At 56.0% G+C, this 57,671-nt stretch carries 50 protein-coding genes, 2 pseudogenes and 2 CRISPR repeat arrays (2 of these 54 cut by a window edge); of the genes and pseudogenes, 17 read left to right on the top strand and 35 right to left on the bottom strand.

The window, feature by feature from the left end; all coding sequences use genetic code 11:
- The 3 genes from FrondiHNR_RS12205 to FrondiHNR_RS12215 form a co-directional block, all read right to left on the bottom strand.
- A protein-coding gene (locus FrondiHNR_RS12205; RefSeq protein WP_279353046.1) for an MDR family MFS transporter crosses the window boundary here: on the bottom strand, nucleotides 1–152 show its start. 1,645 nt of this gene lie to the left of the window's left edge; 152 of the gene's 1,797 nt are visible here — the first part of the coding sequence; it begins with the start codon at nucleotides 150–152; its stop codon lies off the left edge, out of view.
- Nucleotides 153–646: 494 nt separating this feature from the next.
- Nucleotides 647–2,062: an argininosuccinate synthase gene (argG, locus tag FrondiHNR_RS12210; protein ID WP_279353047.1), complete on the bottom strand. Its 1,416-nt coding sequence runs from the start codon at nucleotides 2,060–2,062 to the stop codon at nucleotides 647–649.
- 219 nt (nucleotides 2,063–2,281) lie between these two features.
- Nucleotides 2,282–4,030, bottom strand: a complete 1,749-nt coding sequence (locus FrondiHNR_RS12215; protein ID WP_279353048.1) for a PucR family transcriptional regulator — start codon at nucleotides 4,028–4,030, stop codon at nucleotides 2,282–2,284.
- 101 nt (nucleotides 4,031–4,131) lie between these two features.
- Here FrondiHNR_RS12215 and FrondiHNR_RS12220 point away from each other — a divergent pair, with 101 nt between their 5' ends.
- Nucleotides 4,132–5,616, top strand: a complete 1,485-nt coding sequence (locus tag FrondiHNR_RS12220) for a CoA-acylating methylmalonate-semialdehyde dehydrogenase (protein ID WP_279353049.1) — start codon at nucleotides 4,132–4,134, stop codon at nucleotides 5,614–5,616.
- Between the two features lie 43 nt (nucleotides 5,617–5,659).
- Nucleotides 5,660–7,051: an aspartate aminotransferase family protein gene (locus tag FrondiHNR_RS12225; protein ID WP_279353050.1), complete on the top strand. Its 1,392-nt coding sequence runs from the start codon at nucleotides 5,660–5,662 to the stop codon at nucleotides 7,049–7,051.
- Between the two features lie 393 nt (nucleotides 7,052–7,444).
- A CRISPR array of direct repeats spans nucleotides 7,445–7,831; the repeat unit is 27 nt; unit sequence GTCTGCCCCGCGTAGCGGGGATGATCC.
- Between the two features lie 51 nt (nucleotides 7,832–7,882).
- Here FrondiHNR_RS12225 and FrondiHNR_RS12230 read toward each other — a convergent pair.
- Nucleotides 7,883–8,011 carry a hypothetical protein gene (locus tag FrondiHNR_RS12230; RefSeq protein WP_279353051.1) on the bottom strand — a complete coding sequence of 43 codons (129 nt, stop codon included), beginning with the start codon at nucleotides 8,009–8,011 and terminating at the stop codon, nucleotides 7,883–7,885.
- Nucleotides 8,012–8,260: 249 nt separating this feature from the next.
- Between FrondiHNR_RS12230 and FrondiHNR_RS12235 the strand changes: the two genes are divergently transcribed.
- From FrondiHNR_RS12235 to cas6e, 8 genes are all read left to right on the top strand, one after another.
- Complete coding sequence (locus FrondiHNR_RS12235; protein ID WP_279353052.1) at nucleotides 8,261–8,629, top strand: YciI family protein; 369 nt, start codon at nucleotides 8,261–8,263, stop codon at nucleotides 8,627–8,629.
- Nucleotides 8,626–9,867, top strand: a complete 1,242-nt coding sequence (locus FrondiHNR_RS12240) for a DUF6596 domain-containing protein (RefSeq protein WP_279353053.1) — start codon at nucleotides 8,626–8,628, stop codon at nucleotides 9,865–9,867. The genes FrondiHNR_RS12235 and FrondiHNR_RS12240 overlap by 4 nt, the downstream gene beginning before the upstream one ends.
- A gap of 471 nt (nucleotides 9,868–10,338) precedes the next feature.
- A complete protein-coding gene (gene cas3 / locus FrondiHNR_RS12245; protein WP_279353054.1) occupies nucleotides 10,339–13,359 on the top strand; it encodes a CRISPR-associated helicase Cas3' in 3,021 nt (1,006 codons plus the stop codon).
- 226 nt (nucleotides 13,360–13,585) lie between these two features.
- Nucleotides 13,586–15,274: a type I-E CRISPR-associated protein Cse1/CasA gene (casA, locus tag FrondiHNR_RS12250; protein WP_279353055.1), complete on the top strand. Its 1,689-nt coding sequence runs from the start codon at nucleotides 13,586–13,588 to the stop codon at nucleotides 15,272–15,274.
- Nucleotides 15,267–15,890: a type I-E CRISPR-associated protein Cse2/CasB gene (gene casB / locus FrondiHNR_RS12255; protein ID WP_279353056.1), complete on the top strand. Its 624-nt coding sequence runs from the start codon at nucleotides 15,267–15,269 to the stop codon at nucleotides 15,888–15,890. Before casA ends, casB begins: the two co-directional genes overlap by 8 nt.
- 37 nt (nucleotides 15,891–15,927) lie before the next feature.
- Nucleotides 15,928–17,100 (top strand): type I-E CRISPR-associated protein Cas7/Cse4/CasC, encoded by a 1,173-nt coding sequence (gene cas7e, locus FrondiHNR_RS12260; RefSeq protein WP_279353057.1) that lies wholly within the window; start codon nucleotides 15,928–15,930, stop codon nucleotides 17,098–17,100.
- A complete protein-coding gene (gene cas5e / locus FrondiHNR_RS12265; RefSeq protein ID WP_279353058.1) occupies nucleotides 17,100–17,897 on the top strand; it encodes a type I-E CRISPR-associated protein Cas5/CasD in 798 nt (265 codons plus the stop codon). Before cas7e ends, cas5e begins: the two co-directional genes overlap by 1 nt.
- Nucleotides 17,898–18,629: a type I-E CRISPR-associated protein Cas6/Cse3/CasE gene (gene cas6e, locus FrondiHNR_RS12270; protein WP_279353059.1), complete on the top strand. Its 732-nt coding sequence runs from the start codon at nucleotides 17,898–17,900 to the stop codon at nucleotides 18,627–18,629.
- Between the two features lie 214 nt (nucleotides 18,630–18,843).
- Nucleotides 18,844–20,277: a CRISPR direct-repeat array (repeat unit 28 nt; unit sequence ATCAGCCCCGCACACGCGAGGATCATCC).
- A 136-nt stretch (nucleotides 20,278–20,413) separates the two neighbouring features.
- Here cas6e and FrondiHNR_RS12275 read toward each other — a convergent pair.
- The 4 genes from FrondiHNR_RS12275 to chvE form a co-directional block, all read right to left on the bottom strand.
- Nucleotides 20,414–21,616 (bottom strand): ROK family transcriptional regulator, encoded by a 1,203-nt coding sequence (locus FrondiHNR_RS12275; protein ID WP_279353060.1) that lies wholly within the window; start codon nucleotides 21,614–21,616, stop codon nucleotides 20,414–20,416.
- Nucleotides 21,617–21,658: 42 nt separating this feature from the next.
- Complete coding sequence (gene mmsB / locus FrondiHNR_RS12280) at nucleotides 21,659–22,849, bottom strand: multiple monosaccharide ABC transporter permease (protein WP_279353061.1); 1,191 nt, start codon at nucleotides 22,847–22,849, stop codon at nucleotides 21,659–21,661.
- 4 nt (nucleotides 22,850–22,853) lie between these two features.
- Entirely contained in the window at nucleotides 22,854–24,386 is a 1,533-nt protein-coding gene (mmsA, locus tag FrondiHNR_RS12285) for a multiple monosaccharide ABC transporter ATP-binding protein (RefSeq protein ID WP_279353062.1), read from the bottom strand.
- A gap of 181 nt (nucleotides 24,387–24,567) precedes the next feature.
- On the bottom strand, nucleotides 24,568–25,680 hold the full coding sequence (gene chvE, locus FrondiHNR_RS12290) for a multiple monosaccharide ABC transporter substrate-binding protein (protein ID WP_279353063.1): 1,113 nt from the start codon (nucleotides 25,678–25,680) through the stop codon (nucleotides 24,568–24,570).
- A gap of 456 nt (nucleotides 25,681–26,136) precedes the next feature.
- Between chvE and xylA the strand changes: the two genes are divergently transcribed.
- The gene (gene xylA, locus FrondiHNR_RS12295; RefSeq protein WP_279353064.1) at nucleotides 26,137–27,330 is read left to right on the top strand and encodes a xylose isomerase; all 1,194 of its coding nucleotides are present in this window, start codon (nucleotides 26,137–26,139) and stop codon (nucleotides 27,328–27,330) included.
- A gap of 150 nt (nucleotides 27,331–27,480) precedes the next feature.
- Here xylA and FrondiHNR_RS12300 read toward each other — a convergent pair whose 3' ends face one another.
- Nucleotides 27,481–28,680, bottom strand: a complete 1,200-nt coding sequence (locus FrondiHNR_RS12300; RefSeq protein ID WP_279353065.1) for an ROK family transcriptional regulator — start codon at nucleotides 28,678–28,680, stop codon at nucleotides 27,481–27,483.
- 289 nt (nucleotides 28,681–28,969) lie between these two features.
- Between FrondiHNR_RS12300 and FrondiHNR_RS12305 the strand changes: the two genes are divergently transcribed.
- Nucleotides 28,970–30,265 carry an amino acid deaminase gene (locus FrondiHNR_RS12305; protein ID WP_279353066.1) on the top strand — a complete coding sequence of 432 codons (1,296 nt, stop codon included), beginning with the start codon at nucleotides 28,970–28,972 and terminating at the stop codon, nucleotides 30,263–30,265.
- 9 nt (nucleotides 30,266–30,274) lie between these two features.
- Here FrondiHNR_RS12305 and FrondiHNR_RS12310 read toward each other — a convergent pair whose 3' ends face one another.
- From FrondiHNR_RS12310 to FrondiHNR_RS12345, 8 genes and pseudogenes are all read right to left on the bottom strand, one after another.
- On the bottom strand, nucleotides 30,275–31,183 hold the full coding sequence (locus tag FrondiHNR_RS12310) for a GntR family transcriptional regulator (protein WP_279353067.1): 909 nt from the start codon (nucleotides 31,181–31,183) through the stop codon (nucleotides 30,275–30,277).
- Between the two features lie 71 nt (nucleotides 31,184–31,254).
- On the bottom strand, nucleotides 31,255–32,043 hold the full coding sequence (locus tag FrondiHNR_RS12315; RefSeq protein WP_279353068.1) for a 3-oxoacyl-ACP reductase: 789 nt from the start codon (nucleotides 32,041–32,043) through the stop codon (nucleotides 31,255–31,257).
- 12 nt (nucleotides 32,044–32,055) lie between these two features.
- Nucleotides 32,056–32,976: pseudogene (locus FrondiHNR_RS12320) on the bottom strand (aldehyde dehydrogenase family protein); the annotation flags it as partial.
- Complete coding sequence (locus FrondiHNR_RS12325) at nucleotides 32,939–33,106, bottom strand: aldehyde dehydrogenase family protein (protein WP_279353069.1); 168 nt, start codon at nucleotides 33,104–33,106, stop codon at nucleotides 32,939–32,941. The pseudogene FrondiHNR_RS12320 and the gene FrondiHNR_RS12325, both read right to left, overlap by 38 nt.
- Nucleotides 33,103–33,918, bottom strand: a complete 816-nt coding sequence (locus tag FrondiHNR_RS12330) for a gamma-glutamyl-gamma-aminobutyrate hydrolase family protein (RefSeq protein ID WP_279353070.1) — start codon at nucleotides 33,916–33,918, stop codon at nucleotides 33,103–33,105. The genes FrondiHNR_RS12325 and FrondiHNR_RS12330 overlap by 4 nt, the downstream gene beginning before the upstream one ends.
- The gene (locus tag FrondiHNR_RS12335; protein ID WP_279354557.1) at nucleotides 33,915–34,250 is read right to left on the bottom strand and encodes a hypothetical protein; all 336 of its coding nucleotides are present in this window, start codon (nucleotides 34,248–34,250) and stop codon (nucleotides 33,915–33,917) included. The genes FrondiHNR_RS12330 and FrondiHNR_RS12335 overlap by 4 nt, the downstream gene beginning before the upstream one ends.
- Nucleotides 34,251–34,315: 65 nt before the next feature.
- A pseudogene (locus tag FrondiHNR_RS12340) lies at nucleotides 34,316–34,978 on the bottom strand (glutamine synthetase); the annotation flags it as partial.
- On the bottom strand, nucleotides 34,975–35,232 hold the full coding sequence (locus tag FrondiHNR_RS12345) for a hypothetical protein (protein ID WP_279353071.1): 258 nt from the start codon (nucleotides 35,230–35,232) through the stop codon (nucleotides 34,975–34,977). The gene FrondiHNR_RS12345 and the pseudogene FrondiHNR_RS12340, both read right to left, overlap by 4 nt.
- Nucleotides 35,233–35,549: 317 nt before the next feature.
- Between FrondiHNR_RS12345 and FrondiHNR_RS12350 the strand changes: the two genes are divergently transcribed.
- The 3 genes from FrondiHNR_RS12350 to FrondiHNR_RS12360 all read left to right on the top strand — a co-directional run bounded on the left by FrondiHNR_RS12350 (nucleotide 35,550) and on the right by FrondiHNR_RS12360 (nucleotide 38,118).
- Complete coding sequence (locus FrondiHNR_RS12350; protein WP_279353072.1) at nucleotides 35,550–35,822, top strand: amino acid permease; 273 nt, start codon at nucleotides 35,550–35,552, stop codon at nucleotides 35,820–35,822.
- Between the two features lie 452 nt (nucleotides 35,823–36,274).
- Nucleotides 36,275–37,315 carry an AvrD family protein gene (locus FrondiHNR_RS12355; protein WP_279353073.1) on the top strand — a complete coding sequence of 347 codons (1,041 nt, stop codon included), beginning with the start codon at nucleotides 36,275–36,277 and terminating at the stop codon, nucleotides 37,313–37,315.
- Entirely contained in the window at nucleotides 37,312–38,118 is an 807-nt protein-coding gene (locus FrondiHNR_RS12360; protein ID WP_279353074.1) for an AAA family ATPase, read from the top strand. The genes FrondiHNR_RS12355 and FrondiHNR_RS12360 overlap by 4 nt, the downstream gene beginning before the upstream one ends.
- Before the next feature lie 255 nt (nucleotides 38,119–38,373).
- Here the strand turns inward: FrondiHNR_RS12360 and FrondiHNR_RS12365 are convergent, their stop codons facing one another.
- From FrondiHNR_RS12365 to FrondiHNR_RS12450, 18 genes are all read right to left on the bottom strand, one after another.
- Nucleotides 38,374–39,039, bottom strand: a complete 666-nt coding sequence (locus tag FrondiHNR_RS12365; RefSeq protein WP_347567105.1) for a signal peptidase I — start codon at nucleotides 39,037–39,039, stop codon at nucleotides 38,374–38,376.
- Nucleotides 39,040–39,051: 12 nt separating this feature from the next.
- Nucleotides 39,052–39,891, bottom strand: coding sequence for a hypothetical protein (locus FrondiHNR_RS12370; RefSeq protein WP_279353076.1), 840 nt, complete (start codon nucleotides 39,889–39,891; stop codon nucleotides 39,052–39,054).
- Nucleotides 39,831–40,454, bottom strand: coding sequence for a hypothetical protein (locus FrondiHNR_RS12375; protein ID WP_279353077.1), 624 nt, complete (start codon nucleotides 40,452–40,454; stop codon nucleotides 39,831–39,833). Before FrondiHNR_RS12375 ends, FrondiHNR_RS12370 begins: the two co-directional genes overlap by 61 nt.
- The gene (locus tag FrondiHNR_RS12380; RefSeq protein WP_279353078.1) at nucleotides 40,454–41,125 is read right to left on the bottom strand and encodes a hypothetical protein; all 672 of its coding nucleotides are present in this window, start codon (nucleotides 41,123–41,125) and stop codon (nucleotides 40,454–40,456) included. Before FrondiHNR_RS12380 ends, FrondiHNR_RS12375 begins: the two co-directional genes overlap by 1 nt.
- A complete protein-coding gene (locus FrondiHNR_RS12385) occupies nucleotides 41,122–41,790 on the bottom strand; it encodes a hypothetical protein (protein ID WP_279353079.1) in 669 nt (222 codons plus the stop codon). Before FrondiHNR_RS12385 ends, FrondiHNR_RS12380 begins: the two co-directional genes overlap by 4 nt.
- Before the next feature lie 10 nt (nucleotides 41,791–41,800).
- Nucleotides 41,801–42,478 (bottom strand): hypothetical protein, encoded by a 678-nt coding sequence (locus tag FrondiHNR_RS12390; protein ID WP_279353080.1) that lies wholly within the window; start codon nucleotides 42,476–42,478, stop codon nucleotides 41,801–41,803.
- A 102-nt stretch (nucleotides 42,479–42,580) separates the two neighbouring features.
- A complete protein-coding gene (locus FrondiHNR_RS12395) occupies nucleotides 42,581–44,260 on the bottom strand; it encodes a hypothetical protein (RefSeq protein ID WP_279353081.1) in 1,680 nt (559 codons plus the stop codon).
- Between the two features lie 589 nt (nucleotides 44,261–44,849).
- Nucleotides 44,850–45,686, bottom strand: coding sequence for a carbohydrate ABC transporter permease (locus FrondiHNR_RS12400; RefSeq protein WP_279353082.1), 837 nt, complete (start codon nucleotides 45,684–45,686; stop codon nucleotides 44,850–44,852).
- The gene (locus tag FrondiHNR_RS12405; protein WP_279353083.1) at nucleotides 45,683–46,732 is read right to left on the bottom strand and encodes a sugar ABC transporter permease; all 1,050 of its coding nucleotides are present in this window, start codon (nucleotides 46,730–46,732) and stop codon (nucleotides 45,683–45,685) included. Before FrondiHNR_RS12405 ends, FrondiHNR_RS12400 begins: the two co-directional genes overlap by 4 nt.
- Nucleotides 46,717–48,021, bottom strand: a complete 1,305-nt coding sequence (locus tag FrondiHNR_RS12410; RefSeq protein WP_279353084.1) for a sugar ABC transporter substrate-binding protein — start codon at nucleotides 48,019–48,021, stop codon at nucleotides 46,717–46,719. Before FrondiHNR_RS12410 ends, FrondiHNR_RS12405 begins: the two co-directional genes overlap by 16 nt.
- Before the next feature lie 120 nt (nucleotides 48,022–48,141).
- Complete coding sequence (locus tag FrondiHNR_RS12415) at nucleotides 48,142–49,359, bottom strand: aminotransferase class V-fold PLP-dependent enzyme (protein WP_279353085.1); 1,218 nt, start codon at nucleotides 49,357–49,359, stop codon at nucleotides 48,142–48,144.
- 224 nt (nucleotides 49,360–49,583) lie between these two features.
- The gene (locus tag FrondiHNR_RS12420; protein ID WP_279353086.1) at nucleotides 49,584–50,339 is read right to left on the bottom strand and encodes a hypothetical protein; all 756 of its coding nucleotides are present in this window, start codon (nucleotides 50,337–50,339) and stop codon (nucleotides 49,584–49,586) included.
- Nucleotides 50,321–51,001 (bottom strand): hypothetical protein, encoded by a 681-nt coding sequence (locus FrondiHNR_RS12425; RefSeq protein ID WP_279353087.1) that lies wholly within the window; start codon nucleotides 50,999–51,001, stop codon nucleotides 50,321–50,323. Before FrondiHNR_RS12425 ends, FrondiHNR_RS12420 begins: the two co-directional genes overlap by 19 nt.
- A 91-nt stretch (nucleotides 51,002–51,092) precedes the next feature.
- Nucleotides 51,093–52,163, bottom strand: coding sequence for an ABC transporter ATP-binding protein (locus tag FrondiHNR_RS12430; protein WP_279353088.1), 1,071 nt, complete (start codon nucleotides 52,161–52,163; stop codon nucleotides 51,093–51,095).
- Entirely contained in the window at nucleotides 52,163–52,972 is an 810-nt protein-coding gene (locus FrondiHNR_RS12435; RefSeq protein ID WP_279353089.1) for an ABC transporter permease, read from the bottom strand. The genes FrondiHNR_RS12430 and FrondiHNR_RS12435 overlap by 1 nt, the downstream gene beginning before the upstream one ends.
- Nucleotides 52,969–53,880, bottom strand: a complete 912-nt coding sequence (locus FrondiHNR_RS12440) for an ABC transporter permease (RefSeq protein ID WP_279353090.1) — start codon at nucleotides 53,878–53,880, stop codon at nucleotides 52,969–52,971. Before FrondiHNR_RS12440 ends, FrondiHNR_RS12435 begins: the two co-directional genes overlap by 4 nt.
- Nucleotides 53,880–55,004 carry an extracellular solute-binding protein gene (locus FrondiHNR_RS12445; RefSeq protein WP_279353091.1) on the bottom strand — a complete coding sequence of 375 codons (1,125 nt, stop codon included), beginning with the start codon at nucleotides 55,002–55,004 and terminating at the stop codon, nucleotides 53,880–53,882. The genes FrondiHNR_RS12440 and FrondiHNR_RS12445 overlap by 1 nt, the downstream gene beginning before the upstream one ends.
- Nucleotides 55,005–55,056: 52 nt before the next feature.
- Nucleotides 55,057–56,016 (bottom strand): sugar phosphate isomerase/epimerase, encoded by a 960-nt coding sequence (locus tag FrondiHNR_RS12450; protein ID WP_279353092.1) that lies wholly within the window; start codon nucleotides 56,014–56,016, stop codon nucleotides 55,057–55,059.
- Nucleotides 56,017–56,177: 161 nt separating this feature from the next.
- Here FrondiHNR_RS12450 and FrondiHNR_RS12455 point away from each other — a divergent pair, with 161 nt between their 5' ends.
- Nucleotides 56,178–57,329: an ROK family protein gene (locus tag FrondiHNR_RS12455; RefSeq protein ID WP_279353093.1), complete on the top strand. Its 1,152-nt coding sequence runs from the start codon at nucleotides 56,178–56,180 to the stop codon at nucleotides 57,327–57,329.
- A gap of 161 nt (nucleotides 57,330–57,490) precedes the next feature.
- Nucleotides 57,491–57,671, top strand: the 5' portion of a protein-coding gene (locus FrondiHNR_RS12460; protein WP_279353094.1) for a KAP family NTPase. The gene runs 1,934 nt beyond the window's last position; 181 of the gene's 2,115 nt are visible here — the first part of the coding sequence; the start codon lies at nucleotides 57,491–57,493; its stop codon lies off the right edge, out of view.

The following is a 57,671-nucleotide window of genomic DNA, read 5'->3' on the forward strand; positions in this document are numbered from 1 at the left end:
AACCCGTCAAGGTCATCGGCGATGGTACGCATTGAGGTGCTCACAACGGTTTGATCAAGGGCACCGAGGAACATGCCAAGCATGAGACCAATAATGACAAAGACTATCTGACGTTGGCTCATTACAGGTTTTGTCTCTAGAACGCTTGTCATATCTACATTCTCTCTACAAATTATACTGATTGATAATTTACATCTTAGGGCTAATCGTCTGTGATGGGAGAAGAAACCGAGAGAACGTTATACCCAGATAGATTTATCGAATAGGTATCCCCAATCAGGTGGGTGCTTCAAATCCCTCACTCGTAGAGATCTAGAATGCAGAGGGTCCTGGAACTACAAGGACCTTCTGAAGAAGAGAGGCAGCACGATGACAGTAGCTTCAATAATCACTTTGCTTGCCACCCTCCCGCCCACGGTACTTGCAACCCTAGAATTTCAAGACCGTTTCCTGCGGAAGTAGCGGCCAGGATGGTGGTAATTCACACCATCATTGCTGCCTCTCTTCATGAGCAAGACGAACAAAACCGAAAAACAACCATTCATTCCGTCAACACGAACACCCCATGGTTGGCATCCCGCGGAGCGGGCTCGTCAGTGGCTATGCACCACGACAGAGCCATCCGGTGGTACACGGAAGACGCACCCTAGTCGGTACCCAGGTCAAAGGCTGCCCTGTCGAGCGAAGCCTCGATATTGTTGTCCGTAGCGACCGGAGATGCGATGGCCTCGGCATTACCCGCAACCAGATCTCCCAGAACCTCGGCCACGGGGCCAAGCGCTCCACGCGACGCGTACTGTTCCAGACGTGTTCGCGAATCACGGATGTCGAGATTGCGCATGGTGAGCTGACCGATACGGTCGTCAGGACCAAACGCCGAATGCTCAACGCGCTCCATCGAGAGGCGATCCGGGTGATAACTCAGCGAGGGACCCTCCGTGTTGAGGATTGAGTAGTCTTCCCCGCGACGCAGCCGCAGGGTGACCTCGCCCGTTACGGCAGACCCAACCCAGCGCTGCAGTGACTCGCGCAGCATAAGAGACTGCGGGTCAAACCAGCGACCCTCGTACATCAAGCGGCCGAGCTTGCGGCCCTCAGAGAAGTAGTTTGCCAGCGTATCCTCATTGTGGATCGCGTTGAGCAGACGCTCATAGGCGATATAGAGGAGCGCCATACCGGGAGCCTCGTAGATACCCCGGCTCTTCGCCTCGATAATACGGTTTTCAATCTGGTCGGACATCCCCAAACCGTGACGTCCACCGATGGCGTTTGCCTCCTGGACCAACTCAACAGCACTGGCGTATTCAATCCCGTTAATGGCAACGGGACGGCCCTCCTCAAAACGAAGCGACACGTCTTCGGTGGCGATCTCAACATCTTCGCGCCAAAACTGCACACCCATGATGGGGGTGACAATGTCGATGCCGGCGTCGAGGTGCTCGAGGCGCTTGGCCTCGTGCGATGCGCCCCAAATATTGGCATCGGTGGAGTAGGCCTTTTCGGCGGAATCGCGATACGGCAGGTTGTGGGCGGTAAGCCATTCGCTCATCTCACTACGCCCACCCAATTGATTAACAAATTCGACGTCCAGCCAGGGCTTGTAAATACGCAGACGAGGGTTGGCCAGGAGACCGTAACGGTAAAAGCGCTCAATGTCGTTGCCCTTATAGGTGGACCCATCGCCCCAGATATCCACACCGTCTTCGCGCATGGCCCGCACCAGCAGGGTGCCCGTAACGGCACGCCCAATGGGGGTGGTGTTGAAGTAAACACGACCGGCGGAGGTCACGTGGAATGCACCACAAGCGAGTGCGGCCAGGCCCTCTTCGACGAGAGCCACCTTGCAGTCAACCAGACGTGATTTCTCGGCCCCAAAGGCAAGCGCCCGCCCGGGAACCTCCTCGATATTGGGTTCGTCGTACTGGCCAATATCCGCCGTGTAAGTGAAGGGAATCGCCCCGTTTTCTCGCATCCAGGCAACGGCAACGGACGTATCAAGACCGCCCGAGAAAGCAACACCCACTCGCTCGTTGACGGGGAGGGAATTCAACACATTTGACATTGGGCCAGCTTAGCATTCTGCGGGGGCCATAATGACCCGCGTCACGCTCCTGTTCGCGCGCCAAATATACCCGACTGCCGCACGCCGGGAAGACAGCGGCGAGCGACCGCAGGCTTAACATCGGAAGGGCCTTGGCTCACGACATCAAGCCTTACCCGGAGAGCCTCGGCGCATGACAGCAAGCCTCACGCCAGAAACAGCCTTTGCCACCGTAAATAACTACTTTCCCCGTACCAAAAGGGCGGTGTGCAGCGCACTCACGACCTCCCCATCGTCGAGACTCATCCCCAAGAGATCTTCAATCAGATCAATGCGCTGATAAAACACGGAGCGGGACAGGTGGCTTTTTGCGGCGGCGCGAGTTCGATTACCCGGATGCTGCACATACGAGCCTAAAACGGAGAGAAGGTCTCCGCCGTGCGTCAGATCGTACTCGATAAGCGGCTTGAGTAATTGCTCCGCGTGAGAGTGGAGCCGGGGGTCTGAGCCCAGCGCGGTCACGAGCCGGAGGAGCGGACGGTTATCGGATCGATACAGGGTGATGCCCCTTTCTCGCACGTCGTTCCTGCTCCGCAGCAGTTCCGCCGCCTCCTCGAGAGATACTAAAAGCCCCGTTATCCTGCGAGACTCGGCACCAATTGCAGCTTCTAACCGAGCAAGCCCCGTCTCGACGGTAAAGGTTTTGAGCAGGAGACTCCCCAACTCATCTATCGAGACGGCCGAAGAAATCGAGAGCGCTAGCATCAACTGAGGGTTGTGTCCGTTGGGATGACCGCCCGCAACCGCAACCGCACCCGAGGCATCCGCGGCGCGTAGGGCAAAGCGGATGTTCTGGGGAGTTGGTTCAGCTCTGATGGCCATCCCCACCAGCACCCTCCCGCGTAGGGGGATACCGGCGGCCTCAAACCTTTCGCGCACCGCCCCCTCGGTGCTGTAGCGACCTCCCATGAGGGAGTGGAGGAGGTCCTGCTGACCTCGCCGCAGCCACTCATCATCCTCCTTATCCGAGAGGCGACTCAGGGCAAGGGCAACGGCACCCTGTTCAAGCACCGTGGATCTCCCCGCCGGATGCTCGTTTCCCGGCAGTGCGATGAGATACCCCCAGCGGGTTCCTCTGGCCTCGACGGGGACAATCAGCCACTCATCGCTGCTCTCTCCCAGAGTGTGGCTACTCGCCCCCGGGATACGATTCGCCTCCACAGCATAAGTATTCGTTCTCGGGCTATGAGACTCCTGCGCAACCCGACGGTGAGCATTCCGCGAGCGCAGTTCCCAGTTCTCCAAGAGCGTGTCTTCGGAAACACCGGGGCCTCCCAGCGCCACGACACGATGGCTCAGGTCTTCGAGAATAACGGGCGAGCCCAGTAGATCTCCCAATTGTTGCAGGATGTAGGGGGCCGGGCTTCCGCGCAGACTGAGGCCGGTAAAGAGGGTGTGCAATTCGGCACGCGCGCGCAGAGCCTCCGTCTGATCGGAGAGAATCCGGCGGTGCACCTGTTCGGTGACGGAGACAAATTTGACCTCCCGGCGCAAACGGACGAGCGGAAAATCGTGTGCGCGACAGGCTCGCACCATCGCGGGTGGGGCCTCCTCGTGGTGTCGCACCGTCTCCAGCATCAGGCCGACCGCTCCGGCTTGCACCAGGCTGCGGATGTAGCGATCGGGCGAGTCTCCGGATGTGTCCCATCGACCTCCGGTGCTGAGAAGCAATTCTCCCCCGTCAAGCAGGGAGGCAACACTCATACTATCGCTCACGTGAACCCAACGAATCGGCCTGCCCAGGTGATTTTCCCCGGCAAGAATCTCGGGGAGTCCCCGCGCAACCACGGGGAACGAGAGGACTTCCCGCAGGGTGGGGAGGGGAACAAGCGTGGTGTCTAGGTCGCGAGAACGCCCGACATCCGACGCCTCACCCACACCCTCCATACGATCTGTCTGAATTTGATCAAATGAATGACGTTTTGACATCGACGTTCTCCAATCCGCTCTGTAATCATAGCTAATAGGGAAGAAAACTGCCCGGACAAAATGTCCTAGTAGCACCAAAAACTCGCGAGGAGCACCCACAGATGAGCCTTATTCGCCACTACATTAACGGAACCGAGGTGGGTGAAGTTATTCGCACCCTCCCCGTCTACAACCCCGCAACGGGAGAACAGCAGCACGAGGTTGTCTGTGCCTCGGTGTCCGAGGTGGAGTCAGCCATCGCCGCCGCAAAAAAAGCTTTCCCCGCCTGGCGCGCCACGAGCCTCACCAAGCGAAGCGGCGTGTTTTTCCGTCTGCGCCACCTGCTGGTGGAGCGTCGCGCGGAACTGGCTGCAATTGTCACCAGCGAACACGGCAAAGTCCTCAGCGACGCCGACGGAGAGATCGCGCGCGGCCTAGAAAACGTGGAGTTTGCCTCCGGTCTCATCAATCTGCTCAAGGGGGACTTCTCCGAGCAGGTGTCGACGGGCATCGATATTCACCAGGTGAAGCAGCCCGTTGGTGTGGTTGGGGCCGTTACCCCCTTTAACTTTCCCGTGATGGTTCCCCTGTGGATGGTGGCAAGCGCTATCGCCTGCGGCAACACGGTGGTGCTCAAACCGAGCGAAAAAGACCCCTCGGCGGCGATCTTCCTCGCCAAGCTCTTCACCGAGGCGGGCCTCCCCGACGGTGTTCTCAACGTTGTGCACGGAGACAAGGTCGCGGTTGACACTATCCTCGACAGCCCCGATGTGAAGGCCGTCAGCTTTGTGGGGTCAACCCCCATCGCCCGCTCTATCTACCAGCGGGCAAGCGCCAATGGCAAGCGGGTTCAGGCGCTCGGCGGCGCCAAAAACCACATGGTGGTCATGCCCGATGCCGACATTAACGGCGCCGCAGACGCCGCAATCTCCGCCGCATACGGATCGGCCGGTGAGCGCTGCATGGCTGTGAGTGTATTGGTGGCGGTGGGCAACATTGCCGACGAGCTGGTCGAAAATATCCGCACCAAAATTGGCGATCTGGTCATCGGTGATGGCACTCACCCCGAGTCCGAAATGGGACCCCTGATCACCCGCGAGGCCCGCGACCGGGTTGCCTCCTACGTGGCGAACGCCCCCGGCGAGGGAGCAACCGTGGTTGTTGACGGCCGCGATAAAAAGTTCGATTCAAACGGATTCTTCATCGGGGTCAGCCTGGTCGACAACGTGACACCCGACATGGCGGTGTACCGCGACGAAATCTTTGGCCCGGTTCTCGCGGTGGTTCGCGTGAACACCTACGAGGAGGCCGTCGAACTCATCAACAACAACTCGTTTGGTAACGGGGTGGCCATCTTCACCCGCGACGGTGGAACCGCCCGCCAATTCGAGTTTGATATTGAGGTGGGTATGGTGGGCATTAACGTGCCAATTCCGGTTCCGATCGGCGCCTACTCCTTTGGCGGGTGGAAAGATTCGCTCTTTGGCGACTCCCACATCTACGGCCCCGAGTCGATCCACTTCTACACCCGCAGCAAGGTGGTCACGTCTCGCTGGCCCCGGGCGGAGCAGTCACGCATCGACCTCGGATTCCCCGGAAACCACTAGTCGTTCCGCACCGCTTCTCAACCGCACCACTCAAGGAGTCACAGTGACCCGCACCACCTATACCGACCGGCACGGCCAAGCCCACGAGTTTGGCGATGCCGCAGAAGAGCGCCGGGTGCGCTCCGACGACCGCAACCACGTTTTCCACTCCTGGTCTGCCCAGGCACAGATCGATCCGCTCCCCATTGCCGCGGGCGAGGGGGCTACCTTCTGGGATTATGAGGGCAAGGCCTATCTCGATTTCAGCTCACAACTCGTCAATCTAAACCTCGGACACCAACACCCCGACCTGGTCAAGGCTATCCAGGATCAGGCCGGTCGCCTCGCAACCATTCAACCCGCGGTGGCCAACGACGTTCGGGGAGAGCTCGCCCGCCGTATCGCCGGGGTGGCCCCCGGTGACCTCAACCGGGTGTTCTTCACCAATGGAGGAACGGATGCCAACGAGTACGCCGTTCGGATCGCCCGCCAAACCACGGGACGCAGCAAAATCCTGTCGCAGTTCCGCTCGTATCACGGCTCCACCGCAACCTCCATCTCCCTCACGGGAGACCCCCGCCGCTGGGCAAACGAGCCCAGCGACAAATCGGTTGCGCACTTCTTTGGCCCCTACGCCTACCGCTCCGCCTTCTACGCGGAGAACTCGGAGCAGGAGGCACAGCGGGCACTGGAACACCTGGAAAATGTGATCATCCTTGAGGGAGCATCCACCATCGCGGCCATCATCATCGAAACCGTCGTGGGAACCAACGGTGTTCTTGTTCCTCCGCCGGGGTACCTCCCCGGGGTGCGGGCACTCTGCGATAAGTACGGCATCGTCTATATTGCCGACGAGGTCATGGTTGGTTTTGGCCGGATTGGCGAGTGGTTTGCGGTAAACGCGTTTGACGTCACCCCCGACCTCATCACCTTTGCCAAGGGGGTTAACTCGGGTTACGTTCCCCTGGGTGGCGTGGTGATCTCGGAGAGGCTTGCCAAGCATTTTGATAACGTGGCGTTTCCCGGTGGGCTCACCTACTCCGGGCATCCTCTCGCGTGTGCCGCGGGTGTAGCAACGTTCGATGTTTTTGAACGAGACGGCATCCTCGAGCGGGTGCGCGACCTGGGAGAACGCGTTATCGAACCCACCATTACCCGCTGGCTTGAAACACATCCCTCACTGGGAGAGGTTCGGGGCAAGGGGATGTTCTGGGCGCTTGAACTCGTGCGCAATCGCGAGACCCGTGAGCCGCTCGTGCCCTTCAACGCTTCGGGCGAGGCCGCAAAACCCATGGTTGCCCTTGCGGCGGCCTGTAAAGAGGCCGGGCTCTGGCCGTTTACTCACTTTAATCGGATGCATATAGCGCCGCCTCTCACCATTACGGAGGATGAGCTGGTGCGAGGGCTTGCGATCATCGATAAGGCCCTTGAGGCGGCTGACGGGTTTGTGGATTAGGGCGTAGCGGGTTCTGCATTTGGGTTTGGTTAGTGACCGCTAACCAAACCCAGTGAATGACCTGACAAAGCCACCAAAAGCAAGTGCTGCTCACGCTATTCATTGATAGGCCAATATCCTGCGCTGGCGTAGCGGCAGCAGCTTAATCCCTATGTTGGGCGTAAGGGGCTAGCTAGGTTATGCCTTGGTGAGAGCTTATTTTAAGAAGTAACCTCTAAAGAGAGGATCGGGAGGGTTCGTTTTTGCAATATGCCTATCTTGAAATTTAATTACGATTACGGGGAGTAGAAGTCACTGCAAGGAATTCAAGACATGAAAACTCTTATGACCACGCCGCTGTTCAAAGTGATGCTATTTGAGTGTTCGTCAGTGTAAAATACCTGATAGTAAAGTGTCTGCCCCGCGTAGCGGGGATGATCCCTAGGAGACGAAGACATGATACGCATTCAGGCAGTCTGCCCCGCGTAGCGGGGATGATCCGTGGTCAGCGCGTGTTGCTGAGCTAGAAACTGAGTCTGCCCCGCGTAGCGGGGATGATCCCGTCAGTTTCAAGGGTAACTTTTCTATCCTCCGGTCTGCCCCGCGTAGCGGGGATGATCCGGCGCGGGGCATGCTGCTGCACGCTCAGCTTTTGTCTGCCCCGCGTAGCGGGGATGATCCGGGCTGGCTGAGGGGTGGACATGGACACCCCTCGTCTGCCCCGCGTAGCGGGGATGATCCCCGCTGAACCTCGCCTGACTCTAGTAGAGGGTTGTCTGCCCCGCGTAGCGGGGATAATCCGACCTCTTACCGACCACGGGCTCCCCCACGGGCGACCGAGTGCTAAGCAGGTCACCGCTGAATCTCCGCCAACACATCCTGCTCCACCTGGTCTAGCGCTTCGGAGGCTTCACGGTGCAGCGCGGGAGCGGTCAGCATCGACATAGAGCGCAGCACATCAGCCCCGGCGCCCTGGAACAAGACCACAGCTCAATGCATGGTGCTCAACTCCTGCCTCATGTGCTTGATACTACCCACAACAGCATGAGTACATTCAGACGTCAAGAGACGGGCTGGAATAGTGCAGAGGAATCTTGCGTTGAGGATATGAGAATTATGCAGAGGTCTGCGGCCGATTTTAAAAATGGTGTCGAAATTGGTGTAACTCGTTCGCTGAACTTGTGAGCGGTAAAATTTCAACCGTTCACTTAACATCATGAAAGGAACACCATGAAGTACGTTTTGATGTTCACCTCCAACCCTGAGCTTGATGCGGCTGTGCCGCAAGAACGCGTAGAGGCAGACATGCAGCGCATCTTTGAGTGGCATGAAGTCAATAGTGATTCGATCATTGAAGGTGGAGCAGCGCTGCATGGTCCCGATACCGCGACAACAATCCGGGCAAACAGGGGTACACCTGTAATCGTTGATGGACCGTTCGCCGAAACAAAAGAGGTAATCGGTGGCTTCACGTTGATTGACGTGCCCGATCTCGATTCAGCAATAGCACTGGCGAAAACCTGGCCGTCGCTAGAGCTTCCGGGTAACTCTGTCGAAATACGGCCAATGTATGACGAAGAAGAGTTGTTTGCACAGTGAATGACCGAAAGATGGCGTCGGGTACAAGCGCATCTGACGCCATTTTGTCTCGCACTGTTCGCCAGGAGACTGCGAAAATCGTGTCCTCGCTCAGCCGCAGTTTTGGAAGTCTTGATGTTGCGGAAGATGCCGCTGCAAGTGCGATTGAGGAGGCTCTTGGCCATTGGCGTGTCCACGGGGTACCGCCACGGCCAGGAGCCTGGTTGATGACTGCGGCTCGGCACAATGCGATTGATGCCGTGCGGCGCACCCAAAGATATCGAGACGCCCTGTCCAAGGTAGAGTCCAGCGACAGTATCCAATCCGCCTCATCTGAAATGGATGAGAGGGTGTCGCTGTTGTTTGGCTGCTGCCATCCCAGTTTGTCCCACGAAGCGCAACTTGCGCTATCGCTGAGGGCGGTGCTGGGTCTCACAACAGACCAGATTGCCAAGGCAACACTTGAGCCCTCATCGACGGTAGGACAGAGAATCACGCGAGCCAAGCGCAAGATCGGCGCCGCAGGGGTTCCATTGCGTATCCCGGAACCTGAAGACCGATCAGCACATCTGGATATTGTGCTTACCGTAATTAGTGTGATGTACGATTCTGCTCATCTGCGCCCCGGTGCAACTGCCGATGTCGACCGCAATTTGGCTGACGATGCGCTCTGGCTCGCTGAGGTGGTTGCCGCTACTCTGCCTTCTGAAGCCGAAGCGCATGGACTCTATGCATTACTACTTTTTCATCGAGCCAGGGAATCAGCTCGATCTGTCAATGGCGAGTTGGTTCCAATGATGCAGCAAGATCGCACGCATTGGGATTCGCGACTCATCGCCGCTGCCCATGACTCTCTCCTACAAGCAGCACACCTGCGCAACCCCGGCAGGTGGCAGATCCACGCTGCAATTGCCGCGTGTCATTCGGATGCGGCTCAGAATGAGTTGACCGATTGGGCGCAAATTCTCGCTCTGTACGACATGCTGTTGGCGTATGACAAATCACCAATCGTTCTACTGAACCGTGCAGTTGCACTTGCAGAAGTGACAACTCCGGCGATGGCACTTGCCGAGACCGAAAAACTTGAACCGCATTTGAAAAACTACCACCTCTGGCACGCTGTTCACGCAGAGTTCTTGGAGCGGCTTGGGAGGCGCATTGAAGCTCAAAAAGCAGCAGAAACCGCTCATACCATGACTATGAACAAGGCAGAACGAGCGCTACTCCTCGCACGACACAACACGCAGAGAAACGACTAGATTCTGCCCTGCACGTCCGCGGCTGCCAGGCGGGAGCAGTCCACGACTGCGAGCCTGAGCAACCCAACCCTGCGGCGCGGTACTGAGAGCGACATCGTTGACTACAGCGATAGTTGCTGACGGGTTCGCGTCGCCCTGTCCGAGAGTTTACCGTGCTGTAACGCGACGAGTTCGTAGAAATCGGGCGCATACTTCGGGTTACCACGCGACTTCAACAGGTCGTGGTCATTTACCTTGCAATCGCTCGGCAGCAGCGCCTTGTTCCCTGTCTAGGCCAGTAATTGTAAGGGTCTACCCCGCGCATCGGGAATCACCCGTAAGGCATCATGTGCCCGACCCTGATTTGCTTGTCTGCCCGACTAGCGAGGGTTGCTCCGTCTCCCGGCAGTGGATGAGAGCGTGTTTAGGTTCAGCGTCAGTAGCTCCCATTAGGCTAACTTCAAAGCGATTTCTCAAAGAAAAGAGTTAGCTGTGATTCAGGATCCTGATGGTTATCTTGGTGCACTTTGGGCAAAGTCAAGCACAAAATATGGTTATCGTACTTTATTAATAGAGCATTTTTTCGATACAGCTGCTGTCGGCGAAAAGATCTGGGATGAATTTTTATCTGAGAGTTTCAAACAAGAATGTGAAAAAATTAGTGGCGGAAAAGGCCGAAGGTTTTTTGCATTCCTGTGTGGTGCTCACGATCTAGGCAAAGCAGCACCGGATTTCCAAGGCCGATACAATCACCCTCACCTAATTTCAGCAGTGCAGCAAACAGGGCTTAACTGGAACTTTACCCTCCAGACCAAGCCACAAAACGCTTTTGTTCGCCATACTGAACTTGGAGCAAGCGTCTTTTACGAATTAGCCACGTTAGCGGGCTGGTCCAAGAAATCAGCGGACTGGGTGTCAACGCAATTCCTCGGACATCACGGCACATTTACCCATTACCCTCAGGCTGAAAGTATTCGTGAAGCACTGGGAACAGACCCCAACTGGATTACCGCTAGAAACCAACTCGTCTCCGAATTCGTGCGAGCTCTAGGCGCGTCTTCGCTAGGAGAAATCTGCCCGGCTATCCCCTCTCCACGACCCGCGTTTCAATTAGCGCTCTCAGGTTTTATTGTGATGGCTGACTGGATCGCTTCAAGCAACCACTTCCCGGGATCACACTCTTTAAAAAATGTTTCTTTTAGCAATAGCCAGAATAAAGCGGCTCAAGCATGGGAGCTTTTTCAATTCCGCAAACGCTGGCAACCTCAACAAAACAGCAGTGATCCGGTTAGCAATTTCACCGAGCGCTTTGGTTTTGCTCCACGCCCATTTCAGACTGCGGCCCTCGAACATTGTCAATCAATGAAACAACCCGGCTTGCTCGTCATTGAGGCCCCAATGGGAGAGGGTAAAACAGAAGTCGCACTTGCCTGCGCCGAAATCTTTGCCGCACGTTTTGATCTCAACGGCATCTATGTTGGCATGCCCACCCAAGCAACAAGCGACCCCATGTTTTCTAGAATTCTGTCATGGCTGGGAACTCAGAGCACGTCGGTGGCGGTAGCGTTGCTTCACGGCAAACGCGAGTCAAACCCGGAGTGGGTCGCTCTCTCTCAAAAACTGAAAATTCAGCAGTTAATGAGCGGCGAACACCATGACGATGATTATAACCCTAGCCAAACCTCCACCCATGAAGAACACAAAAAGAACGCAACGCCGCTAATAGAAGAGGTGCAGCAGTGGTTCCTCGGACCAGAACGCGGTCTTTTTGCACCAATCACTGTCGGCACAATTGACCAGATGCTTCGGGGCGCAGTCCGCATGAGACGAGTTTCGCTCATCCATGCGGGACTCGCTAATAAAGTGGTAATCCTCGACGAAGTTCACGCCTACTCGATTTTCATGCAGACAATTTTATGTCGAATTCTTGCGTGGTTGGGAGATGCCGGCATTCCGGTTATCTTATTATCCGCCACCCTGCCACCCCACTTACGCTCTAACTTTATGAACGCCTACACGAGCGGAAGAAGAAAACCTCGATCCAATTCATTTCTGAGCCAGAAAAAGCACGCCGAGCTAAAAGCGTCTACTATTGAAGACTCCGCTGAAGGGTATCCGCTCATTTCTTCGATTGAATTAGATGCCCACGATCACTCTTCTACACTCTCTCATCACAGTCACCCAACACAGCAACTCCGCGTTGTCCTACGCCCTGACCAATCCCCTAGCTCACCACCCAATGTTGGTGCTTTACTGCAAGAAGTTCTGAGCGATGGAGGCCGCGCCCTGGTTATTTGCAACACGGTGGCACGGGCCCAGGGCGTCTACGACAGCCTACGGGGTTTATTTAACGACAAAGAGTGTTTTCTTTTGCACTCTCGCTTCACCGCGGGGCATCGAGCAGAAAAAAGCGAACAGGCTCTCAAAACCCTCGGGAAAAACAATCCTGCTTCAACCGCTCGATATATTTTAGTTGCGACCCAGGTTGCTGAACAAAGTTTTGATATCGATGTTGATGTTTTAATCACCGACCTTGCCCCCATCGACTTAATACTCCAACGAGTCGGTCGAATGCACCGTCACAGAAAACGAGACCCGTATCGACCCCAAAAACTGCGAACTCCCACCGTATACGTCACAGGTTATTCCACAAAAAATAGCACAAACCATTCCGCAATCGAGAGCAGTCTTTCCGATTCAGAGCCTGGAGTTCCCGCTTTTCCCTACGGTGTTGACAAAATCTATTCTGCACCAGTTATGATGCGCACACTACTTCAACTGCGAGAAGCCTCTCAGCACAATGACTTAGTTATCCCACGTGACATTCCCGCCCTTGTCGCAGATGCCTATAGCGGGTTGAAAGATTCATCCGCTGATTCTTGGTTGTCCTCTCAAAGGCTACCAACGCCGTGGAAAAAGGAATGCAGCAGCCTTAGAGAGACACGACAAAAAATTGATCAACTCTCCGCGGCACTCGCAGAAAATAATCTCATCCATGTGCCCTCCAAAGAAACCCTCATAGGCCTACACAGTAACTATGAGAACTTTGCGTCAGAAAGCGTGGTGGATTCTCTGGTTCGTGAGGGAGAGATGGCGGTTGAGGTGCACCTTTTAGTACGCAAAGAGAATGACCTCCTCACCCTCAATAACACTCCAGTGGTTAAAGACGGCACCGTAGTTGACGAACTTGCTGATAACCCTGATCTCATCGACGAGATCATTGCCGCGGGAATCCGCCTGCCCTCATGGCCATGCTATAAGTCATCGTTAGGCGCAAAACTCAACCGGGATTCGTGTGAATGCTCAGGCTGCAAGAACACCCAAGCTGCTTATGCAATTAGCCCACGCCTCGAATTTAGCGTTGCTCCACGCCTCAAAAATCTGCGTGTTATTGAGCTCGACCCGCAAGACTTGTCCTTCTCCATTGGCACCAAAAAGTTGAGGTACGACCCGGAGCGAGGTTTACAAGACATCACTCCGAGTCGCAGCAATCCCCGCAAAGTGCGGGGCTGACTATAACTTCCGTTCTCAAAGTTCCAATAAATACGGAAGATCTCTATGAAACAGAGCAACTCCAGTCTAGCCCGCTCCATCGCGAGAACATTAAATAAATTTTTAAGTTCCAATAAATAGTTGCTTTAAAAAATTTCCTCACTAAGCTAATGAATATTGATAGAAACCTTTTCGCTAAATCTTTAGGGCAAACCACTCAAACTCTTCGAATGAGAAGGAGAAGACTATGAATACAAATGGTCTCGCGGGAGCAGAGAGCTTCTCTTTAATAACTTCCCCGCTCATACCCGTCCACTACACGAACTGTGACCAGATAAACAACATTAGCTTGAAGCAGTTGCTGAGCGATGCACACCTGATCGAACGAATCGCCAAACCCGAAATGGAAGAAATCGCTCTGTTGCGACAAATTCTCCTCCCGCTTGTGATTGATATTTTGGGTAGTTTCAACACTGACGACGAATGGAAAGACCAGTGGAATATTGGGCATTTTGACAAGGTTGGGATTCGTGAGTATTTCACAGAGTGTGCTGATTTATTCTTTTTGTTTGATAAAGAAAAGCCCTTTGGTCAGGTTGCCGACTTAGAATCGACCAGCGAAAAAACTAAACCGTCTCAGGTTTTGCTTCCTTCACTTCCCAGCGGAAATAATGTTCCCTTATTTGTGCCGATTCACGACGGTCTCAGCGCAAAGCTCACACCCAGCGAGGCGTTTTTCTCATTGCTCATCACTCAGTCATGGGCAGTCGCTGGGATCGCCACCGGCATGAAGAACGACCCCCTCGTAAAAGCTGGCAAAACAACAGGAAACAGAATTCCCCCCACCGCTTCAATCGGTTTAGTCATCCCTTTAGGCAGAAACCTCTTCGAAACGATAATGCTTTCTCTCGTGGTAAGCGCTGGTGACTTGCCCGACTCAGACGATGCGCCCAGTTGGCGTTCCTCCAGTTCATCAACGGCAACGTGGAGCGAGCGCCCTGCCGTTGGCATACGTGACTACCTCAGCTATCCTTCACGTCGTATCCGATTGTTTCCAGAAATCACCGAAGGCGGAGCACTCATTGTCGAACGAGTGCTCCTCGGCGCTGGCGACCGCCTACCTTTTATTAACCCCAACTATGAACCACACGCAATGTGGCGGAAAAATAGCAGCAAAAGTAATACTCAAGTAACACATTTCCCCCTCCGGCACCGTTCTGATCGTGAGAGCTGGCAGGGGCTTGCCTCCCTTCTCGCTGTTTCTGAACGAAAAGAAACTGAGCTCATGACTACCTCGACTCTCCGCCAGATTGCCAGATTTCGCCAGACAGGAGTCATCGAGTCAACTTATCCGCTCAAGGTTCTGCTCCTTGGCGTTGAATACGGCACTCAAAACGCAGTAATTGAAAACCTAATTGTTGATGAAATTCCACTTCCGGTAACAGCTCTTGCTGAAGAAAGTGCAATACGAGAATTTCTCGAAAAGATTGTTCAGCAGTCCGAAAATGTACGGAACCACCTCAACCATTTACAAAAAAGAATCCTTGAGGCTTCAAAGACCAGGCAGGAGTGGGACAAAGGGTCTTGGGCGGGGGAACAGTTTATTCAATCCATAAGCGTTCAAGTCATGCGGATTCTTTCCATTCTCACAAATCGTCCAGAAAACATCAATGAGATACAAGAGATTTGGGCCGTTGGTGCTCGCAAGTTGGCTCTTGACGCCGGTAAAAAACTAATCGCAAAAGCTCTGCAATCGCCAACCGCCTGGCACACAGACAAGACGGATCACAACGGAAAGTCTAAGCTAACCCCCAACATCCCAATGGCCGATGTTTTCTTTAGAAGTGCCATCCACAAAGAATTCCCTCGCCCCCAAGAACTTCAAAGCACTGACACATATTCAATAACCGCAGCAGAAGGAGCCGACCATGTCTGAACAAACCGATAGTTCCGTCCACGATGGCGACCAGCCACAAAAAATGTGGAACAGATACTGGAAACAACATGCTCACCTCAAGGAGGGCATGGGCTTGGTTCCACCGGGTGAACACCTGGCGGCTCTCCGCAAGGGTGCCTACCGAGAGCCCTGGACAGTTCCTGATATGTGGCCTTTTCTCACAGAAGTTTCCTACAGTTCCAATGGGCTTGTTCCAGAACGCATAAAACGACAAGAATGGGCGGAGCACACCGCACTCGTTCTTTACGGTTTTCACCAACAGTCGCAGAGCGAATCAATGCACACCAACCAATACGGGCACTCTCTGGGTAGGGCCATGCGTCAACTATTTGATGTCGACAATGACCCAGACAATATTATGGACTCCGCGATGGGGCGAAGAGTACGAGAGCTCTTTTTCGCTACCAGTATGCCTCAGCTATTTCGACAGATTTTAACCTTCACCCAGCTTTTTACCGCCAGTGGGCAAAATCTCAAGCTCAATTACAACGTTCTATTCGATGACCTTGTGCAGTGGCAGCAGCCTAATAAAAGAGACTCGGTTCGATCAAGATGGGGTCGAGACTTTTACGCCACACCAGCTAAATCCAAATAACCAAGCAGTAATCAACTCACCACAGAAAGAAATAATCATGAACAACGTCTATATCGATATCCATACAATTCATACCGTTCCTCCCAGCAATATGAATCGTGATGACACCGGCAACCCCAAAGAAGCAGTCTATGGTGGCGTAAATCGGGCCCGCGTCTCGTCCCAGTCAAAAAAACGAGCAACTCGCACCTACTTCGCTGAGGGCCGGGTCGATACAGAAAAAGACGCAACTCGCACCAGACGGCTTCCCAAGGTGGTGCAAGAACGTCTTGTGTCCCTACTCGAAATGGAGCCTGAAGCGTCTAAAAAACTTGCTGACCTCATCATCAACACTCTTAAAAATCAAAAAGCAAAACCACTTAAAAGAGACCCAAAAGATAACGACCAGCTCACCTACGCTTTTTTCTACGGCCAATCACAAATCGATTCCTGGATTAACAACCATAAAGATTCGCTTCTTGACTACGCTAAAAATGGGAACTTAGAGGGCGATAAAGGGCAGGCAGAGTTTGATAAACAATTCCGTTTTGAAGATGCTTTTACCACGGGGCACCCTGCTCACGTAGCCCTTTTTGGTCGGATGATAGCAGATATACCGAATCTCAATGTTGATGCCGCCGTCCAAGTGGCACACTCACTTTCAACGCATGCAGTTCAAAATCAATTTGATTACTTCACCGCGGTTGATGACCAAAACACGAACGAAGAAACCGGTTCTAGCATGATTGGCAGCGTTGCATTCAACTCAGCAACCCTATACAACTTCGCAAGTATCTCTCTCCAAGACTTGCGCGAGAACCTGGACGGCGATCTCAACGCAACCAAATCATCCATCCTCAAATTCATCGAATCATTCGCAAAAAGCATGCCCAGCGGACACCGAAATTCCTTCGCTCACAGCACCCGCCCCAGTTTGGTCACTGTAATAATTCGAAGCGACCAGCCGGTTAACTTCGTGAACGCTTTTGAGGAGCCCGTGCCAACACAGACCAAAGAGGGAATGGAGTCAATTTCGATCCAAAAGTTAGCACAAGAAATTAATCAAGAATCAAACCGCTGGGGAGATAAGCCAATCGCCACAATCTCAACCTATAAAGAACACGACGCCCACGCTTTCGAACTCACTGAGGCGTTTGGAGAGTCGCTGACTTTTCCGAAATTTCTTGAGGAAATCGATAACACACTAGACGCACAGCTCGGAGGCCACTGATGTCCCAGCAACACAATCCGATACTCGTGTTGCGTCTCCGAGGGCCGCTGCAATCCTGGGGAATTTCGAGCCAGTTCAATCGACGCACCACAGAAAACGTGCCTTCGAAATCAGGAATTATTGGTCTGTTAGCCGCGGCCGAAGGACGTCAACGAACAGCTTCGATTGATGACCTTCTCGAGCTAAAAATTGGCGTCAGAATCGATGCCCCTGGAACTCAGCTTCGCGACTATCACACGGTGGCAAACTTTGACGGAAGCAATCTATTGATCTCTGACGTCAACGCCCAGGGGCACCAAAAGCGGGGAGACAGCAAAAAACAAACTCTCGTTACAAAACGCTACTACCTGCAGGACGCCGAGTTTATTGTTGCGATTCAGGGCAACGAGCAGCTGATGGAAAAGTTGGCCTACGCGGTAGAACACCCCAGGTTTCCCCTTGCCCTCGGACGGCGCTCCTGCATCCCAACCGGAAGGCTACTCGAATGCAACGAGAACGGGCAAAAACTGTGGCGAGGAATGTCGCTAAGAGAAGCGTTATCCGCGGTTAACTGGCGCAAAAAACCGGGTGTTTCTGAACCCTACCGACTCCCCGTAATTCTTGATGAATCTAGCGATTCCATTAAAGACGGGATGCTCGATTCAATTACAGACGTTCCGGTTTCATTTGATCCACATAAACGCGGCTTCACATCACGAACAGTACGACATATTTGGGTAACGCCACCCGGATTATCACCCGAAGCCGAAAAGAATCGCATGATGTCTGACCCATTCTCACTATTAGGAGCAGAATAAGTGTCTTACCTATCAAAAGTATTTATCAATCCTCGGCGTAAAGCTGGGCTACGCTACATTTCAAACCCTCAAGCCACTCATGCCGCAATTATGCAGGCATTCCCACCGGAGACCGAGATTGGCCGCCCCCTGTGGAGACTTGAAAAAGAAGGCACAAGAGCTCATCTTTTGGTTTTGAGCAACTTACGACCAGACTGGTCACACATCACAGAAGAAGCCGGGTGGGGAGACGCTGAAGGTGCACAAGCGAAAATAGCGAGCTACCAGCCCCTTATCGATTTAATTTCTCGCGGTCGAGAGTTTCACTTTAAAACAACGGTAAACCCCGTACACAGCACCACAAGCCCCCAGGGCAAATACGCTAAAGAAGCTGCCACCAAAACAGCGCTAAACACTCCTGAAGGCAAGCGCCCAAGGGGAACCGTTGTTCCCCATAAAACGGTGGCCCATCAGACAAAATGGTTTCAAGACCGAGTTGAAAGATGGGGTTTTGAATTATCACCGTTGAACTCAAACACAAGTTCTCCCGCAGGCAAAGCGTTTACCCTGACTAACAGAAACGTACTCAAATTCAAGCACACAAAAGGGTCTCAAATAACCCTGAACACGGCCACGTTTGAGGGGTTAATCCGCATTTCCGACCCAGAGGTTGCACTCAACTCACTACTAAACGGAGTTGGTCAAGGCAAAGCCTACGGTTGTGGTTTAATCACGCTGACTGAACCTCAATGATTGATCTCTTCACCATTGAAGAAGGTACCCATTGAATTGGCTTTCAAGGCCGAACCTAACCCATAAATTACAAAAGTCATACGAAATAAGGTGAATTTTATATCTACAAAATAATCATAAGCAAAAACAAAAATACTATTTGCATACATGCAGGACGGAGTTTGAAAGTAACAAAAAACCCAACTTAATCATTTTAAATACCTGATCAGGAAGTATCAGCCCCGCACACGCGAGGATCATCCTCTGCTTTGGACACCGGCAGCGGAGTACCCGACATCAGCCCCGCACACGCGAGGATCATCCCATACTGCCGCACAGCAGTACCGGGTCAACAAGATCAGCCCCGCACACGCGAGGATCATCCCATGCCCTCCCACTTGAGCGTCACGTCGCCCCGATCAGCCCCGCACACGCGAGGATCATCCATTCGGGCGGAAAATTCTTTCCACACCTCACCCGATCAGCCCCGCACACGCGAGGATCATCCACTGGGTGGCGTGGTTGGCCCTGCCGCGCGCGGGATCAGCCCCGCACACGCGAGGATCATCCGCTCCCCGCACGTCTTGACAGGCAAGCCGAGGTATCAGCCCCGCACACGCGAGGATCATCCCACTCTTGCGGGGAGATGACAAAACCCCCTGGAATCAGCCCCGCACACGCGAGGATCATCCACGCGTCACGACCGGCCACCCCCTCGGTGGTGCAATCAGCCCCGCACACGCGAGGATCATCCGTAGCACTATCAAATCAAGTGCAGCCCGTAGTAATCAGCCCCGCACACGCGAGGATCATCCGACCACGAAATGACCTGAATGCATGGCCCGGTAATCAGCCCCGCACACGCGAGGATCATCCCAATGAAGGTAAGAGCAATCATAAAACCCGGGCATCAGCCCCGCACACGCGAGGATCATCCCGGTCTGTTTGCCGTCGGTGATGATCAGGACGTATCAGCCCCGCACACGCGAGGATCATCCCGTCGCGCGGCTATCCACGCACCCGCACCCGTCATCAGCCCCGCACACGCGAGGATCATCCCGCGCAGCGCTCATCGAGGCGCTAGACGGGATCATCAGCCCCGCACACGCGAGGATCATCCGGATACGCAATGGGATATAACCCCGCTACTACCATCAGCCCCGCACACGCGAGGATCATCCGGCGCGCGCCTCAGCTCTACTGCCAGAGAGTCCATCAGCCCCGCACACGCGAGGATCATCCTTTGTGGATGAGGGCGTTTCTATCGTGGGTGATATCAGCCCCGCACACGCGAGGATCATCCCATTTTGTGGCGTTGACCTTTTTCCACACCGCTATCAGCCCCGCACACGCGAGGATCATCCGGCGATGCAGCGCGGCTTCCTCAAAAACTCCGCATCAGCCCCGCACACGCGAGGATCATCCCTCATAGCGACCATCCCGGTCAATCCGAATCGTATCAGCCCCGCACACGCGAGGATCATCCGAGAATTTACTGGATACTGATCCGTCCCGGTACATCAGCCCCGCACACGCGAGGATCATCCGACGTCCCCTTTGCCTGTGGGCCGCTAATTTCGGTCAGCCCTGCACACGCGAGGATCATCCCGACACCTCGCGGTTACAGATAGCATCTCCCGAGTCAGCCCCGCACACGCGAGGACCTTCGCACCCGAACGCTAAACCCCCTACACAAGATATCGTCTGCCCCATGTAGCGGAGACCATCCATTATTGTCATGGCTCAGAACATCACCGCTAAGGACGCCCGTCCACGTAGCCAGGCGCCCACCACCGCACACCAAGCTACCGGGCAACCCCGGCAGGATCGGAGAGCAGCCCCGCAAAGGCAAGCTCAGCCGCCCCCACCAGCATGAGCCGCGAGCGCAGCTCGGAGCGTTCAATGCGGACCTCGTGTCCCACACTGCTGAGGGAGCGCACGCTCACCGCCTGAGCTAGACGTTCGCGCCCCACGGTGAGGAGCGACCCGAGAAAGCCGCCTAGCACGACCAGTTCGGGGTCGAACATGTTCACAAAATTTGAGATCCCCTCGGAGAGCAGGTCGATCTGTCGGCCAACCTCGTCGAGGACGCGCGGGTCTTGTGAGACCCCAAGGGCAACGTCGAGTTCGTCCTGGTCTACACGAGACAGGCTGAGCACGTTGAGAAGACGCTGCAGGTTAACCTCGGTTTCGAGGCATCCGACGCGTCCACAGTAGCATTTTTCTCCCCGACTGTTGACGAGGGTGTGGCCGAGTTCTCCAGCGTATCCGCTGGTTCCTCGCAGGGGCGATCCACCGATGATGAGGCCTCCACCCACTCCACTCGCGCTTCCGTTGAGGTAGACCATATCACCCACTCCCCGGCCCACGCCAAAGAGGCTCTCAGCCATGGCGCCCAGGCTTGCGTCGTTACCCGCGTACACCGGGTATTCCAGGGCAGCCGCCAGCGACTCCGCGAACTTTGCGTTCTTCCACTTGAGGTGGGGCGCGATAAGCACCCGCCCGTCGGCAGAGTTGACGAGTCCCGGTATGGCAACCCCCACCCCGGCGATGCTGTAGCCGGAGTCAATTTCGCCGCGCATACTCGTCACGATTGCCTGCACCGCATTGACAGCCTCTTTTACCGTGGGGACCCGCATAGTGTCAAAGCGGATGCGCCTGATCACCTGGCCGCCGAGCCCCACGAGTCCCACGTTGATGGCATCGATGTCGGGGTTGACGGCGATGGCGGCAACGCGGGGAGAGGGAATAACGTGAAGGCTTGGCCTCCCCACCCTTTTTTCGCCCGAGGGGTCTTCGCTCTCGTAGGCGAGTCCTAGGGCGGCAAGCTCTGTGACCAGGGCACCTATTGTGGAGCGGGTGAGACCCGTGCGTTTTGTGAGTTCAGCTCGGGAGCATCCTCCCGCGTGATGCAGTAGCCGCATCACCATAGAGAGGTTGTGGCGACGAAGCTGGTCGTTGTTTGTTCCGCCGCGGGTTCCGAGGTGAGGTGGCGCAGTGACGTGCATGCCCACCGTCCTCTCGATTAGTGATGATCCCTGGTGTTAAACCTACCTGCCTCCGGCGCGACGCTTGTTGAATATGTCAAACGCAACGGCAAGAAGAAGGACAAGCCCCTTGATTGCCATCTGCCAGGCGGCATCCACCGACAGAATCGACAGACCCATATTAAGCACACCCATGACCAAACCACCAATGACGGCCCCGACCACGGTTCCCACGCCACCCTGCACGGCGGCGCCTCCGATGAACACGGCGGCGATGGCGTCTAGCTCGTAGTTTTGTCCGGCGGAGGCTACGGCCCCTCCCGCGCGGGCGGTGGCCACAACACCGGCCACGGCCGCTAGGACTCCCATGTTTACGAAGATAAAGAAGTCAACCCACCGGGTTTTAACGCCGCTCATGATGGCGGCAAACCGGTTGCCACCCATTGCGTATACGTGGCGACCAAAGACGCTGCGGTTCAGGATAAAGGTGTAGAGCAGGATGATCACCGCAAGAACGATGAGGATGAGCGGAGTTCCGTTGTACCCGCTGAGCAGCCACGCAAACCACACGATTGCTGCGGCGGCAATTCCGTTCTTTGCCCAGAAGGAGCCGAGTGCTTCGCGGGGAAGTTCAAGTCGGGCCTGGGTGGCTCGTGACTTGAGCTGGGTAATGATGAGCGCGGCGGCCGCCAGCACACCCAGCACCAGGGTGAGGGTATCGCGTCCTCCCATTTCCCCCAGGTAGCCGGGCAGCCATCCCGCACCGATGGCGGTAAAGTCGGCGGGTAGTCCGCTGATGGTTCCGCCCGTGAGTAGCACGAGCGTGAGACCGCGGAAGATGAGCATGCCGGCCAGGGTAACGATAAACGCCGGTATCCCCACAAACGCCACCCAGAAGCCCTGCCACGCACCGATCAGCGCGCCGACAACGATGGCCAAGAGGATAGCCACCCACCAGGGAAGTCCCCACTGATTCATACTGATCGCCGCAACCGCACCGACCAGGGCAACAACCGACCCCACCGAGAGGTCAATGTGCCCGGCAATAATCACGATGACCATACCCACGGCCAGGATCAAAACATAGGCGTTCTGCTGGATGAGGTTGTTCACGTTTCCCGGCATCAGGAGTCTGCCATTGGTGAGGATCTGGAACAGAATGATGATGATTGCCAGCGCGGCCAGGATGCCGTACTGGCGCAGGTTGAGAGAAAATTTGGGAATTCTGCGTTTGGCAGGTGTTGTGGTGCTCATCGATTTAGGCCTTTCCTGCGGTCATAAAGTGCATAAGTTTTTCTTGTGAGGCTTCTTCGCGGGGCACCTCGCCCGTGATGAGGCCCTCGGATATGGCGTAGATGCGATCGGAGAGGCCCAGCAGCTCGGGAAGCTCCGAGGAGATCACCACGATGGCTTTGCCCTGAGCCGCCAGCTCGTTGATGATTCCGTAAATCTCATATTTGGCTCCGACGTCGATTCCACGAGTGGGCTCATCAAGGATGAGGATGTCCGGACCGCTAAAGATCCACTTCGACAACACAACCTTCTGCTGGTTTCCGCCCGAGAGCTTTCCAGTAATCGCCGAGACGCTCGGAGCTTTGATGTTCATCTTGTGTCGGTATGACTCCGCAACCTTATATTCGCGATAACGATCAATCACTCCCCACCTGGAGAGCTGACCCAGCGCGGCCGCGGACACGTTCACGGTGATGTCACCAATCAGGTTGAGCCCGTATCGCTTGCGATCCTCGGTGGCGTAGGCAAAGCCGTTGCGAATCGCCTCTTCCACCGTGCGGTTGTGTATGAGCTCCCCATTTTTGTAGATGCTTCCGGAGATGTTTGTTCCGTATGAACGCCCAAAAAGACTCATCGCCAATTCGGTACGCCCCGCGCCCATCAGACCGGCAAAACCCACAATTTCGCCCGCACGCACGGAGAAGGATGCCCCGTCGACAACTTTACGCGCGGTATCAACCGGGTGGTGGACGGTCCAGTCGACCACCCGCAACACCTCTTCGCCGATGTGGGGTTCACGCGGCGGAAATAGGTTGTTCAGGTCGCGGCCAACCATGGAGCGGATGATCCGCGACTCGGTCACCTCGTCTCGTCGCATATCCATTGTTTCGATGCTCTTACCGTCACGAATCACGGTCACAGCATCGGCAATCTGTTTAATCTCTTTAAGCTTGTGCGAAATGATAATGCAGGTGATTCCCTGGCCACGCAGGTGTTCAATGAGGCTCAGTAGGTGTGCGGAGTCCTCGTCATTGAGCGCGGCGGTTGGCTCATCGAGAATGAGAAGCTTCACCTCTTTGGAGAGGGCCTTTGCGATCTCTACCAGCTGCTGCTTACCCACCCCCAACTCGAGGATCTTGGTGGCGGGATTCTCTTCCAGACCCACCCGAGCGAGAAGAAGCGCAGCCTCACGATTGGTGGTGTTCCAATCGATGATGCCGCGCTTGGCTTTTTCGTTTCCGAGAAAAATATTCTCCGCGATCGAGAGGTGAGGGCTCAGGGCCAGTTCCTGATGAATAATGACGATGCCGTCGTGTTCGCTATCGTTAATGCTTTTATAGGCAACCGGTTTGCCCTCAAACTCGATGATGCCCTCAAAGCTGCCCGCGGGGTAGACCCCGCTGAGTACCTTCATCAGGGTTGACTTTCCCGCCCCGTTTTCTCCGCATATAGCGTGAACCTGTCCCCGGGTGACGTCGAGCGATACGCCGTCAAGCGCTTTCACTCCCGAAAAGTCCTTCACAATGTTTTTCATCGTGAGGATCGTTGACTTTTCCATGACTGCTTCCTCATCATGTGCGTGGTATGGAATTAGGTGCGCTGCGGCGGGCACTCGGCGTCAACAGGCCTGTCAGCGATTTTGCCAAGAAACTCGCCAGCCAGTTCCGTCAAGTTTGTCAAGAGTCGGCCTGGGTGCGCGGGTCTGCCGGGGTGTGGCCCCGGCAGACCTATGGTGCGGTTTAGAGCCCCACGTCGGAGGCCGAGACAAATCCCGAATCAACAAGTTTGGTCTTGACGTCCTCTTTCACAACAACCTCGGGAGTGATGAGGAACGAGGGAACAATCTTTTCACCGTTGTTATAGGTTGTGGTGTCGTTAACCTCAACCTCTTCTCCCGAGGCGATCTGCTTAATCATGGTGAAGACACGGTCTCCCAGCGTACGGGTGTCTTTCCACACCGTCATGGACTGTTCGCCATCGAGGATGGCCTTTACATTGGCCTTGTCGGCATCCTGTCCGGTGAGGATGGGGTAGTCATCTCCCGGCTTGTACCCGGCCGATTTGAGCGAGGCAATAATTCCAATTGCCAGGCTGTCGTTGGGAGAAAGAACAACGTCCACTTTTTTACCGCCGCCGTAGAAGGAGGAGATGCGGTTATCCATCTCGGATTGTGCCCTATCTGAGGCCCAATTTTGAATTCCAATCGAGGCCCAGGCGTCGTTTGAGCTGGGCGCCTTGCCGCTGGGAACAGTGAGAGTACCTTTCTGAACGTAGGGCAGCAGAACGTCCCAGGCTCCCGAGAAGAAGAATTTGGCGTTGTTGTCGTCCGGGCTTCCGGCAAACGGTTCGAGATTAAAAGTTTCGGTGGTCGAGGCGAGCTGTAGTTGATCCTCAATGAATTTGCCCTGTAGCTCACCCACCTTGTAGTTATCGAAGGTGGCGTAGTAGTCAACGTCTTCCGTGCCGTTAATGAGTCGGTCATAGGCGATAACGGTTGCGTCTTGTTTTTTGGCCTCGGCGAGCACGGGAGACAGCACCTCACCGTCGATAGCGGCAACCACAAGGATGTTTGAGCCGCCCGCCACCTGGTTTTGGATCTGGCTGATTTGCTGGTCGGTTTTATTGTCCGCGTATTGCAGATCAACCGTGCATCCGGCGTCCTTGAGCGATTTTTGCAGTTGCTCACCGTCATTGATCCAGCGTTCAAGACTACGTGTGGGCATTGAAATTCCCACGTTGCAATTCTCGATAGTTGCGGTTCCCTCACCTCCCCCGCCGTTTGAACACGAAACGAGCGAAGCGGCCAACGCCGTCGCCGCTAAAAGGGAGAGTGCGGTGGTTGTTCGGGACATGTGTAGTTGCTTTCCTCTCTGAATGCGCCGGTTGCACGTAAGGACTGAGCGTGTACAGGTTTACCTCACGGGGGGAATTACTGCCGAAGCAGGTCTCAAGGTCTTCCGTCTTATTTTCGATCCACGATACTTCCTCGTGGTGACTGGCTCGAAAATACGCATTCCTCAACTACCGGAACGATATTTGTTACTGGGGAGAACATATCACAGAAACATGTCAGAAGCCATGGAAGTATAAGATAAAACGGAATATAAGTCCCCGAAATAACGATTTATTTTGAATTAAAATAGCTGATCAAAGATATAAACTACTATTGCTTAGCCACACATAAATCACCCTACTTTAATTGCTCACTCGGGTGAGAAATTTAATTGGAGTGGTATTTTCGCGTGATTTCTGTAATATGTTTATGGAAACAACAAATTCATCAACGACGCTGACAGGAATGATGACTCATGAGACTCACCCCCACCCGCGCAGACAAATTCTCCTTTGGCCTGTGGACAGTCGGATACAACGGAGCCGACCCTTTTGGTGGCCCCACCCGCGCCCCTCTTGATGTGGTACACGCCGTAGAAAAGCTCAACGAGCTCGGAGCCTACGGCATCACCTTTCACGACGATGACCTCTTTGCCTTCGGGTCGTCCGAAGCCGAGCGCCAAAAACAAATCAACAGACTCACCCAGGCCCTCTCGGACACCGGGCTTGTGGTCCCCATGGTCACCACAAACCTGTTCAGCGCCCCCGTTTTCAAAGACGGAGGGTTCACCTCCAACGACCGGGCCGTGCGCCGCTTTGCCCTGCGCAAGGTGCTGCGCAACATCGATCTGGCTGCGGAACTCGGAGCATCCACCTTTGTGATGTGGGGCGGGCGCGAGGGAGCCGAGTACGACTCCGCAAAAGATGTTCGCGCGGCACTCGACCGCTACCGCGAAGCCATCAACCTTCTGGGGCAATACGTTATCGATAAGGGATACAACCTCCGCTTTGCAATCGAGCCAAAACCAAACGAGCCGCGCGGCGATATCCTTCTCCCCACACTGGGTCACGCACTAGCCTTCATCACAACCCTGGAACACCCCGACCTCGTGGGAGTCAACCCCGAGGTGGGACACGAGCAGATGGCTGGGCTCAACTTTACGGCGGGGATTGCCCAAGCGCTTCACCAGGGCAAGCTCTACCACATCGACCTCAACGGCCAGCGGGGCATCAAATACGATCAAGACCTGGTATTTGGACACGGCGACCTGCACAACGCATTCTCCCTGGTAGATCTACTCGAAAATGGAGCACCCGGCGGCGGGCCAGCCTACGACGGGCCCCGCCACTTCGACTACAAGCCCTCACGCACAGAAGACGAAACGGGGGTGTGGGCTTCAGCCGCCGCCAATATGCGCACCTACCTGCTGCTCAAGGAGCGGGCAGCCGCATTCCGCGCAGACCCCGAGGTGCAGGAAGCCCTTCTCGCGGCTCGGGTGAACGAGCTCAGCACAACCACGCTCGACACGAACGAGAGCTACCACGATCTCCTCGCGGATCGCAGCTCATACGAAGACTTTGACCCGACGGCCTACTTTAACGGCAGAGGTTTTGGTTTTGTCAGGCTCCAGCAGCTCGCCCTCGAACACCTGCTCGGCGCCCGAGGATAGCACGCAACACTCCAGGTTTCCTCAGGAACCACAGCCTCTATTCGGCTGACAATACACAGCGCATCCGGGGTAAGCCCTATCCGAACGAAACACACCGGATCAGGCGAACACCCCGGGTGCGCTGAAGCGTGTGCGGGTTAGTGAAACACACTAACCCGCCGAAACCCGCACCCTTTTGCACAGCTGCTCTCGAAGCTCGGCCAGGAGGAAATAGTAGGCTCCTCGCAAAACGGGGTGCCCCTGCACAGAGGTAGCCACGATATCTGGAGTTCCCCACCGAGTGGTTACGGATATCCGATCACGCACCCCCTGCGCAAGCAGGTCGCCACCCAAGTGAGCGGTGGGTCCACCCAAAACGATTCTTTCGGGATCAAGCAGTGCAAGAATCGGGATAACTCCATGGGTAATCTGCGGGATCAGATCCCCCACTATCAGCTCCCGCGCAGCCTCATTACCCGAGCTTCCCGCGGTGCGAAGCAGATCAAAATAGGTCTCACCACTTAAGCCGTTCTCTCGTGCAATGCTCGCCACGGCAAGACCTCCGAGGAGAGACTGCATATCGATCGCCCCGGGATTATCAAACGCCGCTATGCGAGGAACCGGCAGGTATCCGATTTCCCCCGCCCCGCCCGCTGCCCCGCGCTGAATCTCGCCACCGGCATAAACGGCAACCCCCAGGCCCTGACCCAACCAGAAAAGCACAAAACTTTCAGTGCCGCGCACCGCACCCTCGGAGCGCTCTGCGATGGCCGCCAGGTTAACATCATTCTCGATATACACCCTGCAGCCCAACTCAGCCTCGATCAAGCTGCGCGCCCCCTGGGCAGGCCATCCCTCAAAGGTATTGGCAAAGTGCAGGGTGTCGCTCCGGGCATTAACCGAGCCCTGCACCCCGAGACACACCGCCGATACCGCGTTACGGCCAATCTGGGCAAGATCACACGCCGCCTCAATCGCGGCCTTTACCTCCGCTACCGCATCACGGCTCACCCTACGCGACGGAGCCGGAATCTCCGCGACAGGATATTCACTTCCAATAGCATCTACCACGGTGGACCGGATAAATTCGGGTCCCATGTCAACGGCAACCCCCTTCACCAGATCATTATTTACCGCGTGAAGCACAGCGTTGGGCCCGCGTCCGCCCACAGCTTTTCCCGTCACATGCACCAGATCGGCACTTTTCAAACGGGTAACAATCTGAGAAGCGGTGGGCTTTGAGAGCCCTGAGAGTTCACTAATCTGGTTGCGGGAGAGTATCCCGTGGGCAAAGAGAAGCTCGAGCACCATTCGGTCGTTACGAACCGCAAGCCACTGTGGAGTACCCGGAAGAGCGGTCGCCAGGGGCAAACTCCTCTCCTTGTTACTCGCACCTAACCCGGTCGACATCATCAAAAGCCTCCTAGCTCATGAATGAATTTGCTGCACATTCAACAAATTACGTCCCCCGTGGCCTATCTTACTGCGGAAATTGCCCTTTCCCCGCCTCGAGACTCCCCCGCTGCCGGGCTCCACTACCCAGAAGTGGAGAGCACCCCGCACGGCGACACTCAGCAAATAGTGCCGTAATCGCAACACACTAACTTCGCCCATAAGGCTAAAGTTAAGGAACACCTAATCTATATTTTGAAGGAGCGTCGTGCCCCCCACAGCCCTCGGACCCCAGCATAAATCGCTACCTCCCCGGTTGTGGGGCAGCTCTCTCGATAACCTCGGCGAGGCCGCAACTCACGTATCCCAGTGGCAAACCCCGCTGCTCACCCTCGATCAGCGAGCGCTTAACCACAATGTGGCCACCTACTTTCACTGGCTGCACGAGCGGAAACTGCTGCTCGCCCCCCACGGTAAAACAACCATGTCCCCCACCCTGTGGCATCAGCTTTTAGACGCCGGAGCCTGGGGCATTACCTTCTCCACAGCCTGGCAGGTGGAGATTGCCCGACACAACGGTGTTCGCCGAATCATGCTCGCAAACTCCCTGCTCGACCCCGTGGGCCTCACCTGGATATCGCGCGAACTCGACGCTAATCCCAGCCTAGAAATCATCGCGTGGGTAGACAGCGTTGCCAGCGCTCAACGCATGGAAGAGGTACTCTCCCCGCTCAATATTGCACGGCGAATACCCCTCATCGCAGAGCTCGGGGCCGCGGGCGGAAGAACCGGCGCACGAAACCCCGCAGATGCCCTGGCCCTAGCCGAATACGTGGCCGACTCCTCCGTTCTCACGCTTGCGGGAGTGGGCGGATACGAGGGAATACTCGCACAGGATCGCAGCCCCGAAGGCCTCTCTCGGGTGCGCAATTACCTGGAGGCTCTTGCGGGACTCCTCAGCGACACCATCGCCGAGGGCATGTACACCCGACACCCAATTCTCACCGCCGGAGGAAGCGCCTACTTCGATCTGGTAGCGGATGCCACTTCCCATCTCACCGACCAGGCCGATGTGGTCCTTCGATCGGGAGCGTTTCAAATTCACGATGACGGATTCTACAGCAGAGTCAGTCCGCTGCGAGACGTCTCCGGCGAAGAGGTCTCGGTGGCGGGTTCTCTCGGGGAAGAACACTTTATCCCAGGGATGCACGGCTGGGCCCGGGTGGTGTCGCGACCCGAACCGGGACTCGCCCTGCTCGACGCGGGCAGGCGCGATTTTCCCTACGACTACGACCTGCCGGAGGCTCAGCTCATCATGGGTGCCAGCCCCGCAGAAAGTGCAGAGGCTCTGGCGGGTTCAGAGGTTTTTGCAATCAACGATCAGCATCTCTATTTGCGGCTAGGCCCGAACGCAACGGAGCACACGCTTCCGGTTGGCTCCGTCGTGCGGTTTGGGCTCAGCCATCCGTGTACAGCGATGGATAAGTGGCGGCTAGTACCCATCGTCGCCGACGCCACACAGGACGACCCCCTGGTCATTTCGGCGGTCGAGACCTGGTTTTAAAGCCCTAATCTACTTCCCATAAAAGCCGTGGATAAGAGCGGCAGTTCCCTCCAGATGCTCGCACATGGCACGATAAGCCAGTTCCTGGTTTCCCGAGAGAATCGCAAGAGCAATCGCTTCGTGCTGCTCATTAGAGTGGCGGATGTTGGGGGCGATCAGGGGTAGCCCGTCAAGAAGATTATTGGCGAGTGTTCGCGCCCGAGCGAGGGGGGTGATGATGGAGGGCACAGCCGCAAGCTCAGCAATAAAGAGGTGAAAGCGGGAATCGAGACGCCGATAATCCTCCGGCCCTGCCCGCTGGGATTCGGTGAGGATGTGCCAGAGCTGTGCCCGTTCCGATGCGCTCAACGAACGGGTGGCCGCGATTCGAGCGGCACCCGTTTCGAGGATGAATCGGGTACCGAGAGCATCAGCAATGTCATCGGTTGAGAGCGCTGGGGCGCTGTCGCTTGGTGCCCGCAATTCTGGGGGTAGCTGTTCCGCAACAAAGGTTCCCCCTCCGCGTCCGCGACGCGAAACTAGGTAGCCAGATTCGGAGAGGGTACCCAGGGCATCACGGAGGGTATCGCGGCTCACCCCCAGGCGGCGGGCAAAGTCTCTCTCCGGCGGGAGTTGTTCACCGGGCGAGACCACCCCGAGGTGAATCATTTGTAAAAGGCGCTGCAGGGTGTCTTCAAAAGCGTTGGGGCTTCGGGTGGGGCGGTCCCGCTGTTCTTTGCCAATCAGCGATGTTCCCTGAACGGGGTGCTCCACACCCTGAGCAGCGAGAAGGGCACCGAGCAGCGGGTTTCCACCCTCGAGGCCTGGGACTGCCGGCACCCCGGAGGATCCCAGTGCGGACACCTCGGGCGCGGGTACCGTGAGCGGGGCGGTCGCGGCGTTGAGCCAGTCGTCTGTGCCCTCGTTTTTACCCGTCATGCGCAGCCCTCATAAATATCCACACAGTTGATCGTACTCATATCCGGTAGTGCACACGGAACGCAAAACTCCTAGACCGGAGTGACGTAGGCCGCGCTGATACCGCCATCAACCAGGAAGGTGCTGGCGTTCACAAAAGAGGCGTCGTCGCTCGCAAGAAAGGCAACCGCAGCCGCTATTTCTTCGGGCTCCGCAAAGCGTCCGCGCGGAACGTGCACGAGTCGGCGCTGAGCTCGTTCGGGGTCGGAGGCAAATAGTTCCTGAAGAAGCGGGGTATTAACCGGCCCCGGGCAGAGGGCGTTTACCCGGATGCCCTGGCGGGCAAATTGCACACCCAGCTCGCGACTCAGGGCCAAAACTCCCCCCTTCGAGGCGGTGTAGGAGATCTGGCTAGTGGCCGAGCCCAGGACCGCAACAAACGAGGCCGTATTAATAATGGAGCCGCTACCCCGAACGCTCATGTGACGCAGAGCGGCCCGGCAGCAAAGATACACGCTCGTGAGATTCACATCCTGCACACGCTGCCAGGCGGGAAGCTCGGTGGTTTCGATCGAGTCGTCGTCGGGCGGCGCAATTCCGGCGTTGTTAAACGCAATGTCTACCCTGCCGTACTGCGTCGCCACCGTGTCAAAAAGGTGATCCACCTGGTCCTGCTGCGTGACGTCCACGCGCATAAAAACGCCACCCACCTCCTGGGCAGCTTGCGTTCCAGCTGTAGCATCCATATCGGCGATCACAACGGTGGCACCCTCCGCCGCAAATCTTCGCGCGGTGGCCAGGCCAATGCCACCTCCACCACCGGTGATGATGGCGATCTTGTGAGCGAGGCGCTGAGTGAGGTCTAGGAGTGAAACAGTCATGAGAATTCCTTATTATTGCGCTGACGTTGCGTGGGGTGTTGCTGAGGTCTGTGAGAAGAAAACGGTTTTTGTATCGGTGAAGCTGAGGGGTGCGTCCGGACCCAATTCCCGGCCCAGGCCAGACTCTTTGAAACCACCAAAGGGGGTGTTGTATCGCACCGAGGAGTGTGAGTTCACCGAGAGATTACCGCTCTCCACGCCGCGCGACACCCGTATTGCCCGGCCAAGATCGCGGGTCCAGATCGAACCCGAAAGGCCGTAGGGGGTGTCGTTTGCCAGGGCCAAGGCCTCCGCCTCGGAGGCGAAGGTCTGCACGGTGACCACCGGCCCAAAGATTTCTTCGCGAACGGTTGGATGATCCGATCGGGTCGGCGCAAGAACGGTTGGCGGAACCCAAAACCCTTTCCCCTCGGGGTGCGTGCCCCGAAACGCCACGGGTGCCCCGACGGAATCGCTCAGGAACCCCCACACAGTATCCCGATGTGACGCGGTGACGAGGGGACCCATCTCGGTTTCCTCATCGAGAGGGTCGCCCACTCGAACTCGCTGAACGGCGGGTTCCAGCAGTTCCATGAATCTCTCGTAGACGCTCTCCTCCACCAGAATGCGGCTGCGAGCGCAGCAATCCTGTCCGGCGTTTTCGAATACACCGTAGGGAGCCGTGGCGGCCGCAACCTCTAGATCGGAGTCCGCAAAAATAATGTTGGCGCTCTTACCACCGAGTTCCAGGGTGACTCGCTTCACCTGCTGCGCGCATCCCGCCATGATCTTTTTTCCGACCGCGGTGGAGCCGGTAAAGACCACCTTGCGCACGAGCGGGTTGTGCACAAAGCGCTCACCCACCACCGAACCCCGTCCGGGCAACACCTGGAAAACCTCCTCGGGCAGCCCCGACTCAATCGCGATCTCCGCGAGACGGATACTGGTCAGCGGGTGTGAGTGCGGCCCATCGCCGCTGTGCGCGGGTGGCCCGGGCGATTGCGTGGTCGGTTTCGGCGGCGGTGACGTGGGCAACCGTTGTGACCGTTTCTTCGGTGGCCGGGTTAGTAACGGTATAGCTCACGGTGCCTCCTGGCGGGTGTGGGGTACAGGCTGTCGGGTGATTTTTTGGCCGTCAGGACTGTGCCGACCGTGATACCGGGTGGCCGCGCCGATAAGGGCGGCAAATAATCTATCGTCATGGTCGGCGTCCTGTTCGGGGTGCCACTGAACACCGAGCACAAACGTTTTTGAGGGCATCTCCACGGCCTGGATAATCCCGTCATCGCTCAGCGCGGTAACGGCCAGTTCCCCCGCTACCCGATCGATTGCCTGGTGATGATAGACCGGGACACCCGGACGCTGGGAACCGAGTATTGATTCGAGCAGGCTATTTTTATGGATGCTCACGGGAACGGTATTAAATTTCCCCTCGCCCTGCTGATAGCGGTTGCTTCCGGTGTGCTCGGGAAGGTGTTGTACGAGAGTGCCACCGAGAACGGTGTTGAGCATTTGGGCACCGCGACAGATACCAAGCACCGGTAGGTCATACTCAAGGGCCACACTCAGAAGCGCAACCTCAAAGCTGTCCCGCTCCACCCGGGGAGCGTCTGTGCGAGGGTGGGCTTCCTGACCGTAGAGCGCCGGGTTAATATCGGCACCGCCCACAAAAACAATACCGTCGAGCAGGCCACAGAGCTGATCGGCGGTGTCTCGATCACACGGCTGCGGGGGCAGGAGTACGGCGCTGCCCCCGGCACGGTTGATGGCAGAAAAATAGGCTCGGGGGAGAAACGCGGCGGGCGTATCCCACACACCCATCTGAGCCCGTTCTAGGTAGGTGGTGAGCCCGATAACCGGTGCTTTTTGCGCATCCTGTTCTCTAGAGTCGTTCAAATCCGCGCATCCTCTCCCAATCGGTGATGGGCGTAGTGCTCCACCACCTCGTCACCGAGGAGGGTACGCACCCTTGCGGAGCCGCTAAACGTATCGCGGGCGTCGCGCAGCGTGAGGGGGATGCGTGGCGCGCTACTCTCGTAGGCGTTTCCTCGGGTCTCCGGCTCAAGCTCCACCTTGTTTTCGATGCCGTAGACCCCGGCGGCGATGATTGCCGCCACGGCCAGGTACTGGTTAACATCAGCGCCGGGCACTCGATGCTCCAGGCGCAGGCCGGTGCCTGCGCCAATAACCCGTATCCCGCAGGTGCGATTGTCGCGTCCCCAGGACACCGCGGTGGGGGCAAGCTGCCGCTCACATAACGCTTATACGAGTTAATATTGGGGGCAAAAAACAGCGTAAAGTCGCGCATCAGCGCCAATTGTCCGGCGAGGAAGTGTCGCATGAGCAAGGTCATCCCATCGGGACTGGCGTGATCCCCACCCACGGGGTTTCCCTCGGGGTCGCGGATGCTCAGGTGAACGTGGCAGGAACTGCCCTCTTTCTCGTTGTACTTGGCCATGAAGGTGATGGATTGGCCGTGCTTATCCGCTATTTCTTTTGCACCGGTTTTATAAACGGTGTGGTTGTCGCAGGTGACCAGCGCGGTGTCGTAGCGGAAAGTGATTTCCTGCTGCCCGGGATTGCACTCACCCTTCACTCCCTCACAGCGTAACCCCGCCCCGGTCATCCCTCTGCGGATGTCGCGCAGCAGCGGTTCCATCCGGGTGGAGGCGTGTATGGCGTAGTCGATGTTGTAGTCGCTTGCCGCCCGCAGCCCACGGTATCCTTTACCCCAGGCCTCACGGTAGCTATCCTCAAAAACGATAAATTCCAGCTCGGTTGCGGACATCGCGGTGAGTCCGTGCTCCCACAATTTTTCAAGCTGTCGCTGCAGAATGCGTCGTGGAGACTCCTCGACGGGACTGCCGTCAAACCAGTGCGGGTCGGCAAGCACCAGGGCGGTTGACTCCTGCCACGGAACAACACGCAGGGTGTCCAGGTCGGGAATCATCATCATGTCGCTGTATCCCTGATCCCACCGGAGACACGGTAGCCGTCGATTGTATTGAGCTCCACATCAACGGTTATGAGGTAGTTGCAGCACTCGGCTCCGTGATGAGACACCTCGTCAACAAAGTATCCGGCGTCGATGCGCTTGCCGAGCAGCCGACCGAGCATGTCGGTAAACCCTAGAATAACGGTGTCGATGCTGCCGTCTTGGGTGCGGGTTCGGAGCTCGTCTAGGGTGAGGTGTCCTGCGCTCTGTGTCATGGGATGCTCCTTTGCTCTCGACATCGAGAACGTGCTCGGGCGGTGGAAACGCGTTCGAAGCACTACCCCCGCCACACAATATGGACGACTATCAGACCATTAGAACATATTATTATTCCCTATCTCCAGGGCAAAATATCCTAAAGTCAGTGAACATTTTCCGATAATGGAAGATCAGCAGTCCTTAGTTTGCCCTCCCGACGGTGGGAGGGCAAACCCACGGCGAATAATAACAACACGCCCAATCCCCGGCCCCGGTCGACTCCGACGCGGAGGCCCTGGCCGAGCTCGGTTACAAGCGGAAACTCCACCGCGTAGTGTCTGAATTCTCCAACTTTGCGGTGTCGTTCTCGATCATGTCAATTCTGGCCGGATGCATCATCTCCCCTGCGATTGCGCTCCGCTCCGGCGGCCCCTCCGCAATAACCCTCGGCTGGGTTATTGTCGGGGCGTTTGTACCGTGTGTTGCCCTCGCCACGCCCGAGGTCTATTGCCGCTACCCCGCCGCCGGAGGGCTCTATTTTTGGGCGGGACGCCTCGCCAGAAAGAACAAGCGACAGCCGGCCTTGTGGTTGTGCTTGCAAACGTGATGCGACCGGTCAGCGGCCAGAAGAACTTCATGACGAGCGGGGCATAAGACGAGCACCTCACCGTGAAGGCCGAGGAGCTACTGAATGATGAGGAGCTACTGAATGACGAGGGTGGCCCCCACGGGAACACCAGAGCGAAACGTAGCGAACTCAGTCTAGTCGAGCACACGCGCACACGCTGCCCTAGACGGCAGCGCCGAAACTCACTGCCGCAACCAACGCCCAGAACAGAACCCCTCTGAGCCTCCGCGTTAAACGAGGTGACACCAACGACGGAACCGGGCCTTTCCGTTGCCACACCTCCAATAGATCTAGAAGAATAATTTCCTGATTTTAAGTAAACAATTACTTATATTTTATATAATTAGATAGCTTGATATTAATCAAATCGCCGGAATAGACTTCTAACCATATTCAAAATAAAGTTTACTTTACGATAGGAGTATCATTCAATGACGATCCACTCTTACAAAACTTTTGATGAGTGTCTAGGGGATAGGTCCACGCGATATTTTGGACACGGTTATAAGTCTGTTCAACAGTCAATCTCCAACCTCACGATCGACCACGAGTCATCACGAGTTAGTGGCTATGCTCATGTGGACTATCAGGTCGGATGGTCGCAGAAGAGAACAGAAACTCCACTCAACCCACACCTCAGCAGCATTGATGGGGTTATTATCGCGGTAACACTCTGTGAAGCTTTCATGATTCATGCATTCGGAATGCATGATGAAGAACTCCAAAAAGCGTGGGTCAACAAGATCAACGTCCGTGCGGGAACAAAACCGCTCACGACACTCCATCAATTCGCAGTCGAAGGACAACACGTTTCATCTGACAACATTACCGAGACGGAGACAGTCTCACTATTCGCCTGCGCAATAGGCACCTTTAAAATTACCCTTCAGATCCAACACAAAACCTTATCGAGCACCGTTCAAAACAAGGCTTTAGAAGCGTACCCGCAATCAATGACTTCCTCACAACGGATATATGGTGATCTTTATAAGCAAACTGACTACGTGAGCCACCGGGTTCACCTCGACCCCGCTGCCAGAACCGCAGCAGCTCGGTTAAGCCTCATGGAACCAGATACCGCAGAGCGATCCGGGCTTGAGGCCTCTTACAGAACGTCTTCCCTCATCATTGGCGCCATAATCGTAGCGGCTCAGCTATCACAGGTTCTCCTCTACAAGATAGACGGACTCTCTCGGGAGGAAACGGATACTCTATGGATGAGAAAATTTGATATTACCGTCGCACAACCGCAACAAGACGAAAATAAAAGCGCTGAAGTCCTTCTTCATGCCCGGCAAGCACAGGTATTAGACCTGCGGAACCTCGGAGTGTGGAGAATATCAGATGTTGCAATCGAGAACTTTTGCGGCGCCTCAGTGCGGGGATCTCTTGCCTATCGGTTGAAACCTCCACCCGCCGCCGGGCAACCTCTGACAGACACTGTGAACAACACCACAGGCGGTAGGCCATGAGCTACACAGAAAATCTCAATAACGAGCCCTCTTTTCAAAAACCAAACCTGCATCTCGCAATTTCGGGAACATACTCCACGGGAAAAAGCACAACAACAGAAACGCTCTCGCTCCTCAGTGGAATACCCAGAACCCACGCAATGACGGCCCGAGAAATACTCATGGATGTTGTCCCCGGAAAACAACTCCAAGAGCTCAACTCCACAGAACTGATTGCCTTAGGCCTCAGGCGTTTTGAAGAGCGAGTTCATAACGAGGCAAAAAACGACGCATTCATCTCCGATGGCTCCGTTATTCACGAATGGGTTTATGGGCAAGCACGTCTCATGATTGGCATAAACCCTGGCGCACCCTGGCCCCTCCGAGCAATCCGAAAAACAGCCGGACTCTCTTCCGAACGATTCTACAAAAGATACATGGACTCTTACGGAAGCATCGTAAAATCTCGAGCGGCCCGAACCTATGACGCCTACGTTCATCTGCCCGTTGAATTTCCGCTGCACAAAGATGGCCACCGTCCAGTATCAGAGTCTTTTCGACGGCTATCTGACCAGATTCTGACCGAAACGGTGCGGGAACTTAAAATACCACTTTATGTGGTGAGAGGAACGCTCGAGGAACGGGTAGAAAAAATTACCCGTCTCTTCAATCTCCCCACCGTCATGCCGGTCGAGCAGGCAGCAAAAATAGCGCGTGACAGAGTTGCCGAAACAATCCGTGTGATCGAGGAAGACAATCGGTTTCACGAAGCTCAACGGAAGAAATCAATCATGAAGCGAATCCGATATGCGATGCGCTACTAAGCGGCTATCCAGTACAGCGGAAAAAGCGTAATGACCAGCCACAGGCCAAGCCCCAAAACCCCGACCAACTCGATCTGGCTGTGAGTGATCCGCTCCATCACTCTCACCACCCCGCACTCTTTGAGAGGCACATCCGACTCAAACCCGCCCGATCCGAGCAAACAAAGGAGTCATGTATCACCCCGAAGGCAACGCGCAACCCAGGCAGGTCACCCAATCTGACAATAGATATCAGACGCGACCCAGAGGTTGTTGTTACTCTTTTCGCTGCAGCGTATAGGTAGCAAGAATAGCCAGGGTGAGCACAGCAATTCCCACAAGACCCAGGGGCGTCTGAAAACTTTGGGCCACCACCCCCAGATATGGAATAACGGTCACGACCAGCCCGGCGTGGGTAACCCGGTAAAGTTGCGGGTCGTTGCTATCGTTTGCGTCACCCCGCAGGGTCAAGCTGCTTCCTCCCTCCGGATGCGCTGTGATGTCAACGATACGGTGAGTCACAAGCCCCTGGCCGTCCTGTCGGGGCACCGTTACCACGTCACCCTCTTGCAGTTCACCCACCGGTGTATCTTTTATAAAAACCATTGATCCGGTTGGCATAAACGGAGCCATAGACCCCGAGATAACGGCCTGTGGCCGAAAGTTAAAAATGACGGCAACAAGGAAAATCACAATACAGATTGCCCCGATGATTGAGGCGATCCATAGAATAAATGAGCGTATGACCTGAATAAATGAGTATCTCCTACGGGCGCGCTCCCTCTGTCTTTGGTCATTTCGGCTCCCAGGAGGAGACCCGTGCTCTCCAACCGTTTCAGAGTGTTCACCCGGTTGCGGCCCGGAGCCCTGGTCGAACAGATTCAAGGGTGAGTCCCCCCGTAACGTTTCAGGTTTCGCGCGATTCATGAGGTACAAGAACATTCAGCATCACCCCTATCGCGAACCCGCGTCGATGAGTATGTCAAAGGTCGCGCTTCCGGAATTTTGTGCCGCGAGCGCCGGGTCGTCGGCGAGGTGAACGTAAACGGCGATGGTTCCCCTGGTATTTTCTGGCCCACGCCACGTCTCCTCAGGCGCTAGTAAACCCGCGCTTCCTCGAGATTCCAGAATCACCGATTCCTGATCCGTGGGGATATCAGACACCGCCACGCCATTTTCAGGACGTGCCGGATCACCAAAGAGTGTTGTAACCGCTCCATCCACAGTTATCTCTGCCGAGAATCTGAGGTACGGCGCAACCGAACCGGAGAGGCCCTGAATTGCCATGGTCACTACCGCTCCCAGACTGTAGCTGTTGTTACCCACCGCGGTGCGCATTACGGTCGTTTCTCCCGGAACAAAATACGTGTTTTCTGGGATCTTTGCCACGACCCGGTCAGAGTCAAAAACAACAGTCTTGCCCTGGGGTGTGATCCCCACAAGGTCAAAGGCACTTCTGATCTCATCGAGATTTACATACGCCTCCTGAAGGTAGGCCGCGTTGGTTTGTGTGAGCATCACCGAGCCCATCCACATCAGTGATGCCGTCACCAGTGAGAGTCCCACCAACCACACATTTTTCAGACGGCTAGATTGCAGTAGTGAGGACAGAGGACTCGGCAGCGTCAAGGGCGTGCAACGAGCGGCGCGGTGGGTGGCGTAACGAGCGGCGCGGTGGGTCTGCGGCGATAACGCCCGGGCATTCCGGAACCGGACTCGGCGCGAACCGCGGCTCATGAGGACTCCGTCGATTCTTGCGTGCGGCGAGAGTCCGTGCGCCGTCTCCTGAGCCAAAAGATAAACCCTATTGCGACCAGCAACACACCCAGCAACACGCTGAGAAAAGCCGATACCCCGGTGAATGCCAATCCGGTCGGGGTGTCTGTGGCATCCGCGCTATCGTTAAACGCTGAGAACTCCCAGGAGAGCGAAGCGGTTGCAGCCCGGTAGCTGTCGTCTGCGGCGAGGGGAAGTGCAATACTTCCGGTGATCACTCGAGTTTCGCCGGAGGCAATAGTGCCCAACTCATAATTCTTACCCACAATAGCGTCGGGAGAAGTGAAATCAATGATCGTGCCCTCTTCCTCGAAAAAGGCGATCACCGCGGGGCTATCCCCGGAGAACGCAGTACCCGAGCTTGCGGAGACCTGAAAACTCACCGGCAGGTCTTGCGACCCGGTATTGGTGACGTCCAACTGCCACTCTCGGGAATGACCCGGTGCCGTGAGGCCAACATCCACCGAGTTGCTTGAGGTCGTGAGGCTCCCCACGTTACTCTCCGATGCAAACGCCACCGCAGTTGGACTCAAAGACAGCAGCACCAACCAGCTCGTGATGATTCTTGATAATAACTTCATTAAAACTCCGTATCCACGATAAAAGGATTCCCGGCAACGGTGGTGCCAACAAACGAAAGATTAACGGTGATTGGTTGCGAGTAGGCGGATTTGGGCGCGTCATCCCGCAACCACATTTTGATGGTGACCGTGACCTCTCTTTCGCCGTCCGCGTCTAGCTGTGACAGCGCTACGCCCCCTCCACCGTTGAGGGCGTTAACCTCACTCGCGCTGAGAGGGGTTGCCTGCGGTAACACCGAGCGCCCATCAACATAAATCCCAAACAATACATAGGGCAAAATCTCATGTGATACGGCGTCAGAAGGGTCCGGTGCGTGCAGAGTGAGGGCGAGGCTCGCAAGCGCCGAGCCGTCGAGCGTCTGAAGCTTTGTTGAGAAGGTAACGGTTTCCACGATTGGGTCACCAATTGGGGGAACCAGCAGGGTGGCAACCGAAACCTGTGTGGGGTCTGAGATGTCGGCAATCACCTTGGGAAACGCCTCATCCGAGAAGCGATCATCCACGGTTGGCCCCTGTGCAATCAAAATCTTGCCGGATAGAGCGCTCTCCGCAGAAATAGACTGCATAAAGAAGGCCGTGGTGGTTGTCACGATACCCACAGCGGCCAGGATACTGATCCCCGTGACGATGATTGATAAGCGTGTGAGAAAAATTCGTTTTAAAATGGTCATTGATTTATCCCCTGCATCTTCACGGAAACCGAGCTTGTCAATCCCTGATACTCGTTCCCGACCCAGTCCGGGAGAAGGATATCAACCCGAACCGTCGTAAAATTATCAGCGGCAACAAGGCCAAGAGGGATATCCGTGAGGCTGCCCACCTCAGCACCGGGCACTGCCTGCGCAAGCACAACGCCATCATGAATCACGGTGAACTCCATGACGTCAAAAAGATTACGCCCCGGTTGTGGTCGCGGGTTAAGGATTGTCATGTTCACAAGCCCACCAACACCATCGGTGGAAACAATTTTTGCCCCGAGGGTAAAGGTCCGGGTAGTTCCCGGCTCAAAGGTATCATCGTCTCTCAACGCCACATCCTGTTCGGATGCGGTCGGGTCGGACCACAGAGAATCTATCAGTGAGACACCCTCAGCCCCGGCAACCGAAACGTTAAAGACCAGGTCCGATGGTTTCATAACGGTGGTTGTACCGCGGATAACCTCCACCATGGATGCACCGGTGAGTAGCGTCCCCGCACACAGGGCAATCCCCGCTACAAGCACTGTTCCCCTCTTTAAAATATGCATAGCTACCTCACTCACTGCCGAAAACTTAGTCCAAGAAATAGTTGATATGGTGGCCAGCCGAGCCGCCCTCTCGAGCACACGGCTGGCCACTCCGATACACCTAGCTCATGGATGTGCCGGTGAAGTGGGCCTGTAGTTTCACCCCACCGCCGTTGGCCGCGTTTGTCAGAGCCTGTGTAGCCCCGTTTGCAAGATAGATTCTGAGCACAATGACCTTGCCAGCCTCCGGCTCAAGATTGCCCAGAGCGGTGGACGAAATAGCTCCCGAATCGTCAAGGCTCAGCCCGGTAGCTACCCACTCGGTGGGAGCGGTGCTTGCGCTATCTACCTGAGCGATATCCACCCGAAACAGCCCCGCATAGGCCGCGTCCCTGTCCGCCTGAGCCTGATCCTCAGCATCGGCTGTCTGGTCGGTGAACTGCAGCGCAAGTGTTGATCTAAACGAAACAGACTGGTTGAGCACCGGAATATTAACGTATAGCGGATCGCCGCCCGGGCTCAGCGCGTCCGAACCGGAAACGTCTATATCTGCGGCAGTTGCCGTGGTACCGGGACGAATCCAAGTCTCTACGGAATCAACCGTTGTTTCTTGGTTCTGTGAAACAGCGATACTGTAGGAGTTTTCGATCCCTCCAAACCCGTTTGAGCCTCCCAGGTTCAAAAATGCCTGGTCTGTAAAGGCGGCAGTCGTGGCGAGCGCGGCAACTCCAAGGAGAGCCCCAGCCGCAATAACGGTTCTTTTTCTTCCGGTTCTTTTCTTTGTTTCGAGCACAGTCATTCTACGTTTTCCCTTCTTCGTCTTGCCCTACATACCCGTTTTTAAAACCCCAACGGGTACTCATTCACTACCCAACCTTTTGCTGGGGAGGCTCATAGTTATTCAGCGAACTTTGATTGTGCCCGTTGCCGCCGCCCTCACGGGTAGGCCAAACAGGTTATCTTCGGTTGCCTGTGTGAGATCATAAATTTTAATTCCTACCACCCTCAGGCCGGGATCTTTGCACTGCACATAGTCATACCCAGCAATCCTTCCACCGCCCCATGCCCAGGCCGCACCATCGGCACTTTGAGCCCAGGTCGCGCACTGCGTAGAGGAAATGTAATCGATTGTTTGTTCCTGCGGAATATCGGCAACGCGGGTTGGCAGCGTCACCGACTCCCCCACCTCAACACTGCACGGTGTACCTGCCCGTGGTGCCTGATGAACCCCGATAGCCTGGCAGAAGTTGTTCCGTCCCCATCCCCACGCTTTTCCGTCATGCGTGAGGGCAGTAATGGAAGACACTCCCGCAGAGAAAAGCCGTACGTTTTGCATTGCAACAGCAGGCAGGTACCTGCTACTACCCGGGGTCAAGCTCGTATCAGACTCACGCCCCAGGAACGCAAAACCGTAATAGGTGTTTGGCGAGATCATCCAGGTATAGAGATCACCGTTTTGCAGCAGCATCCGTGGCGCACGTGCACCAAAACCAAGCTGACGCACCGGGCACCCACCGTCGTCAAACACGGGAGTTGCTTTTGCCCCCGCGCAGGCGGGCATCGGGGCACGGAGCATTTCTTCAACGATTGCGTCGTAGCGGGTGACCGTTCCGTCATAGCTATTTCCAGCACCGTCTCGGTAAAGATCGGGATACGCGGAAAAGAGTGCCTTATTCGCCCCCGGGTTCAAGATAGGACACCTCTGGGAAACATGGATTGTACTCTCTCCATCGGAGTTGTCATACCCCCAGGTGTAGATCAGCCCGTTTTGTGACACGGCCCCTGCCGCGTTGTTTCCACCCCAGATGGAATGCCACGCAACGGTATCCCCTCCCACACACGCCCTATTTCCCGGCGTTGTTGTGACGGTGTTTGACAGCGCCGGGTACATTGAATTTCCCCTGAAGGGGGTGGGAAGGTTTTCTCCCCCGTACCCCCATGCCCACAGGTTTCCATCAGCGTCTAACGCTAAATATTGGTTTTCTGCGCGACTCAACTGAATGATTGGTGGCAGTGTTCCACTGGCGGTTACCCCATTCGTGGTAGTTTGCGTCACCTGACCCACGGTTTGTGATTCAAGCCTGGTGATGGGCCCCCGACCAATCAGCTGTTGACCGTTTGTATCTCCAGGAAAGGTTCGACCCCACGACCAAACTTTTCCGGTGGAATCCAGGGCACCAAAGCTTGTTGGATAAGACCCCACATTATTACTGTAATGAAAATCATTTGTGCTACCAGCGGCTTGTGTAATAATACTTCCCTCAGGAAAGTTCACTCTCGTTGGCTCGCTATCAATTGCGGGCGTCCCCCCGTTCCCGTCTCCGGTCACCCGATTCCCCGTTACGTACAGTTCACCAAATCGATTAATCTTCAGCGTAGAGTTTGCAGATTGATCGTGTGGCACAGGGAGGGCGGCGGGGGTCACCTCTGTTTTTACGGTCGCAGTCGCAAAGCTGGCATCGTTGAACCCCGCCGAGGTAGAAACCGTTGCAACCAACCCCGCGATAGCCAAAAGCGCACCTCCACGAAATACAGAAACGCGCGCCCCGACCCCAAACCAACCAGTGTTATCTAAAGCCATATCCCCAACCCCTAATTTCTTTACTTATGACAACTTATCATTACTTTTTCCATAAAGAACACAAGTAAGAATTAAAATTCTTGATTAAAAGCTTTTTTAAAGCTTAAAAGAATCTGATTCATTTATTCAATGAGTGTGCCCTAGGCTAATTTTCGGCGCATCATCCCGCATTTCCTCCCGCTAGACTGGGCCCCAGCAGCCAAAGTTGACGCCTGTATCTCAGGGCTCCATCCCCAACACAGAACGTGCTTTGCCCTCGGTCCATCCCAACCCTTTATCGAGCACCTACCCCTTTGCCCACACACCTGATGCTTTGTTGCGCAGCCAGCACTTTGTTGCACAACCGACGCTTCATTGCGCACCCGGCACTTCATTGCACTTCTGATGCTTTATTGCACAACCGACGCTTCATTGCGCAGCCGACGCTTCATTGCACTTCTGGCACTTTGTTGGGCGGATATCCTTTCGCCGCACTCCTGGCTCTTCGCTGTATGCCTCGCCCTTTGCGACGCACCTGCCCTTGCGACGCACCTAAGCCTTCAGGATGCACCTGTCCTCTTCAGCGTGCACCTGTTTCTTCAGCGTGTACCTACCCCTTCACCGCCCCCGCGGTAAGCCCCTGCACAATATAACGACTGGCAAACGCGAACAACAGCATGGTGGGCAAAATCGTGAGCACAGCCGCGGCCGACATCGAGCCCCAGTCAATGTTGTAGCTCGTAATAAACCCGTTGAGGGCGGTGGGTATGGTCTTGTGCGCATCCTTGTTCAGGAGCGTCACCGAGAGAAACAACTCGTTCCAACAGTTCACAAAGTTAAAGATGAACGCGGCCACAATACCGGGTTTCATTACGGGCACCACCACCCGGAACAGCGCCCCCACCCGCGAAAGACCATCGATCATGGCGGCCTCTTCCAGGGCATCCGGAATGTTCGCGAAGAATCCGCGCAGCATCACGGTGCAAAACGGGATACACACCGCAATGTAGACCAGCGCAAGCCCAAAGCGGCTATCCACCAGACCCAGGTTAACCATCATCACGTACAGCGGCCCCAGGGCAATAAACGCCGGAATCATCTGGGTCGCCAGAAAGGCCAGGAGCACCGCACCCTTGGAACGAAACTCAAATCGCGCCAGCACATATGCCGAGAACATCGCGATGAGAGTGGCCACCAGCCCCGCCGCCGTGGCCACCAGCAGGCTGTTCAGCACGTAGGTGCCAAAGTCCGCCGTGTCAAAAAGGCCGCTGTAGTTTTCGAGAGACCACTCGGTGGGCCAGTAGCTCAGCGGAAAACTAAAGATCGCCCCCGGTTTTTTAAACGAGGTGACGGCTATCCAGTACAGCGGAAAGAGCGTAATGACAAGCCACAGGCCAAGCACCAAAACCTTGACGGTCAGACCCACACGCGACTGTCGATTAATCACGAACGCGCCTCCTTCTTATCGCGCAGCGCCAGCAGGTAGAACGCCGCAAACACCAGCAGCAACCCCACCACAATGAGGCCGATTGCGGATGCCTGACCGTAGTCACCCCGCTGCGTGGTGGTGATCATCCAGGTGGTGACGATGTGTGTCTGGTTGGCGGGCCCACCACCCGTCATGGCCCAGATAATGTCGGGGAAGTTGAAGATCCAGATCACGCGCAACAGAATCGTGAGCGCCAGCGTGGTGCGAATATAGGGGATGGTGATGCTCCACAGCGTGCGCAGCCTGCCCGCCCCGTCGAGAGCGGCGGCCTCAAAGAGGTCGTCGGGAACCGATTGCAGAGCCGCCAAAATCATAATCGCAAAGAACGTCACGCCGTACCAAACGTTGGCAACAATCACCGCAAACATGGCTGTTTGAGGATCGGCTAGCCACGGAATCGGGGTGTCAATCACACCCGCCTTCTGCAGCAGATCGTTGACCACCCCAAACTCGCTGTTAAACATCCAGCGAAAAAGGATGCCAATGAGGAACCCCGAGATCGCCCAGGGAAAAAAGATGAGCGCCTGGTAAAGGCCGCGAAACCTGAACTTACGCCGCAGCCACAGGGCCAGCCCAAACCCGATGATCAACTGCGGGATGATCGACCCCAACACCCACAGGAGAGTATTGCCCAGGATGGTGTAAAAAGCGGGGTCGCTAAAAACCGCCACGAAGTTATCAAAACCCACCCACGAGGTGTCGGTGAGATTGGTGAGGTTCCACCGGCGGAAAGCCATCTGGCTTCCCTGAATCATCGGGTAGTAGGTGAAGACCCCCACAAAGATGGCGGCGGGGGTCATAAAGCCCAGGATCGTCCAGCCCTTGCGGGCGGTGAAGGATCGCCTGCCGGGACGTCTCGTCGAGCCTCCGGGGGCGCTCGCTTTTCTGGATGCTCCCGTGCTTCCTGCTGCCCTCGCGTTTCCGGACATCCTCGTGCGTCCGGAAACGCCTACGTTCCCGGACGCACCGCCGACCTCGCGGCCCGCCACTACTCGTTGGCCCACTTCTGCGTCCAATAGGTGTCCCAGCTCTTGAGGAGCTCGTCGGCGGTCATCTTGCCAATGAGGACCTGCTGAAATTCGGAATCGGACTTTTGAATCCACTCGCTCCACCAGGAGGAACCGCGCGGCTGCACCACGCTGACGTAGGTCTCGGGACTCTCGTTCATCGTCACATAGCTGGCCCACGGTCCGGTCTTATAGAAGTCGCTCTCTGCCGCCTCCTTGACGATCGGAACCAGACTGTTCTCCTGCGCAAAGGTGACGGGGGCGTCCCCCTCCGACAGGAAGCTGATGAGCTTCACCGCCTCGGCCTTGTGCTCGCTGGAGGCCGCCGTTCCCCAGCCCGCCGTAGCCATGGGCTGCGCCGCCTTGCCGGTGGGACCCTGCAGAAGAGGCGCGGTGCTCCACTGGCTCTCGGTCAGGGCTGCCGACTCCTTGATCGAGGCAATCACCTCCGGGTCCTGAAGCAGGAACGCCGTGGAACCGTTCGAAAAAGCCTCCACCATTTCTGGGTATCCCCACGCGACAGACGACGGAGGTGAGGCCTCCGAAAAGACCTCAAGATAGGTGTCGAGCGCGTCCTTTGCCTCGGGAGCAGAGAAGATCGTCTTGCCGTTGGTGAGCTTGTAGGCGTTATCCACGTCCAGGTTATCGGCCACATACGCCTCGATAATCGCCACAACGTTAGAGTTCGCCTGGGTTCCACCGCGGAACGCATACCCGTACTGGTTCTTAGACGGATCCTGAATCTTAGCGGCCTGCTCCAGCATCTCCTCCCACGTTTCGGGAGGCCCGCTAAATCCGGCATCCTTCACCAGATCGGTGCGGTAAAACAGGCTAAGACCGTAGAAACCGTAGGGAACATAGTAGGTTTTACCCTCCGCATCCGTGGAGTAATTGAGGGCGTTATCGGTGAGGCTCTCCCACCCCGCCCAACCCTCAAGGTCGGTGCTCATATCCGCCAGCCAACCGTTGGTGGAAAACGGCCCGACCGTGATGTCCCGCACCTCCAACACGTCGATACCGCTGCCCGCCTGCAGCATCTGCTGAATCTTCTGATCCGCCTGATCCGTCGGGGGAGAAATAAGCTCAACCGTGATATCCGGGTTCTCCTTCTCGAACTCATCAAGCAGTTCACGGATCACCTGGGTGCGGGCCGGGTTGGTGAGGCTCTCCACCATCTGCAGGGTGACGGTTCCGTCGCCTGCCCCGCCCGACCCTCCCGCGCAGCCGCTCAGAATCAGGGTAGCCGCCATGGCAACACCCGCTCCCGTAAGAAGTTTCTTTTTCATCGTGTCGTTTCCTCTCGTTACACTTTTAGGTTTGGGCCGTGGGTCTGAGCTTTAGGCTCAGGCCTGGGGTTCACCCGACCCGCGACCGAATCAGCAATGACCCGCGCCCGCGCCCGCGCCCTACTGCCTGCTCCAGCGGTACAGCTCGGGCACACACCGCTCCGCAAAATACTCGTAATCACTCGCCGTGTTATACACGTGGGTGGACAACCGGAAATATCCCGCCCCACCAAAGCTCGTAAACCCTCCCTCCACACCGAGCTCGGTAGTGACCCGATCGCGCAGACTATTGGCCGTGGCAACGCTGTTGGCCAGGCCATCCGGTAAGCGAACAATCCGAAGCGCGTTCACGGGCATCCCCACATCGACCCGGCTCTCCACGCCCGTTACCTCGTTCATCGCCTCAACGATAATGTTCTCCGCGTAATCGGCCAGGTCACTCATGTAGGTGCGGGCGGCACCCCACCCCCAATACCTCTCGACCAAATCCAGCGAGGCGTGAGCGCTCAGATAGCTGGTCTGATCGAGCGTGCCCTGATGATCAAAACGAGCGGGATAGCTCTCGGGCGCACCCCACGAATCAATGACGGGATACAGCTCCTGCTGATGCCGACCCCGCGCCACCAACACCGCCGCTCCGCGCGGTGCGCAGGCAAACTTGTGCAGGTTTCCCACCCAAAAATCACAGTCGAGCCCGTCGAGGGGATCCGCCACAAGACCGGGAACGTGCGCCGCATCAACAAGCAGAGGGATGCCCCGCTCCCGCGCAATCCGAGACACCTCACGAACCGGCATAAAGCGGGCGGTGGCGGAGGTGATCTGATCAAGCACAATCAGCTCGGTATTCTCGGTGATCGCGTCGACTATGGCCTGGAGGCTCCGCTCGGGACCTGCAAAAAGCGGCACCTCGGCGGTGCGCACGCTCCCCCGGATGCGCCGGGCAAGCCGCTCGGCTCCCATCGTGACGGCGCCGTAACCGTGATCGGTCACCACAATATCGCTGCCCGGAGCCAGGGTGAGGCTGTTGTACACGACACTCGCCCCGGCGCTCGCGTTGGGGACCCAGGCCAGGTCAGAGGTTTCCGCGCCCAAAAAGTCCGCTATAGCGGGGCGGGCATCTGCCAGTCTGTGCGGCAGCGCGGGAAACCACACCACCGGGGCGGAGTCCATCTCCGCTCGGAGCGCGTTCTGCTGCTCCTGCACCACGCGGGGAACCGCGCCAAAGGAGCCGTGGTTCAGGTGTTTGATCTCGGGCGCGAGGGTCCAGGCATCCGCCGCCGGTCGACCGTCAGGAAGCTGAAGCGGGCTCGGAGCCCGGGTCTGTACACGAGATGACACGATAGGTTGAGCCTCCTGCGGTAAACGCCGTTGTTGACAAGTTGTTCAACAAGTATATGCAGGAGTGTGAATGTTTTTCACCTTACAGGGTGATGAAACGGGTTTTTTGGTGGATGAGGCTCTGAGTAAGCGGAGCTCTTCTTAGATTTGTTTGATGACTTTGTCAGAGTTTCGTGAAGCGCTTGAACCCGTCAAACGAGTTTATTGAGCACTCGATTCCAAATTCAATCAGTAAACCCGAGCGCCTGACGGATGAGACTGAGGGTGAACATTCCGCGCTCTCGATCCACCTCATCAAGGTTGATCCAGGACAGGTGCGCAGGATCAACAAGCTGATCGATGACCGCGCGGATCCGTTTCCGATCATTCTTACTCATCGATTCGTAACCCAGTGCAGAAGCATCGGTAACGCATGCCAGCAAAACTGCTGAATCGTCAAGGTGGCGATTTCGGTCGCGACGATCAACCATCCAGGCCGCGCCCTTCGCAACGAGCGCACCACGTTCATCAGGCACTCCAACAACTACGCACGAGCCCGAATCAAAGCGAAGTGTACAGAGGTCTCGGCGCCGGATCGCCTGTTCTCCCGATGGAATAGGGAAAGCTGGTCGACGACCCAGGCGAGGCTCCATACGAGACGGAAGATGATCAGCAACCATAAGATCCACCTTGCGCCCGTCCTCGTGTTGAAACCGATATGCGTGCCGTTCATTATCGCTGAGATCGAATCCGATCCTGTCCAGAGCCACGCGCGCCTGGACGAGACTCATGCGATTTGTCATGTAATCCACAAGCACATCCACGTCATCGGTCGGGCGACGCATCACCACTCCGGTTCGACGCGCATGAACGGCCACCATCAATCCACCAACCAGTGTCCACTCTGAGGATATGTTGGCCTCGGCAAGTTCGATGACGGTGCGCCAAACGGGGATAAGGTCATCATCACCCATATCGATACTCAGCGCACGGCCAGCCATTGTTGTCTCAGCCTTTCGAGCGATTGAAGCCCCGCGCTCCGCTCCCGCGTATCAGTGCTCCTGGCCAAATCGGCAGCAATCACGGCAGGTGGCATCGCCGAGGCATCATAGTTAATTGGGAGCGTGTTGTCGTAGAGCACGTCAGACCCATTCTCCTTCGCCACCATGAAGTGGCTCCTCGCGTAATTCTCGACAGTTCCAGAACGAACGTATCCACAGACGTGGCGGCGATCCTCAATCAGGTTCGAGTTGATGAGGTGCGCTGCTGTACGGCCCGTTGCAATCAAGTTTGCGGCTGCACGCTCGGTATTTGCTGCAGTGTAACGGTGCGCTCTGGTCCGCTTCGATACAACACTCGCGATCATTGATATGTCGGCTTCACGAATGCGGCGGAACACACGTGCACGGGTGCTGGGGCTCAGCCAATCAGCTTCCAGCCCAGAGAGTTCCCATAGCAACCCCCATGCGGTTGCCGTATCGAGTGTACGCCCAGATCCTCTCGTCGCATTAACTTCATACCGCGCGATCGCGTCGCTATTGGCGAGCCAGATGCCGTTCGCAAGTCTGCGCCCGGCGATGGCTTGGGTGCTCAACAGGTTGAGCGCGTGACGCTTAGTTATGCCGAGACGCTCGGCCAACTGGTTTGCAGTCAAATCAGACACTGTCAGAAAACTTCCTACTCGGGAACTATTCTGACATGGTTGAGGAAAAAATGGAAGTGAAGCGATCAGGGCACATCACCATTTCCACACCTCAAACGCGATGAGCCGCAAAAGCATGCAGCCCAGCCGGGGCAATGATGAATTGAACCCGTTGTCCCTCCGCGAGAGCTTCTGCCTCCTGTGAGAGCATGGTGACAGGAACGCTGAGGCCGTGAGCGTCAATCTCTGCCCGCGCAAACGGACCAAAGAAATCTAGCGTCTGGATAATTCCTGAGGCCGCATCGGTAGAGGAGTGATCATTCGGGTGAAGAATCTGCACCCGTTCCGCCATCACCAGAACATCAACCTCCTGGCCGTCATGTAGATCGTGCTGTGAAGCTTCCAGGCTGAGCTGCCCGATCTCGATTCGCGCCAATTCTCCTGTGCCGCGCACTCGACCCTTACCCAACAACTGGCCACCCAAGAACTGGGCAACAAAGCGATTCTGCGGCTCTCGATACAGCATCTCTGGGGTGTCGTGCTGTTGCACCGCTCCCTCGTCGAGCATGAGCACCCGGTCGCCCAGGTCCATTGCCTCTTCTTGATCGTGGGTCACCATGACGGTGGTCAGCCCGGTTTCTCTGTGGATGCGCTTCAGTTCACGCTGCATCTCACCCCGGATTTTCTTGTCCAGGGCGCTCAACGGCTCATCGAGCAGGAGCAGGTCCGGACTGGTGACGAGTGCTCGTGCGAGAGCAACGCGCTGCTGCTGACCGCCGGAGAGCTGCCCGGGGGAACGGCCCCCAAAATCTCCAAGGCCCACCAGCTTTAACATGTCCTCCGCTTTTTTCTTTGCCGTCTTCCGCAGTGTGCGTCGGGCCTGTAGTCCGTAGGCAACATTTGCTAGGACACTCAGGTGGGGAAAGAGAGCATAGTTTTGGAACACAAAACCAATATTGCGTTTCTCCACCGAAAGACGGGTGATGTCTTTCGAACCCACCAGAATAGTGCCCTCGTCGGGTTCTTCTAACCCCGCGATGATACGCAAGAGTGTGGATTTACCGGAGCCAGAGGAACCGAGCATGCAACAGAATTGGCCGTCTCCAACGTTCAGGTTCACAGGCTCGAGTACACGGGTAGAGCCAAACGTTTTAGACACGTGAGAAATGCTGAGTTGAGCCATTATCGTCCTTTGGTCGTCACGGTGAACAGTCTGGCGGCGTTACCAGAAAGCCAGTTAAGCGCGATCACCAGCAATACCGTGGTGAGAATGATGAGGGTAGCCAGAGCATCCACATCCGGGGTGACACCGAGTCGAACCATCGAATAGATCTGTACCGGCAGTGTCGAAATGCCAATCGGTGCCAGAAAAAGTTGGATCGCAAAGTTGTTGAAGGTGATCACAAAGGCGAGCATTCCACCCGCGATGATCGAAGGGCCGATCAGCGGAACGGTCACGGTGAGGAAAGTCCTGAGCGCCCCCGCGCCAAGAGAGTGGGCTGCCTCTGCGTAGTGGGGATCAAGGCCGCGTAATCGTCCACCCACGATCAGCACAACAAACGGAAGCGAGGTCACAATCGACGCCAGGATCAATCCCAAAGAGTTTGACCCCAGCCCCAACCAACTCATCACGATCACAAGACCGGCCGCAAGAATCAGTGCCGGAACAGTCAGTAATGCAAGCAGGAGAGAATTGATCGGTGCGGTAATAACGACACGGCTACGTGCCATGCCGAGGGCAAGAACGGTTCCTACCAGAACAGCAAAAACTGTTGACTGAGCGGCCAGGTTAAGGCTCACCCCCAACGCTTCGAGCAGAGCCGTGTTGTTTGCGAGGTTGGTGTACCAATCAAAAGTGAACTGAAAGGGGAGGGTGCCGTATCGGGATTGGTTAAACCCGAGAACCGCCATGCTCAACAGGGGAAGCGAGAGCACAAAAAGCGTGAGATACAACCAGATTTTCATCAGACGCGGCAGAAGCGCATTCTTCACGAGACTAACCTTTCTACGCGAGAAATACCGGATATTGAACGTCTCGACCAGGCGAGCAGCCCGGTCACGATCCCCACAACCACGAGGCCAGCCACAAGTAGCACCAGCGACATTGCCACGGCAAACTGCTGGTGAGCCCCGGAAAGCAGTTGGGTCGATATGGTGTTTCCGAGCATTTGGCCTCCGGGTCCACCCAGGATCGCCGGCTCCGCAAACGCGCCCACAGTCTGAACAAAGGTGAGAGCGAAGTTCACGCCGATCATCGCCGAACTCAGGGGCCAAACCACTCTGGTGAACACAAAACGCTTACTGGCCCCGAGCGTTCGTGATGCCTCTAACACAGAAGAGTTGATCTGCTCTGAGGCCGAAAACATGATCAGGATCGCCGTTGGGACACTCTCCTGTATCAGCATCAGGATGTTGGCAAGAGGCGTGTACATAATGGATGCGTTTGCGTCCACAAGACCCAGCCCGGAAAGCAGAGACATCACCGGCCCGCCCGCCTGAATCAGGCTCACAAAACCGTAGATAAGTAAAAGCTGCGAGGTGATGTAGGGGATGATGACAAACCCCAGAATGAGTGGCCTGGTTCGGGGGCGAGTGTACCTGGCCAGAGCCCAGGCTGCAGGCCATCCCAGGGCAATACTCATCACGGTTACGCACACCGCGATAAGAAGGGTGCGGCCAAGTAGCGCCATATACACCGGGTTTCCCAGCATCGCGGCAAAATTCTCGAGAGTAAAACTGCCCGCGTTTGTGGTGAACCCGATCACGATAAGAGCGCCGAGCGGGAAAGCGGCAAACACCACCAGCATGAGACCACCCGGGGTGAGTAGGAAACCAGTCCCGAGCCCACCCCGCCACCCCGCTGTGGGGCGGGGGGCGAGAGAAAACGGTGCGGTGGTCATCAGAAGCTTGCTTTCACCTGCGTCCAAGCGTCAACCCAGGACTGCATCCGTTCCTCAGGTTGTGGCAATTGGAGGGCCAATTGTGAAATTTTGTCGGTATTGGCTTGTAACCGCTGATCCGTTTCGGGAGTGAACCCGTCCACGACGGCTTTATTAGCCGGGGCCGGAGACTCATCTTCGGGTGTTTCGGCCCAGGTCGACAGGAATTCTTTACCGGTCATATAGTTCAACCACTCGTAGGCAAGATCGAGTTTTTTGGTTTTCGCTGAGATGGACCAGTTGTCGATCCAACCGACTGCACCCTCTTTCGCAACCGAATAGGTGATGTTCTCGGCACCGGGGACACCGCTAGCCAGGAGGTTACCGATCGTGTCAGAGTTTCCGATGCCTGCAACCACCGCACCACTGGTGATGGCTTTCACGAGATCATCCGATGACGAGTAGGTCATCTTGGCGTTTTCTTTGAGTTCTTGTAGGGCCGGGGTAATCGCATCCAGATCAGGATTTTGTGGGTCAAGGCCGAGGTAGAGCGCAGTGATAGGGATCAAGACGGTGGGGTCATCAATCAACGCGATTTTTCCTTTATATTGTGGGTCCCACAGCACACCGAGGGTGTCGCAGGGCCCCGCCACCTGCACACTGTCGCAGAAGAGCCCGGCGCTCCCCCAGGTCCACGGAAGACCGTACAGTTTTCCGTCGCGACGGATCTCATTACGACCCGAAAAATCGGGGTAAATATCGGCAAAGTTTTGGAGACGGGCAGTGTCGAGTTCGTGAAAGAGTTCGCGGTCAATCCCGTGCCCGATGTACTGGATGTTGGGTAAGGCAACATCAATACTTCCGTTTGCCTTCTCTACCATCTGGAGCATATTGGCTTCAGAGTCGATGTATTGAAACTTGAGGGTGGCACCGGTTTTTTCTTTAAAGTCAGCGCCGACCCAGGGCAAGTCGGCACCGTATCCTTTCCAGACTGCAATCGTGAGGGTACTGTCATCATTGGTTTCTCCGGGTGAGAGTGAGCACGCTGCGAGGGCAACCATCGCCGTCACAGCCGCACCCAGAACGCTCAGCACGCGCCGGACGGTGGGGCGGTGCTGTCGAGCAGGGGGGTACAAAACGTTCATGTTTCCTTTCCTTTCCTAATTTTCTAGTTCCACAGTGGTAAGCAGCAGCGAATCACACGATGCCCGCAAGAGTTTTTTCGAAGAAATTTCGGGCGGTTATGAGTTCCGCTACGGGGTCTGGAGCGGCATCGAGTTCAATCATGATCCCGCCGGAATACCCGGCTTCGGCCAGAGCTTGGGCAAATGCACACCAGTCGACAACGCCCTGTCCTGCCGCCCGAAAATAGTCACGATGACGCGCAAAGATTCCTGCGTCAACATTTACCTTCTCTGTAAACGGACCGGTCGCATCTTTCCAATGCGCCATCACAACACGTTCGCGGTGACGGTGGAGGATAGCAACCGGGTCTCCTCCTCCAAGAACAATGTGCCCGGTGTCCGGACAGAAAGAGACGAGGAACGGATCGGTCAAAAGCAGAAAAAGGTCGATGTCTCGCGGGGTCCAAAAAACAGAGTGACTCTCGGTGTGTAACGCCACGGTCACACCGTGTCGAGCGGTGATAGCACCAACCTCATGCACCAGCTCAACAAGAGGAAGAACCGTGGCCAGGCTGACGGGGTCGAGCCCCGTGCCTGTCGCGTTATTGCGCCGCATGGGGAGACCGGTCACGAGTACGGTGGCACCAAGCTCGGCAAGAAAAGCCGCCTCGGCTTCGGCCTCGTTGAGAATCTTTTCTCGGGTGGCCGGGTGAGCAACGTCGTCCGCGTCTTCGATGGATGAAAAGTATGAGCTTACAACGCGCATCCCCCGATCGGCGAGTTCCCTGGCGAACGCTCCGGTCGACCCGTAGGCGGCAAGAGCGCTCTCCCGGTCAGCGGGAGAAAACGTCATTTCGATCTCTGTGATTTCTGCTTTCTGCAGTGCGTCCAGAACGGTGTTCCAAAAGCGCTTCGGCGCACTCTGCGCCAACGCCGCCACTTCTTCGTCTCTGGATAACCCCCAAAAGGTGGGAGAGAAAAAGGTGATGAGGTCAACCCCGTAGTTCGGGGTTGTGAGTGGGGAGATGGTCATTGTGTCCTCTTCTTCATCGAAGTTTATGACGGTGCAAACAGGTGTGCACTCACTGTTGATCGTCAACTTTAGCAATTATGCGCGATGATAGCAAAATTATTTTCCTGGACTAAGATCGGACTTGTCAGGAAGGGAACCACCACACCATGGACCACCTCGAAATGAGAAAGCATAACGCTGCGACCATACTCGAAGTTCTGTACCACACCGGCCCGACCCAGATGACCGTCCTGCAAAAAAAATCCGGTCTTTCCCGGCGCACCATCGAACTCATTGTGAGTGAACTCATCACCACCGGGTGGGTGAGTGAATCCTCGGTCCCGCAGCTATCCACACGCACGGTTGGTCGCCCCGCACGCAGTTTTACTTTTCGTTACGATGCCGCCTACATCGTGACCTTACAGTTGGAAGCCGGACACCTTCGTGCCACCGTCGCAAACCTCGCTGCTGACGTCGTTAATGAAATTCGCCACCCCATCCACACCACAGCCTCGCGGGCAAAACGACTCGCGCTACTCGAAAAATGTGTCACCCTTCTCCTGGGAGACATTGAACGTAAAAACGTGATTGCGGTCACCCTTTCAACCCCGGGAATCGTACGCGATGATGGCACTGTTGATCTTCCGATGACCATGCCCGAGTGGACAGGATTCTCACTCAGCGAAGCGGTCGGCAAACTCTTTCACTGCCCCGTACACGTCGAAAACGACGCAAAACTTGCCGCTCTGGGAGAAAAATGGCCGCACGGAAACAGCGCCCAAAACTTTGCCTATATCTTTGCCGATGGAGACCGCCTCGGCGTTGGCCTGGTGCTGCGTGGCGAACTCCATCGCGGCCTCAACGGCACGGCCGGTGAGGTCACCTGGGCAAATCAGCTCGGCTTCACCGACCTCGCCGATACAATCCTGGCCGATCTCGATGACCAAAACGCAAACAACAACACAGATGCGCACGCCCTGGTCTCCGCGGTACACCGCGGTGAAGCATCCGCCCAAGCCTCAGTGGAACACCTGGCCGAAGTGCTCGCTCCCGGCATCACCGCAATAGCGTGGTTGCTAGCACCGGAAGAAATAATTCTTGGTGGAACGCTCGGAACCATACAGAAGGCGCTCATTCCCGCCCTGAATGACACACTCGCCCGCAATAGCCGTCCTGTCGAAACAAAAATTCGAGGGGCACAACACGGCGATCAGAGTGTCCTTATCGGTTGCCTACGTCTGTGCATAGAATCTTTCAGCGAACGCTTTTTTACGTCGTTCGATCCCGAGACGCACGGGGCTCCGGTTGAGAGGGCGGGCTCCGGTGTTTCTTGAACAATTGGGGGGCGGGATATGGGGTTTGCTGCGGATCGTCGCTCGGAAGAAGGTTCTCGTCCGCTAATACCGCGGGCACATGACGTTTGATCCCGTTAAGCCTACAAGTCGTGTCCATACTTCGGGGTAAAGGCCCCTACTCATCTATTATCTTGGGATATATGAGCCCATTCTCCAATTCAAATTCTGTCGCAACGCGTGGATTCCATGACGATCCGATCAAAGACCAAACGCACGACTCGCTGCGGAGGGCTCCTTTTGCTGATCGGGTTGCGCAGCTGATCCGTTCAAACCACCGCGCGGACTCCAGCGTCGTCTATGGACTCGAGGGCCCTTGGGGGT

Source organism: Lysinibacter sp. HNR (assembly GCF_029760935.1).
GTDB lineage: Bacteria > Actinomycetota > Actinomycetes > Actinomycetales > Microbacteriaceae > HNR.

What these genes read in the sequence shown, in the direction of transcription:
- cas5e (WP_279353058.1), top strand. Translation starts at nt 17,100, where the DNA reads ATGTCCCAGCAACACAATCCGATACTCGTGTTGCGTCTCCGAGGGCCG.
- FrondiHNR_RS12215 (WP_279353048.1), bottom strand. Translation starts at nt 4,030, where the DNA reads ATGTCAAAACGTCATTCATTTGATCAAATTCAGACAGATCGTATGGAG.
- xylA (WP_279353064.1), top strand. Translation starts at nt 26,137, where the DNA reads ATGAGACTCACCCCCACCCGCGCAGACAAATTCTCCTTTGGCCTGTGG.
- FrondiHNR_RS12450 (WP_279353092.1), bottom strand. Translation starts at nt 56,016, where the DNA reads ATGACCATCTCCCCACTCACAACCCCGAACTACGGGGTTGACCTCATC.
- FrondiHNR_RS12455 (WP_279353093.1), top strand. Translation starts at nt 56,178, where the DNA reads ATGAGAAAGCATAACGCTGCGACCATACTCGAAGTTCTGTACCACACC.
- FrondiHNR_RS12420 (WP_279353086.1), bottom strand. Translation starts at nt 50,339, where the DNA reads ATGGCTGGCCGTGCGCTGAGTATCGATATGGGTGATGATGACCTTATC.
- FrondiHNR_RS12365 (WP_347567105.1), bottom strand. Translation starts at nt 39,039, where the DNA reads ATGTTCTTGTACCTCATGAATCGCGCGAAACCTGAAACGTTACGGGGG.
- FrondiHNR_RS12315 (WP_279353068.1), bottom strand. Translation starts at nt 32,043, where the DNA reads ATGACTGTTTCACTCCTAGACCTCACTCAGCGCCTCGCTCACAAGATC.
- FrondiHNR_RS12430 (WP_279353088.1), bottom strand. Translation starts at nt 52,163, where the DNA reads ATGGCTCAACTCAGCATTTCTCACGTGTCTAAAACGTTTGGCTCTACC.
- chvE (WP_279353063.1), bottom strand. Translation starts at nt 25,680, where the DNA reads ATGTCCCGAACAACCACCGCACTCTCCCTTTTAGCGGCGACGGCGTTG.
- argG (WP_279353047.1), bottom strand. Translation starts at nt 2,062, where the DNA reads ATGTCAAATGTGTTGAATTCCCTCCCCGTCAACGAGCGAGTGGGTGTT.
- FrondiHNR_RS12395 (WP_279353081.1), bottom strand. Translation starts at nt 44,260, where the DNA reads ATGGCTTTAGATAACACTGGTTGGTTTGGGGTCGGGGCGCGCGTTTCT.
- FrondiHNR_RS12445 (WP_279353091.1), bottom strand. Translation starts at nt 55,004, where the DNA reads ATGAACGTTTTGTACCCCCCTGCTCGACAGCACCGCCCCACCGTCCGG.
- mmsB (WP_279353061.1), bottom strand. Translation starts at nt 22,849, where the DNA reads ATGAGCACCACAACACCTGCCAAACGCAGAATTCCCAAATTTTCTCTC.
- FrondiHNR_RS12235 (WP_279353052.1), top strand. Translation starts at nt 8,261, where the DNA reads ATGAAGTACGTTTTGATGTTCACCTCCAACCCTGAGCTTGATGCGGCT.
- casB (WP_279353056.1), top strand. Translation starts at nt 15,267, where the DNA reads ATGTCTGAACAAACCGATAGTTCCGTCCACGATGGCGACCAGCCACAA.
- FrondiHNR_RS12390 (WP_279353080.1), bottom strand. Translation starts at nt 42,478, where the DNA reads ATGACTGTGCTCGAAACAAAGAAAAGAACCGGAAGAAAAAGAACCGTT.
- FrondiHNR_RS12380 (WP_279353078.1), bottom strand. Translation starts at nt 41,125, where the DNA reads ATGACCATTTTAAAACGAATTTTTCTCACACGCTTATCAATCATCGTC.
- FrondiHNR_RS12310 (WP_279353067.1), bottom strand. Translation starts at nt 31,183, where the DNA reads ATGACGGGTAAAAACGAGGGCACAGACGACTGGCTCAACGCCGCGACC.
- FrondiHNR_RS12220 (WP_279353049.1), top strand. Translation starts at nt 4,132, where the DNA reads ATGAGCCTTATTCGCCACTACATTAACGGAACCGAGGTGGGTGAAGTT.
- mmsA (WP_279353062.1), bottom strand. Translation starts at nt 24,386, where the DNA reads ATGGAAAAGTCAACGATCCTCACGATGAAAAACATTGTGAAGGACTTT.
- FrondiHNR_RS12375 (WP_279353077.1), bottom strand. Translation starts at nt 40,454, where the DNA reads ATGAAGTTATTATCAAGAATCATCACGAGCTGGTTGGTGCTGCTGTCT.
- FrondiHNR_RS12355 (WP_279353073.1), top strand. Translation starts at nt 36,275, where the DNA reads ATGACGATCCACTCTTACAAAACTTTTGATGAGTGTCTAGGGGATAGG.
- casA (WP_279353055.1), top strand. Translation starts at nt 13,586, where the DNA reads ATGAATACAAATGGTCTCGCGGGAGCAGAGAGCTTCTCTTTAATAACT.
- FrondiHNR_RS12345 (WP_279353071.1), bottom strand. Translation starts at nt 35,232, where the DNA reads ATGACACAGAGCGCAGGACACCTCACCCTAGACGAGCTCCGAACCCGC.
- FrondiHNR_RS12410 (WP_279353084.1), bottom strand. Translation starts at nt 48,021, where the DNA reads ATGAAAAAGAAACTTCTTACGGGAGCGGGTGTTGCCATGGCGGCTACC.
- FrondiHNR_RS12360 (WP_279353074.1), top strand. Translation starts at nt 37,312, where the DNA reads ATGAGCTACACAGAAAATCTCAATAACGAGCCCTCTTTTCAAAAACCA.
- FrondiHNR_RS12275 (WP_279353060.1), bottom strand. Translation starts at nt 21,616, where the DNA reads ATGCACGTCACTGCGCCACCTCACCTCGGAACCCGCGGCGGAACAAAC.
- cas7e (WP_279353057.1), top strand. Translation starts at nt 15,928, where the DNA reads ATGAACAACGTCTATATCGATATCCATACAATTCATACCGTTCCTCCC.
- FrondiHNR_RS12440 (WP_279353090.1), bottom strand. Translation starts at nt 53,880, where the DNA reads ATGACCACCGCACCGTTTTCTCTCGCCCCCCGCCCCACAGCGGGGTGG.